The sequence below is a fragment of the Leifsonia aquatica genome, assembly GCF_014190775.1.
In the GTDB taxonomy this organism is placed as follows: Bacteria; Actinomycetota; Actinomycetes; order Actinomycetales; family Microbacteriaceae; genus Leifsonia; species Leifsonia aquatica.
Genome location: NZ_JACHVP010000005.1, coordinates 55409 through 113079, shown reverse-complemented (window position 1 = coordinate 113079; position 57671 = coordinate 55409). Strand labels below are relative to the sequence as shown.

At 72.1% G+C, this 57671-nt stretch carries 43 protein-coding genes (2 of these 43 running past the window's edge); 28 read left to right on the top strand and 15 right to left on the bottom strand.

The window, feature by feature from the left end; genetic code table 11:
• Both FHX33_RS18725 and FHX33_RS18720 read left to right on the top strand, forming a co-directional pair.
• Positions 1-1033 carry the final stretch of an ATP-dependent helicase gene (locus FHX33_RS18725; protein WP_183428853.1) on the top strand. It extends 3569 nt beyond the left edge of the window, so only the last 1033 of its 4602 coding nucleotides appear in the window; its start codon lies beyond the left edge, outside the window; the stop codon is at positions 1031-1033.
• Positions 1034-1081: 48 nt separating this feature from the next.
• Entirely contained in the window at positions 1082-1858 is a 777-nt protein-coding gene (locus FHX33_RS18720; protein WP_183428852.1) for an Fpg/Nei family DNA glycosylase, read from the top strand.
• A 101-nt stretch (positions 1859-1959) separates the two neighbouring features.
• Here FHX33_RS18720 and FHX33_RS18715 read toward each other — a convergent pair whose 3' ends face one another.
• On the bottom strand, positions 1960-2550 hold the full coding sequence (locus FHX33_RS18715) for an NADPH-dependent FMN reductase (protein WP_021760360.1): 591 nt from the start codon (positions 2548-2550) through the stop codon (positions 1960-1962).
• An 84-nt stretch (positions 2551-2634) separates the two neighbouring features.
• On the opposite strand from FHX33_RS18715, the gene FHX33_RS18710 reads away from it, so the two are divergent.
• The 5 genes from FHX33_RS18710 to FHX33_RS18690 all read left to right on the top strand — a co-directional run bounded on the left by FHX33_RS18710 (position 2635) and on the right by FHX33_RS18690 (position 7130).
• Positions 2635-3180: a hypothetical protein gene (locus FHX33_RS18710; protein ID WP_021760358.1), complete on the top strand. Its 546-nt coding sequence runs from the start codon at positions 2635-2637 to the stop codon at positions 3178-3180.
• A gap of 46 nt (positions 3181-3226) precedes the next feature.
• Positions 3227-3733, top strand: coding sequence for a MarR family winged helix-turn-helix transcriptional regulator (locus tag FHX33_RS18705; protein WP_021760356.1), 507 nt, complete (start codon positions 3227-3229; stop codon positions 3731-3733).
• 128 nt (positions 3734-3861) lie between these two features.
• Complete coding sequence (locus FHX33_RS22220) at positions 3862-5634, top strand: LCP family glycopolymer transferase (protein ID WP_183428851.1); 1773 nt, start codon at positions 3862-3864, stop codon at positions 5632-5634.
• Positions 5635-6058: 424 nt separating this feature from the next.
• Positions 6059-6715 (top strand): hypothetical protein, encoded by a 657-nt coding sequence (locus FHX33_RS18695; RefSeq protein WP_221209722.1) that lies wholly within the window; start codon positions 6059-6061, stop codon positions 6713-6715.
• A gap of 22 nt (positions 6716-6737) precedes the next feature.
• On the top strand, positions 6738-7130 hold the full coding sequence (locus FHX33_RS18690; protein WP_021758483.1) for a hypothetical protein: 393 nt from the start codon (positions 6738-6740) through the stop codon (positions 7128-7130).
• A 171-nt stretch (positions 7131-7301) separates the two neighbouring features.
• On the opposite strand, the gene poxB is transcribed toward FHX33_RS18690, so the two are convergent.
• Positions 7302-9035, bottom strand: a complete 1734-nt coding sequence (poxB, locus tag FHX33_RS18685; RefSeq protein WP_021758482.1) for a ubiquinone-dependent pyruvate dehydrogenase — start codon at positions 9033-9035, stop codon at positions 7302-7304.
• Between the two features lie 149 nt (positions 9036-9184).
• Between poxB and FHX33_RS18680 the strand changes: the two genes are divergently transcribed.
• Positions 9185-9562 carry a DUF3566 domain-containing protein gene (locus tag FHX33_RS18680; RefSeq protein WP_021758481.1) on the top strand — a complete coding sequence of 126 codons (378 nt, stop codon included), beginning with the start codon at positions 9185-9187 and terminating at the stop codon, positions 9560-9562.
• On the opposite strand, the gene FHX33_RS18675 is transcribed toward FHX33_RS18680, so the two are convergent.
• On the bottom strand, positions 9543-10211 hold the full coding sequence (locus FHX33_RS18675; RefSeq protein ID WP_183428850.1) for a TetR/AcrR family transcriptional regulator C-terminal domain-containing protein: 669 nt from the start codon (positions 10209-10211) through the stop codon (positions 9543-9545). The genes FHX33_RS18680 and FHX33_RS18675 overlap by 20 nt on opposite strands.
• A gap of 56 nt (positions 10212-10267) precedes the next feature.
• Between FHX33_RS18675 and FHX33_RS18670 the strand changes: the two genes are divergently transcribed.
• The 6 genes from FHX33_RS18670 to FHX33_RS18645 are packed head-to-tail and all read left to right on the top strand — an operon-like array spanning position 10268 to position 14844.
• Positions 10268-10909, top strand: coding sequence for a biotin transporter BioY (locus tag FHX33_RS18670; RefSeq protein ID WP_021755389.1), 642 nt, complete (start codon positions 10268-10270; stop codon positions 10907-10909).
• Positions 10906-12051 carry an AMP-binding protein gene (locus FHX33_RS18665; protein ID WP_183428849.1) on the top strand — a complete coding sequence of 382 codons (1146 nt, stop codon included), beginning with the start codon at positions 10906-10908 and terminating at the stop codon, positions 12049-12051. The genes FHX33_RS18670 and FHX33_RS18665 overlap by 4 nt, the downstream gene beginning before the upstream one ends.
• The gene (locus tag FHX33_RS18660; protein ID WP_221209721.1) at positions 12044-13243 is read left to right on the top strand and encodes a thiolase family protein; all 1200 of its coding nucleotides are present in this window, start codon (positions 12044-12046) and stop codon (positions 13241-13243) included. The genes FHX33_RS18665 and FHX33_RS18660 overlap by 8 nt, the downstream gene beginning before the upstream one ends.
• Positions 13240-13929, top strand: a complete 690-nt coding sequence (locus FHX33_RS18655; protein ID WP_021765038.1) for an energy-coupling factor ABC transporter ATP-binding protein — start codon at positions 13240-13242, stop codon at positions 13927-13929. Before FHX33_RS18660 ends, FHX33_RS18655 begins: the two co-directional genes overlap by 4 nt.
• Before the next feature lie 7 nt (positions 13930-13936).
• Positions 13937-14533 carry an energy-coupling factor transporter transmembrane component T family protein gene (locus FHX33_RS18650; protein ID WP_021765039.1) on the top strand — a complete coding sequence of 199 codons (597 nt, stop codon included), beginning with the start codon at positions 13937-13939 and terminating at the stop codon, positions 14531-14533.
• Positions 14530-14844: a CHY zinc finger protein gene (locus tag FHX33_RS18645; RefSeq protein WP_021765040.1), complete on the top strand. Its 315-nt coding sequence runs from the start codon at positions 14530-14532 to the stop codon at positions 14842-14844. The genes FHX33_RS18650 and FHX33_RS18645 overlap by 4 nt, the downstream gene beginning before the upstream one ends.
• A 209-nt stretch (positions 14845-15053) precedes the next feature.
• Here the strand turns inward: FHX33_RS18645 and FHX33_RS18640 are convergent, their stop codons facing one another.
• Positions 15054-19850, bottom strand: a complete 4797-nt coding sequence (locus FHX33_RS18640) for an ExeM/NucH family extracellular endonuclease (protein WP_021765041.1) — start codon at positions 19848-19850, stop codon at positions 15054-15056.
• Positions 19851-20072: 222 nt separating this feature from the next.
• Between FHX33_RS18640 and FHX33_RS18635 the strand changes: the two genes are divergently transcribed.
• The 3 genes from FHX33_RS18635 (at position 20073) to FHX33_RS18625 (ending at position 22841) form a co-directional block, all read left to right on the top strand.
• Positions 20073-20948 carry a LysR substrate-binding domain-containing protein gene (locus FHX33_RS18635; protein ID WP_039923724.1) on the top strand — a complete coding sequence of 292 codons (876 nt, stop codon included), beginning with the start codon at positions 20073-20075 and terminating at the stop codon, positions 20946-20948.
• A 64-nt stretch (positions 20949-21012) separates the two neighbouring features.
• Complete coding sequence (locus FHX33_RS18630; protein WP_021765043.1) at positions 21013-21522, top strand: MarR family winged helix-turn-helix transcriptional regulator; 510 nt, start codon at positions 21013-21015, stop codon at positions 21520-21522.
• Positions 21519-22841, top strand: coding sequence for an MFS transporter (locus FHX33_RS18625; protein ID WP_183428848.1), 1323 nt, complete (start codon positions 21519-21521; stop codon positions 22839-22841). Before FHX33_RS18630 ends, FHX33_RS18625 begins: the two co-directional genes overlap by 4 nt.
• Before the next feature lie 27 nt (positions 22842-22868).
• Here the strand turns inward: FHX33_RS18625 and FHX33_RS18620 are convergent, their stop codons facing one another.
• Positions 22869-23438, bottom strand: a complete 570-nt coding sequence (locus FHX33_RS18620; RefSeq protein ID WP_021761872.1) for a ScbR family autoregulator-binding transcription factor — start codon at positions 23436-23438, stop codon at positions 22869-22871.
• A 215-nt stretch (positions 23439-23653) separates the two neighbouring features.
• Here FHX33_RS18620 and FHX33_RS18615 point away from each other — a divergent pair, with 215 nt between their 5' ends.
• Positions 23654-24142 (top strand): DUF805 domain-containing protein, encoded by a 489-nt coding sequence (locus FHX33_RS18615; protein WP_039921672.1) that lies wholly within the window; start codon positions 23654-23656, stop codon positions 24140-24142.
• 10 nt (positions 24143-24152) lie between these two features.
• On the opposite strand, the gene FHX33_RS18610 is transcribed toward FHX33_RS18615, so the two are convergent.
• The 3 genes from FHX33_RS18610 to FHX33_RS18600 form a co-directional block, all read right to left on the bottom strand.
• Positions 24153-24626, bottom strand: coding sequence for a hypothetical protein (locus FHX33_RS18610; RefSeq protein WP_021761868.1), 474 nt, complete (start codon positions 24624-24626; stop codon positions 24153-24155).
• 133 nt (positions 24627-24759) lie between these two features.
• Positions 24760-26649 (bottom strand): amidase family protein, encoded by a 1890-nt coding sequence (locus FHX33_RS18605; RefSeq protein ID WP_246397575.1) that lies wholly within the window; start codon positions 26647-26649, stop codon positions 24760-24762.
• The gene (locus tag FHX33_RS18600) at positions 26646-27368 is read right to left on the bottom strand and encodes a cohesin domain-containing protein (RefSeq protein WP_221209720.1); all 723 of its coding nucleotides are present in this window, start codon (positions 27366-27368) and stop codon (positions 26646-26648) included. The genes FHX33_RS18605 and FHX33_RS18600 overlap by 4 nt, the downstream gene beginning before the upstream one ends.
• A gap of 362 nt (positions 27369-27730) precedes the next feature.
• Here FHX33_RS18600 and FHX33_RS18595 point away from each other — a divergent pair, with 362 nt between their 5' ends.
• Positions 27731-29473, top strand: coding sequence for an oleate hydratase (locus FHX33_RS18595; protein WP_021763387.1), 1743 nt, complete (start codon positions 27731-27733; stop codon positions 29471-29473).
• Positions 29474-29492: 19 nt separating this feature from the next.
• Here the strand turns inward: FHX33_RS18595 and FHX33_RS18590 are convergent, their stop codons facing one another.
• Positions 29493-30329 (bottom strand): siderophore-interacting protein, encoded by an 837-nt coding sequence (locus FHX33_RS18590; RefSeq protein ID WP_021763386.1) that lies wholly within the window; start codon positions 30327-30329, stop codon positions 29493-29495.
• A gap of 202 nt (positions 30330-30531) precedes the next feature.
• Between FHX33_RS18590 and FHX33_RS18585 the strand changes: the two genes are divergently transcribed.
• The 6 genes from FHX33_RS18585 (at position 30532) to FHX33_RS18560 (ending at position 41949) form a co-directional block, all read left to right on the top strand.
• Positions 30532-33051: a helix-turn-helix transcriptional regulator gene (locus FHX33_RS18585; protein ID WP_183428847.1), complete on the top strand. Its 2520-nt coding sequence runs from the start codon at positions 30532-30534 to the stop codon at positions 33049-33051.
• Positions 33052-33167: 116 nt separating this feature from the next.
• Positions 33168-38822: an IPT/TIG domain-containing protein gene (locus FHX33_RS18580; protein WP_183428846.1), complete on the top strand. Its 5655-nt coding sequence runs from the start codon at positions 33168-33170 to the stop codon at positions 38820-38822.
• A gap of 26 nt (positions 38823-38848) precedes the next feature.
• Complete coding sequence (locus FHX33_RS18575) at positions 38849-39457, top strand: SipW-dependent-type signal peptide-containing protein (protein ID WP_021762875.1); 609 nt, start codon at positions 38849-38851, stop codon at positions 39455-39457.
• Between the two features lie 4 nt (positions 39458-39461).
• Entirely contained in the window at positions 39462-40100 is a 639-nt protein-coding gene (locus FHX33_RS18570; protein ID WP_021762876.1) for a SipW-dependent-type signal peptide-containing protein, read from the top strand.
• Between the two features lie 23 nt (positions 40101-40123).
• Positions 40124-41473 (top strand): S24/S26 family peptidase, encoded by a 1350-nt coding sequence (locus FHX33_RS18565; RefSeq protein ID WP_183428845.1) that lies wholly within the window; start codon positions 40124-40126, stop codon positions 41471-41473.
• Positions 41474-41478: 5 nt separating this feature from the next.
• Positions 41479-41949, top strand: a complete 471-nt coding sequence (locus FHX33_RS18560) for a hypothetical protein (protein WP_183428844.1) — start codon at positions 41479-41481, stop codon at positions 41947-41949.
• Here FHX33_RS18560 and FHX33_RS18555 read toward each other — a convergent pair.
• On the bottom strand, positions 41924-42553 hold the full coding sequence (locus tag FHX33_RS18555) for a TetR/AcrR family transcriptional regulator (RefSeq protein ID WP_021764684.1): 630 nt from the start codon (positions 42551-42553) through the stop codon (positions 41924-41926). The two genes, FHX33_RS18560 and FHX33_RS18555, sit on opposite strands and share 26 nt — an antisense overlap.
• Before the next feature lie 71 nt (positions 42554-42624).
• Here FHX33_RS18555 and FHX33_RS18550 point away from each other — a divergent pair, with 71 nt between their 5' ends.
• A complete protein-coding gene (locus FHX33_RS18550) occupies positions 42625-44166 on the top strand; it encodes an MFS transporter (RefSeq protein ID WP_179701368.1) in 1542 nt (513 codons plus the stop codon).
• A gap of 66 nt (positions 44167-44232) precedes the next feature.
• Here FHX33_RS18550 and FHX33_RS18545 read toward each other — a convergent pair whose 3' ends face one another.
• The 3 genes from FHX33_RS18545 to FHX33_RS18535 form a co-directional block, all read right to left on the bottom strand.
• Positions 44233-45333, bottom strand: coding sequence for a WxL protein peptidoglycan domain-containing protein (locus tag FHX33_RS18545; protein WP_183428843.1), 1101 nt, complete (start codon positions 45331-45333; stop codon positions 44233-44235).
• An 83-nt stretch (positions 45334-45416) separates the two neighbouring features.
• Entirely contained in the window at positions 45417-47246 is a 1830-nt protein-coding gene (locus FHX33_RS18540) for a purple acid phosphatase family protein (RefSeq protein WP_039922398.1), read from the bottom strand.
• A gap of 121 nt (positions 47247-47367) precedes the next feature.
• Positions 47368-48648: a HupE/UreJ family protein gene (locus FHX33_RS18535; RefSeq protein ID WP_338092051.1), complete on the bottom strand. Its 1281-nt coding sequence runs from the start codon at positions 48646-48648 to the stop codon at positions 47368-47370.
• 166 nt (positions 48649-48814) lie between these two features.
• On the opposite strand from FHX33_RS18535, the gene FHX33_RS18530 reads away from it, so the two are divergent.
• Positions 48815-49501, top strand: a complete 687-nt coding sequence (locus tag FHX33_RS18530; protein WP_183428842.1) for an RAD23 family protein — start codon at positions 48815-48817, stop codon at positions 49499-49501.
• A 78-nt stretch (positions 49502-49579) separates the two neighbouring features.
• Positions 49580-50644 carry a LacI family DNA-binding transcriptional regulator gene (locus tag FHX33_RS18525; protein WP_183428841.1) on the top strand — a complete coding sequence of 355 codons (1065 nt, stop codon included), beginning with the start codon at positions 49580-49582 and terminating at the stop codon, positions 50642-50644.
• 10 nt (positions 50645-50654) lie between these two features.
• Here the strand turns inward: FHX33_RS18525 and FHX33_RS18520 are convergent, their stop codons facing one another.
• Positions 50655-51677, bottom strand: coding sequence for a hypothetical protein (locus tag FHX33_RS18520; protein ID WP_183428840.1), 1023 nt, complete (start codon positions 51675-51677; stop codon positions 50655-50657).
• A 93-nt stretch (positions 51678-51770) separates the two neighbouring features.
• Positions 51771-57671, bottom strand: the 3' portion of a protein-coding gene (locus FHX33_RS18515; protein WP_051336962.1) for an OmpL47-type beta-barrel domain-containing protein. 294 nt of this gene lie beyond the right edge of the window; 5901 of the gene's 6195 nt are visible here — the last part of the coding sequence; its start codon lies beyond the right edge, outside the window; the stop codon is at positions 51771-51773.

The following is a 57671-nucleotide window of genomic DNA, read 5'->3' as shown; positions in this document are numbered from 1 at the left end:
CGACAGCGCGCCGCTCACCCTCGCGCCTCCCGGCGAGCACGAACCGGACGAGTTGCAGCGCGGGGTGCTGGACGCGCTGTCGCGCGGCGGCGGCTTCTTCTTCCGGCAGCTGTCGGACGCGATGGGGGTCGCCGCCGGCGAGCCCGTCGACGACGCCGCCCTGGTGACCGCGCTCTGGGACCTGGTGTGGGCGGGCCTCGTCACGAACGACACGCTCGCTCCGCTCCGCACGCTGACCGGCGGCGGCTCCGGCGCCCACAAGCGACCGCGGCAGCCGACACGGGCGCGCATGTACCGCGGCCGGGCAGCGGCACGCTCGGCGATGGTGACCCGGATGGGACCGCCGACCGTCGCCGGCCGCTGGTCCCTGCTGCCGGAACGCGACCTCGACTCCACGGTGCGCGCGCACGGCCAGGCCGAGACGCTGCTCGACCGCTACGGCGTCGTGACCCGCGGCTCGGTCATGAACGAGGGGACGCCCGGCGGCTTCGCCCTCGCCTACAAGGTGCTCAGCGGCTTCGAGGAGACGGGCCGCGCCCGCCGCGGCTACTTCGTCGAGACCCTCGGCGCCGCACAGTTCGCGACCGGGGCGACCGTCGACCGGCTGCGCGGCTTCACCCGCGATCCCCTGCAGGAGCGCGAGCACTCCGCGATCGCGCTGGCCGCCACCGACCCCGCGAACCCGTACGGCGCCGCCCTCCCCTGGCCGGCCGTGCCCGGCGAGGCGGGGACGGGGCACCGACCTGGGCGCAAGGCGGGTGCCCTCGTCGTGCTGGTCGACGGCGAGCTGACGCTGTACGTCGAGCGCGGCGGCAAGAGCCTGCTCTCCTTCTCCGACCCGGAGGACGCGGAGGCCGGCCCGACGCTCGCTGCCGCCTCGCGCGCGCTCGCCGCGCTGGTCACCGGGCGTCGCGTCGACAAGCTGGCCGTCGAGACGGTGAACGGCGGCTTCGTGCTGGGCACGCCCACCGGCGACGCCCTCGCCGAGGCGGGCTTCCTGGCCATCCCGCGCGGGCTGCGGCTGCGCTCGTGACGGCTGCGGCTGCGCTGGTGAGGGCTGCGCCCGGGCCGAGGAGGCCGCGTGCCCGAGGGTGACACCGTCTACCAGGCGGCGCGGCGGCTGCGGGAGGCCCTGGCCGGGCGGGTGCTGACGGCGAGCGACTTCCGCGTCCCGGCGTATGCGACCGTCGACCTCTCCGGCGAGCGCGTGGACGAGGTCGTGAGCCGGGGCAAGCACCTGCTGATGCGGGTCGGCGAGCACACCATCCACTCGCACCTGAAGATGGACGGCTCGTGGGAGGTCTACCGGCCGGGCGAGCGGTGGCGGCATCCCGCGTTCCAGGCGCGCGCCGTGCTGCGGACCGCGGAGGCCGATGCGGTCGGCTTCCTGCTCGGCGTGCTGGAGGTGCTGCCGCGAGCGCGCGAAGAGGAGGTCGTCGGCCACCTCGGCCCCGACCTGCTCGGGCCCGATTGGGTCGCGGAGGAGGCCGTGCGGCGCATCGCCGCGCACCCGGACACCCCGATCGCCGTCGCCCTGCTCGATCAGCGCAACCTCGCCGGGCTGGGCAACGTCTACGCGAACGAGCTGTGCTTCCTGCGCGGGATGCTGCCCACGCGTCCCGTCGCCGAAGTGGATGTGCCCGCGGCGGTCGACCTCGGCCACCGGCTCATCGTCGCCAACCGCGACCGGCCGCGGCGGGTGACGACCGGCGACACCCGCCGCGGCCGCAACACCTGGGTGTACGGCCGCGGCGGGCAGCCCTGCCGCCGCTGCGGGACGCGCATCCGGCGCACCGAGCTCGGCCGCACCGAGCTCGAGGAGCGCGTGACATACTTCTGCCCCGTCTGCCAGACCTAGCGCGGAGCGCGCTCTGCGTCGAGGCGGCACGAAGTGCACGCGAAACCGCCGAGAGGGCGGAATGTTCGCACTCTCGGCGGCGGGGTGCCACGCGGGTCAGGTCAGGCGGCGGCGTCCTCGGCGGGCGCAGCGGCAGCCGCCGTGCGGACGCTCTCGAGGGCGGCCGACCAGGACTCGAGCTGGGCGAAGAGCGGGGTGAGGGCCGCCTCCTGCTGCGCGGTGGGCTTCAGCGACCAGTTCTCGAAGTCGTGCGCGAGGCTCAGGCCGACGAAGGCGCTGACGGTCGCGACCTGGAGCTGCGACAGCACGAGACGCAGGTGCTCGACGGCACGCGCACCGCCGAAGACGCCGTAGCTGACGAAACCCGCGGCCTTGTTGGCCCACTCGGCGCCGACGAAGTCGATCGCGTTCTTGAGCGCGCCGGAGGTGCTGTGGTTGTACTCGGGAGTCACGAACAGGTAGCCGTCGAACTCGGCGATCTTCGCCGCCCACGCCTTGGTGTGGTCGTTCGCGTACTGCCCCATCGCGGCGGGCATCGCCTCGTCGAGGTGCGGGAGGTTCCAGTCGGCGAGGTCGACGAGCTCGTACTCGACGCCCGCGCGCTTCGCGGCATGCTCGTAGACCCAGCGGGCGACGGCCTCGCCGTTGCGGCCCGGCCGGGTGCTGCCGATGATGATCGCGATCTTCGTCATTGTCCATCCTTCGTTTTGGGTGACGTGTCACCGAGTTCGAACCTCGGCCCGGCCTCCTGCATTCCCGTCCCGTAGGCTTCTCGCATGCCTCCGCGGGATGACGACCGGCCCGACGACACACGCCTGCCCGCAGACGCGACCGAGGAGCAGCGCCGGCAGGCGGGCGACCGCCTGCGCGAGCGGATCTACGCGACGTTCACCGCCCTCGCCGTGCTGGTCGCGCTGAACGGCCACGGCGAGCACCTCGTCCCGGGAGACGTGCTGTGGACGATGCTGATCTCGGTGGTCGGTGTGCTGCTCGCGGGCCTCGCCTCCGACCTGGTCTCGCACATGATCGTGCACACCACACTGCCCAGCGCCCTCGAGTTCCGGCACATGGTCGCGGTCGCCTCCCGCGCGCTCGGCGTGCTCGTCGTCCCGGTGATCATGCTGCTGTTGGCCATCGGCGGTGTCGTGGCGGTCCACACGGCGATGACCGTCGCGATCATCGCGCTGATCGTCTCCCTCGCGGTCGTGGCGCGGATCGCCGTCTCGCGCACGGGACTCGCCGGCTGGAAGCAGCTGCTCGTGCTCGCCGTGATCGTCGCGCTCGGAGTGCTGGTCGTGTTCCTGGAGCAGCTCGCCCACTGACGGCCCGGGCACGCCCGCCGTCGCCCGACGCGTGCGAGGATGACGTATGCCCACCGCGCGCACCCAGCCAGACCCGCGCAAGCTCAGCGACGACGAAGAGCGCCTCTTCCACGCGTTCTATCTGATGCGCCGGGGATTCGACCGCACGCTCGACGTGCAGCTGCAGCACGACAACGGCATCTCGATCTCCGAGCTGGAGGTGCTGATGGCCCTCGTCCGCTCCCCCGGGCGGCGTCTGCGGGTGCGCGATCTCGTCGCCCTCACCGGCTGGGAGAAGAGCCGCGTCTCGCACCAGGTGACCCGCATGGCGGCGCGCGGGCTCGTCGAGCGCCAGGACTGCGCGGAGGACCGCCGGGCCAGCTGGATCCAGCTCACCGGCGAGGGGCGCCGGGTCGTGGTGCGCGCGCTGCCGGAGCACACGGCGACGATCCGCCGCATCCTGTACGACGCGATCACACCCGAGCAGCAGGAGGCCCTGCTCGCGATCTCCGAGCGGATGACGGCCGCGATGGATGCCACGGACGCTGGCGGCGCCACGGGCGCCACGGACTGAGCGTTCTCGCAGAGCCGTCGCCCGCCACCTGAGCCGGGCCTGGGAGGTCGGAGGCGAAAACCTGGCGATTCGTCGGGAACGCCGCGGAAACCAGGACCTCTTCAGGCGGCGCCCTCTAGCGTTCTGATGTGCGACGACCGAACCTCCCCGACACCCCCGGCGCCGACGGACGCGGCGATGACCGCGAGCCGGCGACCGAGGTCTTCGGCCGTGCGCCCGCCGCCGACCCGCGCCGGCCGGTGCGGGCGACGCGCCCCGCCTCCCAGGTGCGCTCCGGCGCGGCCGCAGGCGGTGCCGCGGCCGGCGGCGGGTTCGACCCGTTCGGCACCGGTGCAGGGGCCGACGAGCCGTACGACGGCGGACGCGGCGGCGGTCGCGGGAACGGTGGAGGCGGCGGCGGTCGCGGGAACGGCGGACGCGGCGGCTCCGGCGACGGCGGCAACACCGGCGGGCCCGGCGACGGCACCCCGGGCAAGCGCGGGCGCGACCCGCGCAAGCGCCGCCGCACCAAGCGGATCGTCGCGTGGACGGCCGGCACCCTGGCCGTGCTCCTCGTAGTGCTCGGCGGTTACGCGGCCTACAGCTACTTCCGCTTCGTCAACGGCGTGAGCCATGTCGACGTGATCTCCAAGTCGGGCACGGATGTGGACGGCACCGACCAGAACATCCTCCTCGTCGGGGACGACCACCGTCCCGAAGGCGCCACCCAGGCCGAGCTCGACCAGCTCAGCACCACCGACGACGGCGGCGGCACGAACACCGACACGATGATGATCCTGCACATCCCGGCGGACGGGAAGTCGGCGACGCTCATCTCGCTGCCCCGCGACTCGTGGGTGGAGGTGCCGGGCCACGGGATGAACAAGCTCAACTCCGCGTTCTCCCTCGGCGGCGGCGCCACCGATCCGACGAGCGGCGCGAAGCTGCTGATCCAGACGGTCCAGAACCTCACGGGTCTGTCGATCGACCACTACGTGCGCGTCTCCCTGCTCGGCTTCTACACGATCGCCCAGGCGCTCGGACCGGTGCAGGTGTGTCTCAACGAGGCCGTCGACGACCCGTACTCGGGCGCGAACTTCCCGGCGGGGGTCTCGACGCTCGACGCCAAGCAGGCGCTCTCGTTCGTGCGCCAGCGCCACGGCCTCCCTCGCGGCGACCTCGACCGCGTCGTGCGTCAGCAGTACTTCCTGTCGGTGGAGGCGCACAAGTTCCTCTCCGCCGGGACGCTGCTCAACCCGGGCAAGCTGACCAACGTCCTGGATGCGGTCAGCGGCTCGCTCGAGACCGATCCCGGACTCAACTTCCTGCAGCTCGGCGCCCAGATGCAGGGACTCACGGGCGGCAAGATCCAGTCGGCGACCATCCCGATCTCGGGCACCCCGACGATCACGGTCGACGGCGAGGACCTCTCGATCGTGGAGGTGGACACGGCCGCGATGCCCGCGTTCATCCAGAGCCTGATGGGCACGCCGAGCGCCTACGACAAGGCGACCGCGGCGAAGCCGGCCGACACGACCGTGACCGTGCTGAACGGCGGAAGCCAGAACGGCGCCGCCGGGACCGCCACGCAGGCGTTCGCCGCAGCCGGCTTCAAGACCGGGACCCCGGGCGATGCGGACACCATCGCGACGACCACCATCCAGTACCCCTCGGGACAGGAGGCGCAGGCGAAGGCCGTGGCGGCCCTCCTCCCGGGCGCCGCCGTGCAGGAGACGAGCAGCGTCTCCGGTGTGACCGTGGTGCTGGGCGACGACGGCATCATGCCGGGGGCTGGGGGCGCGTCCAGCGGGTCCGGCTCCGGCTCGTCCTCCGGTTCGGGATCGTCGGGCTCGGGATCGGCGCCCGCGCCGACGCCGTCGTCCCCGGCGACCAGCTACAGCGACACGGTCTGCATCAACTGACGACCTCCGATCAGCCGAAAAGGCAGCGGCAGATTTTCGTGCACGCGAGATCGACGGGCCGGTCCTCGCGACTATGCGATGAGAGCTGTGCGTAAAATCCTAAATCCAGCGTTCTTGCTCTGGAACTCTTGAGCATTAACTGCGAGAGTGAGTATGTACCTGGACCGCGGACGCGACAGGGGCGTCTTCCGGGTACAGGAAGAGGGCGACAAAGATGTCTCCACTCAAAGCTCTATTTGTCCTCGCGGCTGCTTCGGCCTTCGCGGTCGCATCGGTAGCTCCGGCGTCGGCTGAACCAGGTCCAACCGTGCAAGCCCTGCGCGCGCTCGACCAGCGTGGCCTATTGACTGGCTCGGAGGACGTCTCCGCCGCGGGCGCTGTCTCGGCTCGGACCGGGGTGACGGTCGGGACTGGGGATGCGATGGTGTCACTCCAACCCGATACCGATTCCCCCGGAGCAATCGTCGCTGATGGCAGCGCTGTGGTCTATTCCGAGGCGGGATTCCACTACGCGGTGACCGGCGCGGGCGCTCGCGCTGACGCTGGCTATGTCGTGATCGATAGTGCCGAGGCGCCGAACGACTTCCGATTCGACGTTGCCTCGGCTGGCAAACCCGCACGACTAGAGCCGACGAGCGACGGCGGCGTGCTTGTCAAAAACCCGGAAGGACAGACTGTGAACGCCCTCGCCGCCGCGTGGGCCGTCGACGCCACCGGAAAGCAGCTTCCGAGCTGGTACACGCTCGATGGCGGCACGGTCATTCAGCACGTCGACCATCGCGGTGCGGCTTACCCGGTCGTCGCAGATCCACGGCTCCTGTGTGATGGAGTGTTCTGCACAGTGATGTACAACAAAGCGGAGACACAACAACTGGCTGCCTCGAGCGGTACGGCGGGAGTTCTGATCACGGGTGGCTGCACCATGCTCGCGGGGCCGATCGGGGGACTGTCGTGCGGTTTTGCCGTCGCGTACGTTGGTCAGCAGGCCCAGAACGCCCTCAATCAGGGGAAGTGTCTCGGTATGCGCGCTCTGATCTACGTGCCTACGTCGACGACCCATCTCGTGATCGAGAAGTGCTGACCCAGGACGCGACGGACCCATCATGACTGACACGCTGCGACACCCTTACGTCCCGACAGCAGCATCGTCGGCGATTCTGCTGCTCGGGGTCCTGGTGGTGGTTACCGCCGCGCCGGCCGTGTTCATCGCGCGAGAGGAATCCCCTCCGGTGGGCCTCACCGCCGCGTCTTTCGCCCTCGTGTTCGCTGCGTTCCTGGTCGTGCCGGCGCTGAATCACCGCGCGCCGGCCGCTCCCCGGACACAGCGGACCGTCATCCTGGTCGCGATCACCGCGGCGATCGTCGTACCGTTGGCGCTGCTATATCCGGCGGTCGCCATCGCCGACCTCGGGTGGCTGTTCGTCGTGGGGGTGGCGGTGCAGGCGCTGCTCCTGATCGCCGTCGCGATCGGCGCGGCCCGGCACCGGAGCCGCTGACCCACGGCGGACGCTGCCGCAGCGACCCCGGCGTCCCCGGCGACCAGCTACAGCGACACGGTCTGCATCAACTGACGCCGGGCCCTCTCGCGGACGACTGCCACACGGCGGTACTTCTGCGGCGTCGCCGCGCCGCAGAAGTACCAGGCGAGCGCAGTCGTCCGGGCGCCCTCAGTCGAACAGGCGGCGGAAGATGTTCGTGTCCGCGAGGTCGACCAGCTCGTCGCCGCGACCAGACATGATGGTGCGCAGCGCGTAGAGCGTGAAGCCCTTGACCTGCTCGGCGGTGATCGCCGGCGGGATGCTGAGCTCCTGCCGCGCGGTCACGACATCGATCAGCGCGGGGCCGTCGTGCGCGAACGCCGTGCGCAGGGCGCTCTCGAGCTCGTCCGGCTTCTCCACCCGCTGCCCGTGCAGGCCGATCGCCTGCGCGACCTGCGCGAAGTCGGGGTTCTCGAGCCCGGTGCCGAAGTTGACGAATCCGGCCGCCTTCATCTCCACCTCGACGAAGTTGAGGGAGGAGTTGTTGAACACCACGATCTTCACCGGCAGCTTGTTCTGCCGCAGCGTCAGCAGCTCGCCGAGCAGCATGGCGAGACCGCCGTCTCCGGCGAGCGCGACCACCTGGCGCTCGGGGAAGGCGGCCTGCGCACCGATCGCGTGCGGGACGGCGTTGGCCATCGACCCGTGCGAGAACGACCCGATGAGGCGCCGCTTGCCGTTCATCCGCAGGTAGCGGGCGGCCCAGACGACCGGCGACCCGACGTCGGGGATGAAGACCGCGTCGTCGGTGGCCAGTTCGCTGATGAGCCGCGCGACGTACTGGGGGTGGATGGGCGTGCGGTTGTGGTCGTTGACGGCCAGCTCGTCGAGGCTCTTGCGGGCCTTGGCGTAGTGGGCGGTCGAGGAGTCCAGGTGCTTGGTGTCGGAGCGCTCCTTCAGCAGCGGGATCAGCGCCTCCGCGGTGTCCTTCACGCTGCCGACCAGTCCGAGGTCGACGGGCGTGCGCCGGCCGAGGTTCTCGCCGCGGATGTCGACCTGGATGATCTTCGCCTTCGACGGATAGAACTGCTGGTACGGGAAGTCGGTGCCCAGCATCAGCAGCGCGTCGCACGACTCCATCGCCCGGTAGCCGGACGAGAAGCCGAGCAGCCCGGTCATGCCGACGTCGTAGGGGTTGTCGTACTCGACGAACTCCTTGCCGCGGAGCGCGTGCACGACCGGGGCCTTGAGCGCGCCGGCCAGTCGGATCAGCTCGGGGTGGCCGCCCTCGACGCCCGCGCCGGCCAGGATGGTGACCTTCTTGGCGCCGTTCAGGATGTCGGCGGCGGCGCGCAGCTCGTCATCGGCCGGGCGCGTGACGCGCGGCGAGTAGAGGATGGGCGCGGACTTGCGGCGTCCGGCGCTCTCCTTCAGGAAGATCTCGCCCGGGACGACCACCACCGCCACCCCGCGCCGCTCGATCGCGGTGCGCATCGCGATCTCCAGCACGCGCGGCAGCTGCTCCGGGATGGACACGAGCTCGGTGTAGACGGCCGCCTCCCGGAACATGTCCTGCGGGTGGGTCTCCTGGAAGTAGGTGCTGCCGATCTCGGGGCCGGGGATCTGCGCAGCGATCGCGAGCACGGGCACGCGGCTGCGGTTGGCGTCGAAGAGGCCGTTGATGAGGTGGAGGTTGCCCGGTCCGCAGCTGCCCGCGCAAACGGCCAACTCGCCGGTCAGTGCCGCCTCCGCCGCCGCCGCGAAGGCCGCCGCCTCCTCGTGCCGCACGTGCTCCCAGGCGACGTCGCCCGCGCGCCGGAGGGCGTCGGTGAACCCGTTGAGGGAGTCGCCCGGGATGCCGTAGACGCGCTTCACCCCCGCGTCCCGAATGATCTCCACGATGGTGTCGGCGACGGTCGGCATAGGGATGCTCCTCACGTTCGGCGGGCGATGTGCTCCACGCTACGCCCCCGCCCACGGCCCTGACGAGGGGTTGCGCGGCGGGCGGTTAGACTGTGCCGAGGGGACCGTCTCGCGCTGCGGGTCGGCAGGGCAGGGGAGGTCGCGCAGGGATGTCGGCACGCAAGAAGCAGTCGAAACGGGCCGTCATGCGCCTGGTCTACATCGACTTCTGGTCGGCGCTCAAGATGTCGTTCCTGGTCAGCCTGATCGTTGCGGCCATCACCGTCGTCGTCGCGCTGCTGCTCTGGACCGCCCTGGAGAAGTTCGGCGCGGTCGCGCTCGCCCGCAGCTTCCTCGAGGACGTCGCCGGAGCGCAGGGCGCTCAGCTCGTCGCGGGCATCACCTTCCCGAACTTCATGACGTTCACCCTGGTCGTCGCGCTGCTGGAGCTGATCGTCGTCTCGGCGCTGGGCGCCATCTTCGCCGCACTGTTCAACCTCGCGACGAACGTGGTCGGCGGCTGGAAGGTCACCTTCGGGGGCGACTGAGCTCCCCCACCCGGAGGCGCTCGAGGCCACCCGCGAACAGGTCGACGCCGAAGGCGAAGTCCGTTGCGGGATCGTCGGCCCTCTCGCCGCTCGCGCCCGCACCCGCGGCGACGGGATCGGCCGGGTCGGCCAGGACCCCGAGGCTGTCGTACTGCAGGCGCTGCTGCTCGTGCGAGACGTGCCCGAGCAGGAAGTGCAGCAGCGCGGTCGCCGCGCGACGGGCGGTCGCCTCGTCGAAGCCGCCGCGAGCCACCGCGCGGGTCAGCCGGTCGAGGGCGACCCCGGAGCCGAGCCCGAGCGCGAGGGTGCTCGCCACGACCTCCGCTCCATCGCGATAGGCGAGGAGGGCGTCGCGGAGGGCGGCGGCCTCGGTGCGCACGGCATCCATCCATTCGCCGTCCGGTGCGGGGGCGGCCGAGGGCGACGGGCCGGCCGAGGGCGACGGCCCGGCGACGATGCGGTCGGCGAGCTCGGCGAGCAGGGACTGCTTGTTCGGGAAGTGCCAGTAGAGGGCGCTCGGCTGTACGTCGAGCGCGGCGGCCAGGCGGCGCATGGTGAGGTCGGGGAGGCCGTGGTCGTCGAGGATCCGCAGCGCGGTGCGCGCCACATCGTCGCGTGTGTGCCTGCGTCCGCTTTCGATCCCGCTCACGATCCCACTATAGTGAACACCGTTCAGGTGAACAGTGTTCAGGTGAGGATCCGATCATGACCGATGCCCCGACCCCGGCCCCGCGCCGCCGTCTCGACGCGACCGATCTGGCGCGCGTCGCCGTGTTCGCCGCGATCGTCGCCGTGCTCGGCCTGCCGGGCGGCTTCACGTTCTTCGGCGGCGTGCCGATCACCGCGCAGACCCTCGGCGTGATGCTTGCCGGCGCCATCCTGGGCCCGTGGCTCGGAGCGCTCTCGATGGCGGTGCTGCTCGCGCTCGTCGCCGCCGGCCTCCCCCTGCTCGCCGGTGGTCGCGGCGGGATCGGCGTCTTCCTCGGGCCGTCGGCCGGATACGCGCTCGGCTGGATCGTCGGCGCCCTGGTGATCGGGCTGATCGTGCACGCGGCGGGGCGCAAGCCCGTCTGGTGGCGCACGCTGCTCGGGATGATCGTGGGCGGCATCCTCGTGATCTACGCCGTCGGCATCCCGGTGCAGAGCCTCGTCACCCGCCTGCCGCTCGGCGAGACCGCGCTGACCAGCCTGGTGTTCCTGCCGGGCGACCTCGTGAAGGCGGTGCTCGCGACGCTGATCGTGACCACGCTCGTGCGGACCTACCCGCGGGCCTTCCGCCGGACGTGGAAGGCGGCGCCCCGGCCGGTCGCAGCCGAGCCGGTCGCTGCGGGGACGCCCACGCCGTGACGTCCCCCCGGATCGTCCCGCTGCGCGGGCCCGCGCGCACGCTGCTCGAGCAGGTCGGAGCGGTGCGCGCCGCGGGCGACGTGCCGCTCGTCGGCGACGATCGCGCGCCGGACGCGCAGTGGTCGACGCTGGTGGCGGTCGCGGAGGGCGCGGAGCCGCATCCCGACGCGGCCTGGGCGACGCTCACCTCCGGCAGCAGCGGGGCGCCCCGCATCGTGCAGCGCACCGCGGCATCCTGGGCCGATTCGTTCGCCGCCGTCGCCGCGCTCCTCGATGCCGGACCGGACGGCGCGGTCGCGCTGCCCGCGCCTCCCGCGTCGTCGCTGACCCTGTTCTCGCTCGCGCACGCCCTCGCGGGCGGCCCGCGACCGATCCTGCCGCGCGGCCACGTGCTCACGGCGGACGACGCCGCTGACGCGACCTGCTTCCACGGCACGCCCCACGCGCTGCGGGCGCTGCTCGACGCGGGCGCTCCGCCCCGGTTGCGCGCCGCGCTCGTCGGCGGCTCGCACCTCGACCCCGCATTGCGTGGGCGTGCCGAGGCTGCGGGCATCCGCGTCGCCGCGTACTACGGCGCCGCCGAGCTCTCGTACGCGGCGATCGACACCGGCGACGGCCTGCGCGCGTTCCCGGGAGTGGAGCTGGACGTGCGCGACGGCGAGCTGTGGGTGCGGTCGCCGTTCATCGCGCTCGGGTACCTGGGCGCGACCGCGGGCGTATCCACCGCCGGCCCGTTGCGACGCGACGGCGACTGGGCCTCGGTCGGCGACCGGGCGGAGCTGCTCGACGGCCGGCTGCGGCTGCTCGGGAGGGCGGACGACGCCATCCTGAGCGCCTCCGCGACCGTGGTGCCGGAGGAGGTGGAGGCCGTCCTGCGTACGGTGCCGGGCGTGCGCGACGCCGTCGTGTTCGCCCTACCACGCGAGCGCGTTGGCGCGTTTGTGGCCGCCGTGATCGAGCCGGAGGGCGGCGACGGTCCCAGCCTCGCCGCGCTGCGGACGGCGGCCGAGGAGCAGCTCGCGCCCGCCCATCGGCCGCGGCACTGGTTCGCCGCTCCCCTGCCCCGCACCGCGTCGGGCAAGCCGGCACGCGCCGAGGCCGCCCGCCGCGCGGTCGCCGGGGAGGTGCCGCGTCTTGGCTGACCCCGTGATCATCGCCGCGCGCCGCACGCCCATCGGGACGCGCGGGCGCGCCCTCGCCGGGCTGCGGGTGGAGGAGCTGGCGGCTCCCGTGATCCGGGCCGCGCTGGGGGATGCGGCCGGCGGTTCCGATGGCTCCGACTCCGACGCCGGCTCGCCGATCGAGATCGCGGACGTCGTGCTCGGCAACTGCATGGGCCCCGGTGGCAATCCCGCGCGGGTCGCCGCACTCGCGGCCGGTTTGGGTTCCGGCGTGCCCGGCGCGACGGTCGACCGGCAGTGCGGCAGCGGGCTGGCGGCGGTGCTCGACGCGGCGACGGCCATCCGGGCCGGGGATGCGCGCCCGCGGATCGCCGGCGGCGTCGAGAGCGCCTCGACCTCGCCCGTCCGCTCGGTGGACGGCATCGCGTACGACCGCGCGGCGTTCGCCCCGGACGGCTGGCCCGACCCGGACATGACACGGGCCGCAGAGGACCTCGCGCGGCACGACGGCATCCCCCGCTCGCGGCAGGACGCTCACGCGGCACGCAGTCACGCCCGGGCGCGGGCGGCGCTCGTGGCCGGACGGTTCACGGACGAGCTCGTCCCTCTCGCCGGGATGACGGCGGACGACGCGATCGGCGGCGCCGAAAGGCTGCTGCCGCGACTGCCGGCGCTCTTCCCGGACGGGACGCTCACCGCGGGGACCTCGACGCGGATCGGCGACGGGGCGGCGGCGGTCGTGGTGGTGCCGGGCGACCGGAGCGTCGCGAGCGGCGGCATCCCGGGGCGCGGCCTCCCGGGGCGCGGCCTCCCGGGGCGCGGCCTCCCGGGGCTGGCGATCCGCGCCCACGCCGTCGTCGGCTGCGACCCGGCCCTCCCCGGGATCGGCGCGGCACCGGCTGTGCTCGCCGCGCTCGAACGCGCAGGGCTCGGGACGGACGACGTGGCGGCTTTCGAGATCGTCGAGGCGTTCGCTGCGCAGAGCCTCGCCGTGCTCGACCGGCTCGGGATCGCCGACGACGACGCGCGCGTCTGCGCCGACGGCGGGGCGCTCGCGCTCGGCCACCCGTGGGGCGCGAGCGGCGCCGTCAGCATCGTGCGCCTGTTCAGCCGACTCGTGCGGGGCGGGGCTCCGGCCGGTACGATCGGCGTCGCCGCAGCCTCCGTCGGCGGCGGACTCGGCGTGGCGGCGGTGCTGGAGGTGGTCCGATGAACGGCATCGCGCTCGACGGCGTCTCCGTGCGGCTCGGCGACGCCGACATCCTGCACGACGTCACGCTGGACCTCGACGCACGCACGATCGCCGTCATCGGCGAGAACGGGTCGGGCAAGTCGACCTTCGCCCGGTTGCTCGGCGGGCTCACTCCGCCGACGGGCGGCTCGCTCCGCGTGCTCGGCCTCGACCCGGTGCGGCAGGCGGCCGAACTGCGGCGACGGGTCGCGGTCGTGTTCAGCAACCCCGACGCGCAGATCGTGCTGCCGACCGTCGCGGAGGACGTCGCCTTCTCGCTGCGCGCGGAGAAGCCGTCGCGGGCCGAAGCGGCCGACCGGGTCGCCCGCGCCCTCGACCGGTTCGGGTTGACCGCGCTGGCCGAGTATCCCTCGCACGACCTCTCGGGAGGCCAGAAGCAGTTGCTCGCGCTGTGCGGCGCGTTCATCCGCAACCCGGGGCTGGTGATCGCCGACGAGCCGACCGCGTACCTCGACGCCCGCAACGCCCGCCGCGTCGCCGACCATCTCTTCGCCGAGGAGCACGGCCACCGGCTGGTGCTCGTGACGCACGACCTGGCGCTCGCGGACCGCTGCGACGCCGCCGTGCTGTTCGCCGGCGGCCGGGTCGCCGGGGTCGGCGCACCCGCCGAGATCATCGCCGAGTACGAGGCGGCGCTCCGGTGGTGATTCGGCGGTGGTGACGCTCTACCGGCCGGGCGACGGCCTCCTGCATCGCATGGCCGCCGGCCCGAAGACGCTGCTGCTCCTCGCGCTGGTGCTGACGGTCTCCCTGCTCCCCTCCCTGTGGTGGACCGCGGCGGCCGCGGCGGGGGTGTGCGTGCTCGCCTACCTCGTCTCCGGGCTCGGGATCGCGGAGCTCGGCCGTCAGGTCGTGGCCGTGCGCTGGGTGGTCGTCGTGACGCTCGCCGGACAGCTGATCTTCCTCGGCACGGAGGCGGCCGTCGCCAACACCGCGCGCGTGACGGGCGCGATCGTGCTCGCCGCGCTGCTCGTGCTGACGACACGCGTCACGGCGCTGCTCGACGCGATCGAGCGCGGGATGGGGCCGCTCGCGCGGATCCGCATCGACCCGCAGCGCGTCGCCCTGCTCCTCACGGTCACGCTGAGCACCCTCCCGGTGCTCGCACGGCTCGCCCACGATGTGCGGGAGGCGCAGCGGGCGCGGGGCGGACGGGCCAGCCTCCGCCTGTTCGCGGTGCCGTTCCTGGTGGTCGCGCTGAAGCACGCCGACCAGCTCGGCGACGCCCTCACCGCCCGGGGCGTGCGATGACGCCCCGCGTGCTCGGCCCGACGGTCGACGACCAGACCCGCTGCATCCACTACCGGACGGAGCTGGACGTCATCGCCATCCGCTTCGCCTGCTGCGGCGAGTACTACCCGTGCCACCTGTGCCACGCGGAGGCGGCCGACCATCCCGCGCAGGCCTGGCCGGAGGGCTCGGGCGCCGAGCGCGCGGTGCTCTGCGGTGTGTGCGGCGAGGAGCTGACGATCGACGCGTACCTCGGCGTGGAGGGATGCCCGGCGTGCGGCGCGGCTTTCAACCCCGGCTGCAAACTCCACCGCCACCTCTACTTCGACTGAGCGCGAGCCCCGACGCCGAGTACGCGGATTCTCTGCGTACTCGGCGGTTTGGGCCCCACTTTCTGCGTACTCGACGGAAGCGGAGGAGATCCGCACCGCGCGACCCCGGAAACGCGAGGAACGGAGGGGATTCCTACCGAGATGGTGGGGATCCCCTCCGTTCGCGTCACGGAGCGATCAGCTGGTCAAGCGGTCAGCCGGTCGGGCGGTCACCACCCGAACAGCTTGTGGAACCAGTCCCACAGCCAGCCGAGGTCGCAAATCCAGTCCCACCAGCCGCCGCCGGAGGACTTCACCTGGAAGGCGCTCCAGCCGACCACGGCGTCCGACGCGTTCTGGACGGAGAGCTTGTGGTCGCCCTTGTCCAGCTTGGGCGGGAGGGTGAGCTTCAGGATGCCGTCGGCCGGCACCTTCGCCCATCCGGCCGAGATGTTCTTCGGCGTGGAGTACACCCAGACCGAGACCCACTGGCCGGCGAGCTTCGTGTCCACGGTCACCTGGACCGGGTCGCCCGCCTTGTAGCTGGTCTTGTCGAGGGTGATCTTGCCGAAGAGCGCCTTGGTGAGGGCCGACTCCTTGGCGGCCTTCGGGTCCTTCGTCGGCTTCGGGTTCTCCACCGGCTGGTCCGCGACGGTCAGCGCCACCGTGACGGTGGTGCCCGACTCCGGAGCGGTCAGCACGAGCGTGCTCGCGCCGGCCGCGTCGGCCGGGACGGTGAACGCGACGGTCGCGCTGCCGGCGGCGTCCACCGGGACGCTGCCGAGGCTGGTCCCGCTGCCCGTCCACGAGAGCGTCAGCGAGGTGTTCGCCGGGCTGCCGAGGGAGGTCAGGTTCAGCTTCGACACGGTGAAGGAGACCTGCTGGCCGGGCTGCAGGGTGCCGGTCGGCACGCCGCTGACGGCGACGCCACGGCGGGCGAAGCTCGGCGACACCGGGCTGTTCTGCTGCAGGTAGCTGATCCAGGCGTCCCGGTCGATGAGGCCGGAGTCCTTGGTGTCGGTCCCGGCCGCGAAGGCGCGGAAGTTGTCACCGCCCTGGATCAGGAACGAGAACGAGCCGATCCGGTACGACTTCGCCGGGTCGATGGGCTTCCCGTTCACGAGGATGCTCGTGATCCGGTCGCCCGCCGCGCGGCTCGCGTCGTAGGTGTAGCTGACGTTCTTCGACAGGCCGAGGTTGAGGAACGGCCGGCTCGGCACGGTGCCGTCGGCGTTCGTCTGCCACTGCTGCTCCAGCGCCTGCTTGAACTGCGCGCCGGTCAGGCTCGTCGTCCACAGGTTGTTCACGAACGGCAGGACGGCGTTCGCCTGCGCGTAGGTGACGGAGCCGTCGGTGCCGTACAGCAGCTCGGCGCGCAGGCCGCCCGGGTTCACCACGCCGATCTCGGCGCCGCCGAGTTCGGCCGGCGACAGGGTCGACAGCAGGGAGTCCGCGACGAGGTTGCCGAGGGTGGACTCGCTGGAGCGGTCGTCGCGCGCGGCGCCGATGTAGGCGGTGGTGATGTCCTTCGTCACGGAGCCGATCTTCTGGCTGCCGATGACGTCGGCCGCGGCGAGCGCCTTGTCGACGATCGTCTTGACCTGCGCGACCCGCGGGTACGCCGCCACGAGGTCCGCGTCGGCGTCCGTGGTGCGGGCGACGTTGCGGAGGGTGTGGGCGGTGACCGTGTCGGTCTCGGGGTCGACCGTGAGCGTCACCTGGCCGATGTTCTCGCCGTAGCTGCCGGTCTGCACGACCGGGCGGGTGGCGCCGTCGACTCCGGGGACGGGGGCGTCCCACGCGTACTGCTTGTGCGTGTGGCCGGTGAAGATCGCAGAGACCTTCGCGCTCGTCTTGGTGACGATGTCGGCGAACGCGCCGCCGGCCGCGACCTCCTGCTCGAGCGTGGCTCCGTCGGGCGTGCCCGCTCCGGCACCCTCGTGGTACTCGGCCACGAGCACGTCGGCCTCGCCGTTCGACGGGTCGCCGTCGGTGAGCTCGCCCGCCACGCGGTTGACGGCCTCCACCGGGTCGCCGAAGTCGAGCGTCGAGATGCCGCCCGGCGAGACGAGGGTCGGGGTCTCCTGCGTGACCGCGCCGATGACGCCCACCGTCACGCCGTTCACGTCGAACGTCGCGTACTCCGGCAGTGCCGGGTCCTTGGTGCCCTTCGTGTAGACGTTCGCGCCGAGGTAGCTGAAGTCCGCCGCATCCTTCACCCGGCCGGTCAGGTCGGAGAAGCCCTTGTCGAACTCGTGGTTGCCCACGGCGCTGGTCTTGAGGCCCAGCGCGTTCAGCACGTCGATGGTCGGGATGTCGCCGGCCGACGCCGAGGCGAACAGGGAGGCGCCGATGTTGTCGCCGTCGGAGAGGAAGAGGGTGTTGCCCTCGCCGCCCTCCGCGCGCAGCTTCTCGATCGTGCCGGCGAACTTCACGGTGTTGGCGTCGATGCGCCCGTGGAAGTCGTTGATGTTCAGCAGGTTGAGCGTCACCGGCTTCGCGGTCAGGCCGAGGCCCACCACGATCGGGTCGTGGTCGCTCGACCGGTACGGGTCGGCGGCGTAGAAGTTGGTGACGTTGTAGTTGTACCGGCTGTACTCCAGCGCGATGGACTCGCCCGAGTTGATGTTCCACACGTCCGCGCCGGTGATCGCCGCGTTGGCGGCCGGCGAGGCGAAGACGTGGTCGAGGGAGCCGACCGTGCCGTCGAACGAGTAGGTGTGCTTGTTCGTCCGGGTGCTGACCTGGTCGACGTAGCCCGCGTCCGTGAGGATCGTGATCGGGTCCTCCTGCAGGTACGCGTTGAAGTCGCCGATCAGCAGCACCTTGTCGAGGCCGAGGCTGGCCTTGCGCTCGTCGGCGAACGCGACCAGCGCCTTCGCCTGCTTCACGCGGGACGCGTTGGACGCGCCCTGACCGTCGCCCTGGTCGGCGTCCGCACCGGTTCCCGAGCCCTTCGACTTGAAGTGGTTCACGATGGCGATGAAGGCGTTCGCGTCCTTCGCGCCGACCTTCTTGAAGGCCTGGGCGAGCGGCTGGCGGGCGTTCGCGAACGCCGCGTCGTCGAGGATGCGGGAGGAGCCGACGGGCTCCGCGACGGCCTTCTTGTAGATGAAGGCGGTGCGGATGACGTCCTCGGTGGACGGCAGGGTCGACGGCGACTTCACGTACGCCCAGACCTCGCTGCCGGCCGCGGCGTTGAGCGCGCCGACGAGCGTCTTCAGCGCGTCGTCGCGGTCCAGTCCGAAGCGGGCCGAGTTCTCGATCTCCTCGAGGGAGACGACGTCGGCGGTCAGGCCGTTGATCGCGGCGACGATCTTGTCCTGCTGGCGCTTCAGGTTGGCGGCGTCGGCGGCGCCGCGGGCGTCGCATCCGCTGTTCACGGTGATCTTGTTGCCGTCGCGGTCGGTGTAGAACGTGCAGCCGCTGAGCTGGTCGCCGGTCGTCGTGAAGTAGTTCAGGACGTTGAAGGTGGCGAGCTTCAGGTCGCCGCCGACGTCGGCCGGGGAGGCCGTGCGGGTGTTGGCGAAGGTCGCGGGCTGCACCGCGGCGGCGTTCGCCGGGGTGAGCTCGGCGGTCGGCTGGAACTTCCACGCGTCGTTGCGGTAGTCGAGGACGACCGGCGTGGTGAAGGTCACCGGCGCGCTGACGCGCACGGGATCCGTCAGCGACACGTACGGCAGCGGCTTGGACTTGCCTGCCGCGCTGAGGAAGTTGGTGGAGGCTCCGTCGTCCAGGATGACGCCGCGGGCCTTCACGTCGGCGACGGCGGCCGCGTACTCGGCGGTGCCGGGGCGGGCGACGTCGGTCGGCTGCAGCAGCGGGGTGTCGCCGGCCGCGAGGCCGATCTCGCCGTACTGGTTGGTGGAGTAGGTGTCGGTGACGGTGAACGCGCCCTGCGGTGCGATCAGCATCCCCTCGAGGCTCTCGCGCTGGGCGTCCGTGGCCGGGAGGCCGACGGTGGCGGGGGCCGGAGCGGTGACCGTGCTCGCGTCGAGCTTGTCGACCTTCGAGGCGGTGAGCTCGGTGAGGCCGTTGAACTCGCTGACGGCGCCGGTCACCTGCACGTAGTCGCCCGCGGCCACGGAGGCGGCGTACGACGAGCCGTAGACGAAGACGGCGTCGGAGGCGGTGTGGGTGGCGAGGTCGACCGCGCCGCCCGTGCCGGGGGTCTGGATGTAGAACCCGTTGAAGCCGCCGGTGGCGTACTGCGCTGTGACGACGCCGACGGTGGTGACGGTCTGGCCGGCCTTGGGGCTGGTGTCACCGGTTCCCTGGATCTCGGAGATGGCGATCGCGTCGCCCGGCGGCCCCGGGTCGGTCCCGGTGCCGGGGTCGGTGCCCTCACCGGGGTCGGTCGTGCCGCCGCCCGGCGTGGTCGCCGAGTTCTGCGGGCTGATCGTGCCGCTCAGGGTGATGTCGGCGCTGTTGTCGTCCGTGTCGGTGAACGAGGTGCGGTTCAGCGACTTGACGTCCGTGTTGGCCGACGGCGCAGGCGCCTTGGCCTTCTCGAACGTGTTGGACGTGCCGTAGCCGACGAGGTCGACCACGCCGGCCGCGCCCGACACCGAGCCCGCGGGCAGGGTGAGAGCGGAGGCGGAGCTGGACAGGATGAGGGTGCCGGTGGTGCCGCTGGGGTTCAGCGCGTTGCTCGCGGCGTCGGGCGTCGGGAGGGCGGCGCCGTTCGTGCCGTTCGAGCCTCCCGCGACGAGGTAGTAGCCCTTGGCGGCGATCGAGCCGGTGAGCGGGACGACGCCGTTCGCCGCACCGGTGCTGGTCGCCGAGCGGTACTGCACGCTCCAGCCGGTGAGGGCGACGGGCGCGTCGCTCGGGTTGTACAGCTCGACGAACTTGTTCGTGTAGGCCGCACCGGCGCTGCCGCCGCTGAGATAGGCCTCGTTGATGACGACTCCGGTGCCGTCGGTGCTGGCGTACGCCGGCGTCGCGACGAGGGCGCCGGCTGCGAGCCCGGCCCCGACGATCGCGGCCGCGGCGCTGCGCCACACCCTGCCGTTCCTGATTGACATTGCTCTCCCTGGTCGGTGGAAGTGGGATGGATCCGACGGTCAGAGTAGGAACCGCGATCGTCGGGACTCTGTCTCTTGTGTGAACGTACAGAAAACTCGTTCGGGGGTAGACCGCTCATTTGAGCAGACGCGCGCGGCTAACCCTGTTCGCGTGCCAGGATGACGGCCCTCCGAAGGCCCGCGCCGGGCCGGATCCGGCGCGCGTACGTCATGATGGGTCACATGCGGATCGACGAGATCGCCCACTTCCGGGCGCTGGCCGCCGAAGGGCACCTGGCGCTCGCGGCGCAGTCCCTCGGCGTCTCGCAGTCGACCCTCTCGCGCTCGCTGGCGCGGCTGGAGGCCGAGGCCGGCGTCGAGCTGCTCGACCGCCGCCGCGGGCACCTGGAGCTGAACCAGTACGGCGAGATCCTGCTCGCGCACGCGGCGCGCGCCGAGATGGAGCTCGAGAACGCCCGCGCCCGCATCGCCGCCCTGCGCGACCCGGCGGCGGGGATCGTGTCGATCGCGTACGTCTCGTCGTTCGGCGGCTGGCTCATCCCCCGCGTCGTGAGCGAGTACCGGGCGCTGTTCCCCGACATCCGGTTCGTGCTGCGCGGCGGCACCGCCGACACCGTGCTCGACGCGCTGCGGGAGGGCTCGGCCGACGTCGCGTTCCTGAGCCCCGATCCGCGCGACCCCGAGATCGACTGGCACCCGCTCACGGCCGAGCGCCTGGTGCTGGGCGTGCCGCTCGGACATCCCCTCGCCGAGCGCGAGCACGTGACCGTGGACGACCTCGCCCCCTACGAGCTCGTCTCACTGCGGCCGGGCTCCGGCCTGCGCCACATCGCGGACGCGTACTTCTCCGCCCACGGCGTCGTCATGGCGCCGGTGATCGAGGTGACCGAGCTGGCGACGCTGCGCGCGCTCGTGCGCGACGGGGTCGGCGTGGCGCTCATCCCGGACACCCCGGCGGAGCCCGGGCTCGTGGCCGTGCCGCTCACCGACGAGGCGACCCGCGTCATCGGGCTCGCCCGCAACCGCACGCGGTCGGAGTCCGCGGCGGCGGCACAGTTCGCGCGTTTCGTGCGCGAGGAGCTCGGCCCGCTGGAGTGATCGTCCCAGTGGGAGGGCTCGATCGCTCTTTGCTTAAATACAACAGCACTGTTATAACAGCACTGTGACGAATTCTTCCTCCGGCGACCCGACGCGCATCCCCGCACGCTGGGATGCGCTTTTCGCCCTGCTCCGCCGGCTCGACGACGACATCGACGGCCTCTACGCCCGCCGCGGCGTGAGCGGGATGCGCTCCCGCTTCGCCCGGCCGATGATGCGCCTCGCCCACGAGGGGCCGCTGACGATCCGCGAGCTGGCCGCCTCCCTCGAGCGCACCCACTCCGCCGTGAGTCAGACGGTCGCCGGGATGCGCCAGGCCGGCTTCGTGACGACCGAGCCCGGCCCCGACGCGCGCACGCGCGTCATCAGCCTCACCGACCGCGGCCGCGAGATCGTCCCGCTGCTGGAGGCGGAGTGGCGCGCCACCGACGCCGCCATCGCCGAGCTCGACGACGAGACCGCCGTGACTCTCTCGTCCGTGGTGGCCGAGCTGCAGCGCGCCGTGGATGCGCGGCCGATGTCCGAGCGCCTGGACGCCCACCTCGTCGAGCCGGACCCGCCGGTGCGCGCGTGAGCCTGCGCTCCCACGTCACCGACCTGCGCCCCCTGCGGTCGAGCCCGGCGTTCCTCGCGCTCTGGGCCGGCACCTCCCTCGCCGGGTTCGGGGGTCAGATCGCCTCGGTCGCCGCCCTCGCCCAGGTGTGGGACCTGACGAAGAGCCCGATGTGGACCGGCACGCTCGGCCTCGCGAGCGGCGTCGCGATGCTCGCCTTCGGCCCGCTGGGCGGCAGCCTGGCCGACCGGTTCGACCGCCGCTCCATCGTGCGGCTCAGCACGGCCGGACAGGCCGTCGCCGCGCTGGCGCTGACGGCGCAGGCCGCGCTCGGGCTCGACTCCGTGCCCCTCCTGCTCGCCCTGATCGCAGTGCAGTCGGCCGTCGCCGCGTTCGGCGCACCGGCTCGCCGCACCCTCCCGCCGCGCCTGCTCCCCGCCGGCGAGGTCGCGGCCGGGCTCGCGCTGCAGAACCTGGCCTTCCAGGGGTCGATGCTCGCCGGTCCTGCTCTGGGCGGCCTGCTCGTCGCGTGGTCGCTCCCGGTGGCGTACTCGGCGGAGGCGATCGCGATCGGGTTCTCGTTGCTGTGCCTGCTCGCCCTCCCGGCGATCCCGCCGCAGAGCGCACCGGCGGACCCACGAGCAGCCCGGTCGGCGACCGCACGCCTGCGTCCCGCCGCCGAGCGCGGCGCCTGGATGTACGTCCTGCGCCGGCCGACCCTCTGGGGCGCGTTCGCCGTCGACCTCGCCGCGACCGTGCTCGCGATGCCGATCGCCCTCTTCCCGCTCGTGAACGAGGAGCGGTTCGGCGGCGACCCGCGCACGCTCGGGCTCTTCCTCTCCGCGATCGCGGTCGGCGGCATCGTGGCCGGGGCGCTCTCCGGCACCGTGACCCGCGCGCGGCGGTCCGGGATGCTGCAGCTCGGCGCCGCCTCGGTGTGGGGGGTCGCCCTCGCCGGCTTCGGGCTCGCCGGGCCGCTCTGGCTCGCGCTCGCCTGCCTGGCCGTGGCCGGGGCGGCCGACACCGTCTCCGTCGTCACCCGCGGAGCGCTGGTCCAGTTGGAGACGCCGGACGGGTTCCGGGGGCGGGTCTCCGCGGTGGAGCACGTGATCGGCGTCGCGTGCCCGCAGATCGGCAACTTCCGCGGCGGCGTGCTCGGCGGACTCGTAGGCGCCCCGATCGCCCTCGCCATCGGCGGCCTCACCGCGACCGCGGCCGTGCTCGTCGTCGGCGCCGTCAACCGTCCGCTGCGCACCTACCGGATGCCGGACGTGCGTGTCCAGCCGGATCTGACCGAGGTCTACCGGGAAGCGGGTCTGCTCCACGGAGCGGGCACCTGACGCGGCGCACCGGGAGGCGGTGGCACCTCAGCCGGCGATGACGTCCCAGAGACGGGACGCGTCCTCCACCAGGCCGTCCAAGCGCCCGCGCTCGTCCGCGATCATGTAGGCGCCGAAGAAGGCCTGCACCGCGACGGTCGCGAGGGCCTCCGGGTCGGACCCGGGCGGCAACTCGCCTGCCCGCACGGCCTCGTCGAGGTATCGGCCGATCAGCGCCACCCAGCGGACGTACGGATCGTCCTCGGGAGCCGGCGGCAGGATCGTCTGCGTGAGTTTCATCGCCGCCCGCACGTGCGCATCGGTCGCGAACACCACGGCGACGCGACGGCTCAGCTCGCGCGCGGCGGCGATACCGGTGAGTCCGGCCTCCTCGACCTCCTGGGCGACGGCGGGCCAATTGCCGTACTTCTCGGCGACGAGCGCCTCGGCGAGATCGTGCTTGGAGCGGAAGTGGAAGTAGACGGCGCCCTTGGTCAGCTGGGTGCGCTCGATGATGCGATCGAGCCGGGCGCCGGCGTATCCGTGGGCGTCGAACTCGTCGGCAGCGGCGTCGAGGATCTCGGCACGGCTGCGCTCGGCGCGTTCCTGTCGTGGCATGAGGCGGGGGTCCTCCGGTCGATGAGACGTGCGGCGTCCCCCCGGCGGCAACTGTACCGCCCGGGACAGGGGGCAGCGTCGGACACGCCGCGTCACACATCCCGCCTCCCGGGCCCGGAATGCGGTTGACTATGCGCGCCCGGCACCGACCCGCCGGGCGCGCGGCGGGGGATGCCGACATCCTCCTGAGCGCTGCCCCCTGAGAGGAAACCGTCATGAGCTACGAACAGCCCGCACCTCCCGCACCTCCCGCCCCGGCGGCCGGACAGGCCGTGCCCCTCTGGGCGCCGCTCTACGGAGCGTCGTTCGGCGCCGCCATCAAGCGCTCCTTCACGAAGTACGCCGACTTCACCGGTCGAGCGAGCCGCAGCGAGTACTGGTGGTGGGTGCTGTTCGTGTTCATCGTCGGCGTCGTCCTCGAAGGACTCGGCCTCGCGCTCGGCTATGCGGGCGCGACCACCAACGCCGACGGGACCACGACGCCGGGTCCGCTCTTCGCGGTCGCCGGGATCCTCATCGTCCTCTGGTTCCTCGGCACGATCATCCCGCACCTGGCCCTGATCTGGCGCCGACTGCACGACGCGAACCTCGCCGGTCCGTTCTTCTTCCTGTCGTTCATCCCGTTCGGCAGCATCGTGGTGCTCGTCTTCACGCTGCTGCCCTCGAAGCCCGAGGGCGCGCGCTTCGACCGTCCGCGCCCGTAGCCGCTCCGCGTCAGCAGGAGTCGGCGAAGAGCCGCCGTGGCCGCGCGGGGTCGGCGTCGTCCAGCAGGACGGATGCGACCTCGCGCGGCGCCCCGAGCGGATCCTTGCGCCCGGTGGCCACGAACGACCAGTCCGGGCTGCGCTCCGGGTCGTGCTCGACCCAGAGCGAGAAGTTCCAGAACCCACGGAACGCGGGCGTGAGCAGGGCGGGCCCGTCGACGACGAGGACGCCCTCCCGCTGCCGGAAGGGTGCGACGACCTCGGCACGGAACGCGTCTGCATCGGTGCCGTCCGTTGCGCTCGCGCGCTCGACGGTCTCTCCTGCGGCGCGCAGCGCGTCCGCGAGCGCATCCGCCGCTCCCGCGACATCCGCCTCCGGGACGCCCGTGACCGCGACGAACCGCGGTCCGCGCGTGTAGTGCTGCCGGAACTCCGCCGCGACGCCGTCGTAGAACGCGCCGCGCTCGGTGGTCGTGCTGCCCATCGTCGCCTCCTGCTGTCTCTCACGGGGAACGCTACGCGCGCCCCGTCGATTCCACAGCACGCGATTCGGCCCGAATGTCGGGAATGCGTGAGCGATTCCCGACATTCGGGCCGAATGTCGCGGGGGGGTGTCGCTACTTGAGGGGGCCGTACAGCGACGCGGTCGCGCGGGCGTGGGTCGCCTGCTCGAAGGCGTACGCCAGCCCGATGATGCCGCTCTCGTCGTAGTCGCGCCCGAGGAACTCGAGGTTGACGTTGGCGCCGACGACCGGGTTGGTGCCGTCAGAGGCGATGGCCTGCCCCATCGGGACGGTGATGGCCGGCATCCCGGTGTTCGGGCTGAGGCGCATGTTCGTGCCGATGGTGTTGTACGGCGAACCGCTCGGGTAGACCAGCGAGTCGAGCTGGTTGTCGTTCATCAGCTGCGTGACGGTGGCGTTCCCCGTCGCGATGGCCGTGGTGTGCGTCCCCGTCGGACCCGCCCACGCCTGGTACTGGGCGTCGGTCACGTTGTTCCGCGAGGTGTAGATGCTGTTGCGGGAGGTGACGTTGCGGCCGGTGGCCAGGATGTCGGCGATGGAGCGGGCGGTCACGGCCGGCGCGAGGTGGTTCTGGATGTAGACGTCCAGGTCGTGCTTGAACTCGTTCGTGCTGCCGCTGCCCTCGTTGAGGGTCGCCGTGAACGCGGTCGGGACCGTGCTCAGCTCGACGACCGTCGCACCCTGAGCCTGGAGCGTGGCCTTCGCAGCGGCCCACAGGCGCGTGACCGTCGCGTTGGTGCCCAGCATCGAGGTGACGATGCCGATCCGCTTGCCCTTCAGGGCCTCCGGGTCGAGCGCCGCGGTGTACGACGTCGGCACCTTGCCGGACTGCTCGGCGGTGATCGGGTCGGCCGCATCCACTCCGGTCACGGCGTCGAGGGCGACGGCCGCGTCGGTGACGCTGCGGGCGATCGGGCCGCCGGTGTCCTGGCTGAGCGCGAGCGGGATGATGCCGTCCCGGCTGGTCAGGCCGACGGTCGGGCGGATGCCGACGAGCGAGTTGTACGTCGACGGGACGCGGATCGAGCCTCCCGTGTCGGTGCCGAAGCCGATGCCCGCCAGGTTCGCGGCGATGGCCGCACCCGTTCCACCGCTCGAGCCGCCGGCCGTCTTGCTGGTGTTGAGCGGGCTGGCGACCAGGAGGCTCTTGCCCGGGTCCTGGAACGAGGAGAACTCGGACACGAAGCCGTACGCGAACTCGTCCAGACTGGCCTTCGCGAGGATGACGGCGCCCGCCGCGCGGAGCCCCTTCACCATCGTGGCGTCGTCGCTGGTCTGGTTGCCGTCCCAGCAGCCGCAGCCGCCCGTGGTGGGCATGTCGACGGTGTCGTAGTTGTCCTTCACCGCGATCGGGACGCCGAGGAGCATGCTCGTCATCCCCTTCTGCGCGCGGGTGGCGTCGGCCTGGGCGGCGATCGTCAGCGCCTGCGGGTTCTTCGAGATGATCGAGTTGAGCGCGCGGCCGCCGGTGCCGGTGTCGACGACGGTGCGGTCGAGGGCGGCGATGCGGTCGAGATACTCCTGCGTGATCTTTACCGAGGTGGTGACGCCGGCGTTCATCGCGGCCTGCATGTCGAGGGCGGACGCCTCCACCAGCTGGAAGGGACCGTCGTCGTAGATCATGCGCTGCGAGAGGCCGACGAGGTCCTTCACGGTGATGGTGCCGTCGCCGTCCACATCGGCCGCGGCGGACCAGCCCGCCGACGCGGACGTCTCGCCGAGGTGCGTCGTCAGCGCATCCAGGTCGGCGGTGGTGACCTGCTTGTCGCCGGTCAGGTCGTGCGCGGTGTAGTACGGCGCGAGGAAGGCGGCCGTGGGTGCGGCGGCGGCCGGCGCGGCGGAGGCGGCGGGAGCGACGACCGCTCCGGTCGCGACGAGCGCGGCCAGGGCGGCGACGACGCCCGTGGCGGTCGCGGCGCGGCGGCTCTTCGTGCGGGTGTGCATGGCGGTCGTGCTCCTCGGGGTCGATCGGCGGGCGGTCATCGGGCGTCTCCTGCCCGGCGGCGGCGGACGGTGAACAGCACGGCGGCGGCGCCCAGGGCGAGCAGCACCAGGGCGGCGATCACGTACGGCAGGGCGTTGGAGCCGGTGGAGGCGAGGTCGTCGGCTGCGGTCGAGGTGGAGGAGCCTCCCGTGCCGGTCCCGCCGGATCCGGCCACGCCGGTCGACGGGGTGGGCGTCGGCGAGGTCACTGCGGCGGGCGCGATCGCGACGGCCGGGCTGGTCGCCGCGTCGGTGGAGGCCGTCACCGCGGAGGCGGAGTCGACCAGCGAGAGCGAGCGCACGGTGAACGCCGTCGAGCCCTCCGCCGTCGCGGCGAACGTCAGCGTGTAGCTGATGTCGCCCGACAGCGCCGGGGACGTGCCGAGGCGCGTGTAGACGACGTCGACGGAGCCGGCTCCGGTGCGGACCGAGTCGAAGCCGCCCGCCGTGACGACCGCGCTCCCGTCCACGTAGGAGACGACCGCCGGGTCGAAGGCGAGCACGGACTCGTAGCCGTACACGTCGGTCGCTCCGGTCAGCGTCACGGTCACGTCGAACGTGTCGCCGGCGGTCGCGGTGGCGGGCGCCGAGACGGAGACGCTCGAGACGGCCGGGGCGGCGACGGCGGGCGCTGCAGCGCCGACCGCGAGCCCGAGGCCCGCGAGCGCGGCCGTGGCGACGGCGAGGAGGCGCACGAGTCGCCTGGGATTCTGATGCATTCGGGTGGAGCCTTCCTCTGGGGGCGAAAGGGGACGCCGAGGAGACCGCTGTCAGCGGCGAGGAAGGGGAGACTCGAGGCGCCGGGGAGCACGACCTGCGAACGGTCCAGGGCCGGCTCCGGGGGTGGGCCAGCGGCTGAGGAAGCGGCGCCATCGACACGGCCGACGTTACGGAACCGCTGTTTCCGGCAGCGCGCGATCGTGTTTCTGAGACGTTACACAGGATGAGACGGGTCGCGTGCACGTCCTCCCACCCGTCAGGTCACCCCTGTCGCTCCGAGATGGCCCTCGGTAGAATGATCACTAACTTGCACTGCAATGTGCAAGTTATTCGGAGTACTCGAACGGAGAGGGAGGTCCGCATGTACTACTCGAAGGGGAACTACGAGGCGTTCGCACGCCCGCGCAAGCCGGAGCGATCGGAGCGCGTGTCGGCATATCTGGTCGGCGGAGGCCTGGCGTCACTCGCCGCCGCCGCCTTCCTGATCCGCGACGGCCAGGTGCCGGGCGAGCGGATCACCATCCTGGAGGCGTCCGCCGTCGGCGGCGGCGCGCTCGACGGCGCCGGCGACGCGGAGACCGGCTGGCTCATCCGCGGCGGCCGCGAGATGGAGGACCACTTCGAGTGCCTCTGGGACCTGTACCGCTCCATCCCGTCGCTCGAGGTCGACGGCTCGGTGCTCGACGAGTTCTACTGGCTCAACAAAGACGACCCCAACTACTCGCTGCAGCGCGCGACCGTCGACCGAGGACAGGATGCGAAGACGGGGATGACGTTCACGCTCGACAAGAAGGCCACGAAGGACCTCGTCGACCTCGTGCTCGCCCTGCCGGAGTCGTTGTACGACAAGCGGATCGACGAGGTGATGGGACCGGACTTCCTCGCCTCGAACTTCTGGTTGTACTGGCGCACGATGTTCGCCTTCGAGGAGTGGCACAGCGCCCTGGAGATGAAGCTGTACGTGCAGCGGTTCATCCACCACATCGACGGCCTGCCGGATTTCAGCGCCCTCAAGTTCACGAAGTACAACCAGTACGAGTCGCTGGTCCTGCCGCTCATCAACTGGCTGCGCGAGCACGGCGTCACCGTGCAGTTCGACACCCGGGTGATGGACGTCGGCTTCGACATCGCCCCCGACCGGAAGACCGCCCGCCGCATCGAGTGGATCCGCGAGGGCGTGGAGGGCGGCGTCGACCTCGGCGACGACGACCTGGTGTTCGTCACCAACGGGTCCCTCGTCGAGAACTCGCGCTGGGGCGACCACCACACGAAGGCGGAGTGGGATCCGGTAGTCCACGACGGTGGCAGCTGGCACCTCTGGCGCAACATCGCGGCGCAGGATCCGTCGTTCGGGCACCCCGACAAGTTCTGCACCTTCCCGGAGAAGTCGCAGTGGGAGTCCGCATCGATCACCACCCTCGACGAGCGCATCCCCGCCCACATCGAGCGGATCGCCAAGCGCCCGACGCGCAGCGGCAAGGTCGTGACCGGCGGCATCGTGACCGCGCGCGACTCCTCGTGGCTGCTCAGCTGGACGGTCAACCGCCAGCCGCACTTCTCGAAGCAGCCGGACGACCAGACCGTCGTGTGGTTCTACGGGCTGTTCACGGACGTACCAGGCGACTATGTGAAGAAGCCGATGCGCGAGTGCACCGGCGAGGAGATCACCCAGGAGTGGCTGTACCACCTGGGCGTCCCGATCGACGAGATCGATGAGCTCGCGGCGACCGGTGCGATCACCCGGCCGTGCATGATGCCCTTCATCACCGCGTTCTTCCTGCCCCGCACCGCGGGCGACCGTCCCGCGGTCGTGCCGGAGGGCGTGACCAACTTCGCCTTCATCGGCCAGTTCGCCGAGTCGACCCGCGACTGCATCTTCACCACCGAGTACTCGGTTCGTACGGCGATGGAGGCGGTCTACCAGCTGCTCGACGTGGAACGCGGCGTTCCCGAGGTGTTCGGCTCGGTCTACGACGTGCGCGAGCTGATCAAGTCCACCCGGTACCTGCGCGACGGCAAGAAGCTCCCGATCCCGGGATTCGCGAAGCGCTTCGTCGAGCGCACGGAGATCGGGCGACTGCTCGAGGAGTACGAGGTCATCTGACCAGGCGCGGGGCGGCGGCCTAGCGCCGTCCCGCCTTCCAGTACCCGCAGAAGAGGATGTCGCTCTTTGCGACGCCCGCGGCGATCCAGTGCCGGCGCATCGCGATCGGGAGGGCGGACTCGCCGACGGCCCAGCCGTAGAAGCGCTCGCCGGTCGACGGCAGGAGACGTGCGCGGGTGCCCGCGGCGACACCGGGAACGGCGTGCGGGTCCGTGCGGACGACCCACTCGACCTCCACGCCGGGCGGCGTCACCAGCTCCTGGGCGTCGTCGGCGTGCGGGATCTCCAGGACGGCGACGCCCTGGACGCCCACGTCGAGGGAGGCGAGGATGTTCGCGGCGGCCGGCACCCCGGTCTCGTCGGCGACCAGGCGGACGCGGTCGACGCCGGTCGGCGGAGTGAACGAGATGCCTTCGTCGATGATCGCGACGGCGTCTCCCACCGCGCAGGTCTCAGCCCAGGCGGCGGCGGGGCCGCTCGTACCGTCCGCTGCTGACCCGTGGAGCACGAAGTCGACGTCGAGCTCGGGACCGTCGGCGCCGTCGGGTCGATAGGCGCGGACCGAGTAGTTGCGCAGCACCGGCCGCACCGTCTTCGACATGGTCAGGTAGCGCGCGAAGGCGAGGGTGTCGAGTTTCGCCGGCAGACGACTGAGAGCCCCCTCCTCGCCGCCGACCGGGAGGAACAGCCGGAACCACTGGTCGGCGCCGAGCGGGACGAAGCCGGCGATGTCGCCTCCCCCGAGGGTGATCCGGACGAAGCCGCTCGAGATCCGCTCGCGCCGGAGCACGTGCAGCACCAACAGCTCCGAGCGCTCGGGCTTGACGCGGGTGGACTGCATATTGGTGCGAGCCATGGCTCTGTCCCTCCAAGATGGGTCACGGGAAAGCATGCGTATTTAGGTAAGGCTAACCTAATGCAACTTAGGGTGTACTCGTCGTATCACCCGGAGGGGGTGATAGACCGATCCGTTTAGCGCGCTTAGCATCCATAGCACGTGGTCTATTTGCACGGCGTTCTTCGTCGGGGGATGCGGATGATCGGATTCGGGACATGCGATGACGCCTAGCGGTACGGCCGTGGTGGACCGCCGGGGGCTCCGGCGGGTCCTCGACGAGGGCGAGGGTCGCGCCGCGGTCGTCTCCATCGTCGCCTCCGGCGGCACCGGCAAGACCTCGTTGCTGCGCGCCTGGTGCGACCTCGAACCGGCCGACCGCATCCTCGTCGAGGTCGACGGCCCGCCGCGAGCAGGCAGCGTGGGCGACCGCGACTGGCGCGACCGCATCAGCGCACTCTGCGGTCAGACCGGCCGCGCGACCACCGTGATCGACGGCATCGAACGGATCAACAGCCACAGCGATCGCGAACTGCTCCAGGATGCCGTCGCGGCGGCGGGCAGCGCGATCGTGCTCAGCGGGCGCACCCAACCGCTCGCGCTCGACGCGCTGTCCCCCGAGCGCCCGCTCATCATGGTCGGTGTCGCCGACCTCGCCTTCGGCCAGCGGGAGGCCGACGAGCTGCTGCGCGGCGCCGGCGTGCTCCTGCCTCCCCAGGACGTCTTCGAGCTCCTCGATCGCACGGGCGGCCGAGCCATGACCCTGACGCTGGCCGTCGCGGCGCTCGCCCGCATGGCCGACCCGCGCGAAGCGATCCACCGACTCGCCCACTCCCCCGCGGGCGCCGACGAGTACTTCGTCGGCGCTCTGCTCGGCACGCTCGACCCTGCCGAGGCCGACCTGCTCCTCTCCCTCTCCGCGGTCCCGTCGTTCAGTGTCGGCCTCGCCGCAGAGCTCACGGGCTGCCCCGACGCGGGCACGACGGTCGAGCGGCTGCGGGACGGCAACGACCTGCTGCAGCGCATCGACGGCGGCGACGAGGGATGCGAGTACCGATTCGACGAGTCGCTCCGCCGCACCCTCCTCACCGAGCTGTCGCGACGGGATGCCCGCCGCCTCGACGATCTGCGTCGCACGGCGGCGCGCTGGCACCTCGAGAGCGGCGACGTGCACGGCGGCCTCGCGCTCGCGGTGGCCTCCCGCTCCACCGACCTCGTCGAGGAGATCCTGCGCCGGTACGGTCTCGGGATGGTCTTCTCCGGTGACACCGCGCCCGTCCGCGACGCGCTCGCCGCCCTCGAGGACCGCGGCGTGATGTCCGGGACGACCGGCCTGCTCGCCGCGCTCGTCACCTCCCCCACCCGGTTCGACTCGGTGCGGACCGACCACTTCCTGGCGCTCGCGGAGGACGAGGCCGCACGCTCCCCGGAGTCCGAGCTCGTGCTGGCGGGTATCCTCGGGCTCCGCGCCGACGGCGAGGGACAAGAGGCGCGCGACCGCGCCCTCACCCGTATCGAGAACGCCGTCCGGATCTCGCTGCGCCGGCCGGCCGGGGAGGGAGGCGCCCTTGCGGTGCTCGACGCCCGCATCTTCGCCGAGGCGGCGCGGGCCTCGCTCCTCCTGCGGTCGGGGCGGGCGGCTGACGCGCTCGCAGTCGCCGAGGCGACGGCGGCCAGCGCGGAGGAGACCGGCCTGCCCTGGTTGCAGATGCTCTGCCTCGAGCTCGCCGCGGGAGCCGCCGCCTCCCATCGCTCGTGGCCGATGGTGCACCTCTTCGAGCGTCGGATCGCCGGCCTCGCCGGAGCCGAGCCCCGCACCGACAGCATCGTGGCGGCGAGCGCTCTGCTGCGCGCCGCCTCCGCCGCCTACCAGTCCTGCGAACCGTTCCGGTCGGCGCATGTCGCCGACATCGTGCAGGCCCGGTGGCGCGGCCTCGACACGGGCGACGTCGCCGCCCCCCGCGCTCTCCACCTGCTCTTCCGGCTGGACGAAGAGGATGACACCCGCGCGATCTTCGAGGAGATGGAGCACCTCTTCTCCGTCTCCGTGCGACGCAACCCGCGCACCATCGCCATCGGCGCCTTCCGCTTCCTCGACCTCACCATGCACTACCGCGGGCGCGCGGCGGTCCGCGGTCTGGTGGACGAGCTGGAGCAGATGCTCGGTGCGCGGTCGCTGGAGGCGGCACTCGGCGGCTCCATCGTCCGCGAGGGCACCGTCACCCAGGATGCGGACGACCGCACCCTGGAGCTCTTGCTGCGCACCGGCGCGCCGGCCTGGCACGGCAGCAACATCGTCTTCGGCTGGCTGCTGCTGGCCGCGCACGCCGCCGAGCGCGACCGCGAGGATCTCGTGCAGGCACGGCTGATGGAGGCGCTGAGCGTCGCCGAGCGCACCGGCACCCGCCGTCCCTTCCTGGCCCGGGGCGGAACCTTCGCCCGGCTCGTCTCCGATCGGCTGGGCGGCTTCGGCGAGTGCGAGGAGTTCGCCCGGTCGGTCCTCGCCGCCGCCGGCGCCCTCGACCACCGCGTCGACGGGCCGGAGAACTCGCCGATGCTGACCGCGAAGGAGCGAGAACTGCTGAGGGAGCTCCCCCTGCACCAGAGCATCGGCCAGATCGCCGCGAAGCACAGCGTGAGCGCCAACACGGTGAAGACCCACCTGCGCTCCATCTACGCCAAACTCGACGCCCGCGACCGCGCTCAGGCGGTCGACAACGCGCGCGCCCTCGGCCTGCTCTGAGGCGCGGCGTCACCCCGATCTGTACCCCGAGATCACCCGCTCCGGGCGATTGAGAGACCGGCTCCCGCCCGCGAGAGTCCGTGAAAGGTCTCTCAATCTCGCTGGGGGTAAGCACCGTGGTAACACGTCTCGATATCGGCAATGGAGCACGCAGAGCGCGCGAGAGGAGGAGGGGAGGCCGCAGGCTGCTCGGCACCACCGCAGCCGGCGCCGCCGTCGCGCTGACGCTCGCGGGCGCCGGGCTGTGGGCCATCCCGGCCCAGGCCGCCCCCGGGGACACTTCGAACGCGACCGGGCAGTACCTCAGCGGCACGCTCATCGGGCTGAACGCGGGACTCGTGGCTTCGCTCGGCGGCGAGGCGGCCGCCAGCAACGGGACGGCGGACCAGACGAACGCGAACAACCTCGACGTCGGCGTGCTCGGCGTCGTGAACATCGCGGCGCCCGGCGGCATCCAGATCCCGCTGGACCTCGGCGGCGCGGGAGTCGTCTCCCAGTACGCGTCGGCGTTGCAGACCGGCACCTCGGTCGGCGCCTCCGGCCTGACCTCGGCGAGCGGCGACATCGGCACCGGCATCACCCCCAAGCCCGGGATCGCCCCCGGACCGCTGCACGTCAACCTCGCGCAGGCGGTCTCCTCCCTCGGGCTGCCGACGGCCACCCTGAACGAGCTGGCGCAGCTCGACCTCTCGATCGGCGTCACCGGCGCGCGGGCCACTCAGACCGCTCCCGGTGCACCGACCGGCTCGTACTCCCTCGCCGGGACGGGCCTCACCTTCCACAGCGCGACGGTCGCGGGGCTCACCTCGGCGATCAACACCCAGGTCGGGAACGTGCAGACGGTCGTCAACGGCCTCGCCGGACCGGGCGGCACGCTCGCGCAGGCCCTGAACCTGATCAACCTCGGCCCCGTCCTCAGCACGACGGCGTCGGTGAGCGCGTCGAACCTGCAGGCGGCGGTCGCACCGCTGCTGGCCGGGACGCTCACCGACCCGGCCTACCCGGGGGTGAGCATCGACCTCGGAACAGGCGACATCTCCGTCGACCTGGGCGCGATCACCACGCTCGAGGGATTGGCGCCGAACACCAACCTGCTCAGCGCCGCCACGCTCACCAGCATCGAGACCAGTGTCACCGGTCTGCTGGGTTCGCTGGTCTCGCGCGTGCAGACGGTGCTCACGAACACGACGAACGCTCTCACGGTCACCGCGCAGGTGACGGCGCTCGGCCTCCCGGTCATCAACGTGAACGAGTCGGTCGGTCAGCTGCTGGCCGGCAACACGACGGGCATCAGCGTCGCCGGCATCGCCATCGGTCTGCCCCTCAGCACCGTGCTCAGCGCTGTGCTCGGCCCGCTGGGCGGCATCGGCACCGCGATCACCACCCTCGGCACCTCGGTGCTCGCCCCCGTGACGGCCACGCTCGTCCCGGCGATCGCGCCCGTGCTCAACGGCGTCGTCTCGCTGACCGCCAACAACCAGTCCACCACCGGCGGCGTCTTCACCGAGACCGCGCTGCGCGCCTCCGTGCTCCCCGGCACCCAGGCGCTGACGCTCAACGTCGCGAACGCGACCGTCGGGCCGAACGCACTCGCCGTCCCGCCGGTCATCGGCTCGCTCACCCCGACCAGCGGACCGGCGACCGGCGGGACACCCGTCACCATCACCGGCAGCGGCTTCACCGGGACCACGGGCGTCACCTTCGGCGGCACGGCGGGAACGGCCTTCACGGTCGTGGACGACACCACCATCACGGTGACCACCCCGGCACACGCCCCCGGCGCGACGGACGCCGTCGTGCAGGGGCCGAACGGTGATTCGGGCCCCGGCACCTTCACCTTCCTGGCTGCACCCACCATCGGCTCCCTCACCCCGACCAGCGGTCCGGAGACCGGCGGCACCGCCGTCACGATCACGGGCACCGGGTTCACCGGCGCGACGGGCGTGACGTTCGGCGGCACTCCCGCGACCGGCGTCACGGTCGTGAACGACACCACCATCACGGCCAGCAGCCCGGCGCACGCACCCGGAGCGACGGATGTCGTCGTCCAGAGCCCCAACGGTGACTCCGGCCCCGGCACCTTCACCTTCGTGGCCCTGCCGGCCATCTCGTCGATCACCCCGCCGAGCGGCCCGGTGACCGGCGGCACGCCCGTCACCATCACCGGCACCGGCTTCACCGGAGCGACCGGGGTGACCTTCGACGGGACGCCCGGCGTCGGGTTCAGCGTGACGAACGACACCACCATCACCGTCGCGACCCCGGCCCACGCGCAGGGACCCGTGGACGTCGTGGTCCAGCACCCGATCGGCGACTCCGCCCCGGGGACGTTCACCTACCTCCCGCTGCCCGTCATCACCTCGGTGACGCCCGGCAGCGGACCGGAGACGGGCGGCACCGCCGTCACGATCACCGGATCCGGCTTCACGGGAGCGACGGGCGTCACCTTCGGCGGCACCCCCGCCGCGAACGTCACCGTCGTGGACGACACGACGATCACGGTCACCACCCCGGGCCACGCGCCCGGCGCCGTCGACGTGATCGTGACGACTCCTGCCGGCCCCTCCGCTCCGGGCGGCTTCACGTTCAACCCGGTGGTCGGTCCCCCGGCGATCGGCACGATCTCGCCCGACCACGGCCCGGAGACCGGCGGCACGCCCGTGACCATCACCGGCAGCGGCTTCACCGGAGCGACCGGCGTGACGTTCGACGGCATCGCGGGCACGGCCTTCACCGTCGTCGATCCGAACACCATCACCGTCACGACGCCCGCGCACGCGGCCGGCCCGTCCGACGTGGTCGTGCAGAGCCCCGACGGCGAGTCCGCCCCCGGCGCCTTCACGTTCGACCCGATTCCGACCATCGCGTCCGTGGCCCCGGCCAGCGGGCCCGAGACCGGCGGCACCGACGTCACGATCACCGGGACGAACTTCACCGGTGCGACCGGGGTGACCTTCGGCGGCACCCCGGGCACCGCCTTCACCGTGGTGAACGACACGACGATCACCGTCACCACCCCGGCGCACGCGCCCGGCGACGTGGATGTCGTGGTGCAGCACCCGAACGGCGACTCGCAGCCCGGGGACTTCACCTTCCTCCAGGTCCCCGCCATCACCTCCCTGGCTCCGGCCAGCGGGCCCGAGACCGGCGGCACGGACGTCACCATCACCGGCACCGGGTTCACCGGGGCGACGGGCGTGACGTTCGGCGGAGACGCGGGCACCGCGTTCACCGTCGTGAACGACACCACCATCACCGTCACCACTCCGGCGCACGCGCCGGGGGCCGTCGACGTGATCGTCCAGCACCCGAACGGCGACTCGCAGCCGGGCGACTTCACCTTCCTGCAGCTGCCGGCCATCACCTCCCTGACCCCGACCAGCGGTCCGGCAGCGGGAGGCACGGCCGTCACCATCACCGGCACCGGGTTCACCGGGGCCACGGGAGCCACGTTCGGCGGCACGACGGGAACGGCCTTCACGGTCGTGGACGACACCACCATCACGGTGACCACTCCGGCGCACGTGCCGGCGACGGTCGACGTGGTGGTGCAGCACCCGAACGGCGACTCGCAGCCGGGCGACTTCACCTTCCTCCCGGCGGCGGCCATCCTGTCCCTCACCCCGACCAGCGGGCCGGAGACCGGCGACACGACCGTCACCATCACCGGCACCGGGTTCACCGGGGCCACGGGAGTGACCTTCAGCGGCACCGCAGGCAGCGGCTTCGCCGTCGTGAACGACACCACCATCACCGTGGTCACCCCGGCGCACGCGCCGGGCGCGACGGACGTGGTCGTGCAGAGCCCCAACGGGAACTCCGGACCGGGCACGTTCACCTTCATCGCCCTCCCGGCGATCACCTCCCTCGCCCCGACCAGCGGACCGGTGACCGGAGGGACACCCGTCACCATCACCGGCAGCGGCTTCACCGGAGCGACCGGCGTGACCTTCGACGGGACCCCGGGCGTCGGGTTCAGCGTGGTGAACGACACGACGATCACCGTCGCCAGCCCCGCCCACGCGGAGGGACCGGTCGACGTGATCGTGCAGGCGCCGGTCGGGGACTCCGCTCCGGCGACGTTCACCTACCTGCCCCTGCCCGTCATCACCGGAGTCGCGCCCGCCAACGGACCGGAGACCGGCGGCACCGCCGTCACCATCACCGGCACCGGCTTCACCGGCACGACGGGCGTCACCTTCGGCGGCACGCCCGCGACGGGCGTCACCGTGGTGGACGACACCACGATCACGGCCACCACCCCGGCGCACGCTCCGGGTGCGGTCGACGTCGTCGTGACCACGCCGGCCGGCCCCTCGGAGCCGGGCGACTTCACCTTCGACGCGGTCCCGGCGATCACCTCGGTGGCGCCGGCCAGCGGACCGGAGACCGGCGGCACCGACGTCACCATCACGGGAACCGGCTTCACCGGCGCGACCGGAGTCACCTTCGGCGGCACCGCCGGGACGGCCTTCACCGTCGTGAACGACACCACCATCACCGTCACCACCCCGGCGCACCTGCCGGGAGCGGTGGATGTGGTCGTGCAGCATCCGAACGGCGACTCGCAGCCCGGTGACTTCACCTTCCTGCAGCTGCCGGCCATCACCTCCCTCGCCCCGACGAGCGGGCCGCAGACCGGCGGCACCGCGGTCACCATCACGGGCACCGGGTTCACCGGCGCCACCGGAGTGACCTTCGGCGGCACGGCGGGAACGGCCTTCACCGTCGTGAACGACACCACGATCACGGTGACGACCCCGGCGCACGCGCCCGGCGGCGTGGACGTGATCGTGCAGCACCCCAACGGCGACTCGCAGCCCGGTGACTTCACCTTCCTACCCGTCCCGGCGATCACCTCCGTCGCGCCCGCCAACGGTCCGCAGACCGGCGGCACCGCGGTCACCATCACCGGCACCGGGTTCACCGGCGCCACCGGGGTGACCTTCGGCGGCACGCCGGGCACCGGGTTCACCGTCGTGAACGACACCACCATCACGGTGACGACACCGGCCCACACTCCGGGCGGCGTGGACGTGATCGTGCAGCACCCGAACGGCGACTCTCAGCCGGGCGACTTCACCTTCGACCCGGTGCCGAACGCGCCCGTCATCAGCGGACTCGACCCGGACCACGGGCCGTTCCTCGGCGGCACGGTCGTCACCGTCTCCGGCACCGGCTTCACCGGCGCCACGAGCGTGACGGTCGACGGAGTGGACGTGCCGTTCACGGTCGTGAACGACACCACGATCACCCTGACGACGCCGCCGCACACGGCCGGCGCCGTGCCGATCGTCGTGACGACCCCGGTCGGACCGTCGCCCTCCGCGACGTTCACGTACGACCCGGGCACCACCGTCGACGGCGTCGACCCGGGGCACGGGCCGCAGGCCGGCGGCACGACGGTGACCATCACCGGCGGCTGCTTCACCGGCGCGACCGGCGTGCTCTTCGGCACCACCCCGGCGACCTCGTTCACCGTGGTCGACGACGCGACCATCACCGCGGTCGCACCGGCCGGAACAGGGACGGTGGATGTCACGGTCACCGGCGGGGTGGAGTGCGGCAACGGCGTGCTCACCGGCGGCTACCGCTACGACGTGCCGCTGCCGGCCGATCCCGGCACCGGCACCACCGGGTCGACGAGCACCGGCAGCGGTCTCGCCGACACGGGCTCCACCTCCGGTGGGGCGGCCCTCCTCGGCGGTCTCGCGGCTCTGCTGGTCGCGTGCGGCGCCCTGATCCTGATTCGACGCACCCGCCGAGCCTGACGCCCGGCCTGAGAAAGGAGAAGTCGATGACTGAGACACACGTGGCGCCCGCCCCCAGGCGGGCCCGCAAGCTGAAGGCCGTGCTGGCCGCCGGGCTCGTGCTCGGCGCCGGGGCCGCCGTGACGCTCGCCGCCTGGAACGACTCCGAGTTCGCCCGGGGCACCTTCACGGCGGGCACCTTCAACCTCGTCGGCAGCACCGACGGCACGACCTACACGGATCACGCGACGGCGGGCTCGCCGGCCGCGCTCGCCTTCACGGTCAACGCCGCCACGCTGTCGCCGGGGGCGGTCACCGCCGCTCCGTTCGCCGTCGAGCTGGCGGCGAACACCACCAACCCCGCCGTCGTCACCGTCTCGAGCGCGGCGACGACGGGGACCGTGACCAATCTCACCTACGAGCTGCTGCAGACGACGACGTTCGGCTGCACGGCGAGCACGACGGGCACCGACCTCGTCCCCGCGGGGACGGCACTCACCACGGTTCCCGGTTCGACCACGTTCCCCCTGAGCCAGGGCACGGGAGGCGCGGCGGGGGCCCCCGTCTTCCTGTGCTTCAAGGTCACCGGAGGAGCGGGTCTCGCGCAGGGGCAGACCGGCACCGCCACCTGGCAGTTCCAGGCGGCGAGCCAGTAATCCCATGCGTGAGGGGCGGCCGTACCGCAGCCGGGGAGTTCGGGCCCTCCGGCTGCGGGCGGTGCTCGCCTCGGGCCTCGTGCTCGGGGTGGGGGCGGCCGTGACCCTCGCCAGCTGGACCGACCGGGAGTTCGCGACCGGCTCGTTCCAGACCTCGGTGTTCAACGCCCAGTCCAGCGTCAACGGCGGCGCGTACGCCGACAACTCGGTCTCCCCCGGGGCCACCGTCACCGTCGCGGGACCGTTCGCCCCGGGCGTCTCCGCGTACTTCCCCGTGCTCATCCAGACGACCGCCAACTCCGTCGCGGGCACGGCCGTGCTCAACGGCGCCGTGCTCGGCGGCACGGACGCCGCGACGCTGGGCGCCGCACTCGTCTACCGCGTCGTGCGCACCACCGGCACCTGCAACGCCGCGGCCTTCACCGGCACCCCCTCGTTCGTGGTCGGCGCCGCGGCGACCACCCGCGCCCTCACCGCCGGTCAGGAGACCGGCGTCACCAACCCGCTGGCCGCCGCGACCAGCACCGCGCCCGGCGCCGCGACCGGCTTCTGCTTCGAGGTCACCCTCCCGGCAGGCGCCCCCAACTCGTTGCAGGGCAAGACGACGACCGCCACCTGGCAGTTCGTCACCACGTCGAACTGACGACCGGAGCAGAGGGAGGCGGGATGAGCATCCGCGAGGAGACCGGCGTCGCTGCCGGCCGCCACACCGTCGAGCCTCCCGCCGCCCATGCCGCGGCCGCACCGGACCGGCGCACCGCGAAACGCGCCGCCTCCCGGGCCGGCGATGTGCTGCTCACGGTCGCGTCGATCGCCGGTGCTCTCTGCATCCTCGGGGCCATCGCCGCAGCCGTCCTCCACCTCACGCTCATCCTGTTCAGCACCGGGTCGATGAGTCCGACCATCCCCGCCGGGGCGGTCGCGCTGGTGCGCGAGATCCCCGCGAGCGAGGCGCGGGTCGGCGACGTCGTGACCGTCGACCGGCCGGGCGCGCTCCCGATCACGCACCGCGTCGTCTCGGCTCAGCCGCTTGCCGACGGGCGGGTCGAGCTCGTGCTGCGCGGCGACGCCAACGCCGAGACCGACCCGGCCCCTTACGACGTCGCGCACGTGCGCCTGGTGATCGCCAGCGTGCCCGGCGGCGCGCAGGTGATCGCCTTCTTCTCCAATCCGCTGTTCCTCGGCAGCGCCACCCTCGCGGCGACCGTGCTCGTGGCGTGGGCCTTCTGGCCGCGGGACGGCGACCGGGACCGACGAGACGGCCGCCGCGGACGCGGGGAGCGCAGGGAGGCGCGCGCCGGCCACGTCTCGCCGCGCGCGGGCGGGTCCGCTTTCGTGCTGCTGGTGGCCGCGGGTGGCGCCTCCGCCCTCGTCCTCGCCTCCCCCGCACCGGCCCGCGCCGACGAGACGGTCTCCGCCGGCCGCTCCCTCACCCTGACCTCCATCGCCGATCCCGCCGCGTTCGCAGAACTGCGTCCGGGCGTCCCGGTGCGCTGGGAGGTCGGCGTCGCCGCCTCCACTCCCCGGCCCGTGACCGTGGGCCTCGGGCTCTCGTCGACCGGCCCGCTCACCTCCGCACTCGACGTGGCCGTGCGCTCGTGCACCGTCCGCTGGTCGGGCGACGCCTGCCCCGGAACGGCGCAGGCGGTCATCGCCACCACCTCCCTGGCCGGACTGCTGACCGGCCCCGGAGTCGCGGCGGGCGCGCCTCCTGCTCCCTCCGGCGTCGTCAGCATCGCGGGGATGCCTTCCGCCGAACCGCGCTGGCTGGCCGTCGACGTGACGCTGCAGCCCGGCGGCACCGTCGCCTCCGCCGGCTCGGCCGACCTGGAGGTGTGGGCCTGGACCTCGGGCGACGACACCCGGGCATCGGCTCCCCCGGTCGCCCTGGCCGCGACGGGCTCGGCCCCGCCCCTGCTCCCGCCTCTGCTGGCCGGTGGCGCCGTGGTCGCCGGGGCTACGATCGCCGGCGTCGCCGGGTCGCGGCGGCACCGGCACCCGGAGCGCACACCGTGAGGGGGGTGCTGCGCACCGTCGCCGCGAGCGCGCTCGTCCTGCTCGCCGCGGGCGTGCTCGGGGTCTCCGGAGGCTCGCCCGCGCAGGCGGGCTGGTCGCGCTCCGCCTACGTCACCGGCACGGCGAACGCGGGCGTGCTCGGCGCGGTGCCGACCGTCTCCTGCGGGTCGGCGGGCGGCCTGCTCGCCGCGAACATCCCGATCACCTGGACCGCGGCCCCGACCGGCGGCAACGCCCTGACGCCGCAGAGCTACACGATCGCGTGGAGCGGCAGCGCGGGCTCCGGCAGCACGACGGTGGCGGCGCCGGCGACCTCGGGCAGTGTGACCGGTGCGACGCTGACCCTGCTGGGCACCAGCACCGTGACCGTCACCGCGAACTACGGCACCTGGACGTCGCCCGTCTCGCTCCAGACACGGACGATCACGACCGTGCTCGGGGCGCTCAGCCTCATCGTGGCGTGGACGTGCGCCTGATCCCCACGGCCGGCAGCAGGATGTCGTCCATGATCGAGAGCAGGAACTCCCGGTCCACGGGCTTGCGCAGGATGAGCACCCGGTAGGACGCCATCGCGGGCGCCAGGAGCGCGAGCTTGTCGATGTCGGCGTCGGCGGGGATCTCGCCGCGCTCGACCGCGCGCCGCAGGAAGATGCGGTTGACGGAGGCGCGGGGCTCGACGATCGCGGCGTTGACCGTGTCGGCCAGCCCCGGGTCCTTGGCGAGCATCGAGACCAGGCCCGCCATGATCTGGAGCTTCTTCTCGGCGTCGACGATGGTGTGCGGCTTCATCATCGCGACCAGGTCGCCGCGGAGGGTGCCGGTGTCGGGCAGCGCGTCGAAGTCGATGTCGCCCTTCTTCATGCAGGCGACCGCGTCGATGACGAGGTCGGCCTTGGACGCCCACCGGCGGTAGAGGGTCGCCTTGCCGGCCTTCGCGCGCGCGGCGACCATGTCGATGGTCATGCGGTCGTATCCGGTCTCGGACAGCACGTCGAGGGCGGCGTCGAGGATCTCGGGGTCGCGGGTGTGGTCCCGTTTGCGCCCGAGCTTCGTCGCCGGGGCGGGTGCTGAGGTGTCCATCTCCTCCAGTGTAGATGAATTTCTGAACAGATTAGATCCGGAACTGGATAGTTTCGTATATGCTGGCCCGCATGCCGCAGACAAACCCCTCCCCCTCGAGCGCCGCACCCGACGCGGCGGCGCCCTCGACCCGCCGCTGGTGGACGCTCGTCACCGTCGCCCTCGCGCAGCTCATGGTCGTGCTCGACTCGACCGTCGTGAACATCGCCCTGCCCTCCGCGCAGGCCGACCTCGGCTTCTCGAACGCCGACCGCCAGTGGATCGTCACCGCCTACTCCCTCGCCTTCGGCAGCCTCCTGCTCTTCGGCGGCCGCCTCTCCGACCTCATCGGCCGCAAGCGCGCCTTCATCATCGGCCTCATCGGCTTCGCCGGTGCGTCCGCCCTCGGCGGCGCAGCGGACTCCTTCGGGATGCTCGTCGGCGCCCGCGCCCTGCAGGGCGCGTTCGGGGCCCTGCTCGCCCCGACAGCCCTGGCCGTGCTGACCACCACCTTCACCGTGCCGAAGGAGCGGGCGCGCGCGTTCGGCATCTTCGGCGCGATCGCGGGTGCGGGAGGCGCGGTCGGCCTCCTGCTCGGCGGCGTGCTCACCGAGCAGTTCGACTGGCGCTGGAACCTCTACATCAACGTCGTGATCGCGATCGTGGCGGTCGTCGGGGCCACGATCTTCGTGACCTCCATCGCCCGCAGCGGCCCGCGCCCGAAGCTCGACGTGCCCGGCACCATCCTCGTCTCCGGCGCCCTGTTCTCGCTGGTCTACGGCTTCTCCAACGCCGAGTCCGACGGCTGGGACTCGCCCCTCTCGTGGGGCTTCCTCGCGGCGGCCGGGGTGCTCCTGGTCGCGTTCGTGCTCTGGCAGCGCCGCGCCGCCCACCCGCTGCTGCCGCTCTCCATCGTGATCAACCGCAACCGCGGCGCCTCGTACAGCGCGATCCTCATCGCGGGCGCCGGGATGTTCGGCATCTTCCTCTTCGTGACCTACTACCTGCAGGCCACCCTGAAGTTCACGCCCATCCAGACCGGCCTCGCCTTCCTGCCGATGATCGTGATGCTCGTCACCGCCGCGCAGCTCTCGACCAACATCTTCGTGCCGCGCTTCGGACCGAAGCTCATGGTGCCGATCGGCATGACCATCGCCGCGACCGGCATGGTCTACCTGACCCACCTCGGCGTCACCGCGAACTACGCCGCCGACCTCCTGCCACCGCTGATGATCCTCGGCGTCGGGATGGGCTCGATCATGCCCGCCGCGATCCAGACCGCGACGCTCGGCGTCGACCGCCGGTTCGCCGGCGTCGCCTCGGCGATGGTCAACACGAGCCAGCAGGTGGGCGGGTCGATCGGCACCGCGCTGCTCAACACGCTCGCGGCCACCGCGGCCACCGACTACGTCGCGTCGCACCTGCCGCCGTCGGCGTCCGTCGCCGCCGAGGCGGCCGTGCACAGCTACGCCACGGCGTACTGGTGGGGCGCGGCGTTCTTCGCCTTCGGCGCCGTGCTCACCGCGTTCCTCTACCGCCGCCGGAGTGTCACGCTTGCCGCCGCTGCGGCCGCCGCGGCCCCGGCCGACCCGGCCGGTGCGCCCGACGCACCCGAACCGGTGGTCGCGCACTAGCGATCCATCCGACGCAACACGCCGTTCCCACCCCGGTGGGGACGGCGTGTTGCGTCGACCAGGTTGTCAGGCGACCGGCTCCGGCTCCGAGGCATCCGCATCCGCGTCGCGGAGCGCCTCCTCGACGGCCTTCTTGACCCGCGCGTCCTCGCGTTCTGCCCTCGCCTTCCCACGACGGCGCAGCACCAGCACCGCGGCCACGACCGCGGCGGCCACCAGCAGCACCAGCACCAGCAGCGCCCACGGCACCGCGAGCGCTCCGGCCTCGGCCGCGACGCCGTCGACGCCCGGGGTGGACCCCGTGACGGCCGGAAGCTTGGGGCTGAGCGCGGCCTTCGCCGTCAGCCAGAAGGCCGGCACGACGCCGTCGACCGGCACGGACACCGTCCACGATTCGCCGGGGAGCAGCTCCGGCACGGCGGCGACCTCGCCGGTGTCGACGGGGAACCAGCCGAAAGGTCCCGCGAGCGCGACCGTCTGCCCGGCCGAGAGCCGCACGTTGCCGGTGTTGTGAACCGTGTACGAGACCGTGGCGGATCCGGCACCGAACGGGTTGAACGATCCCGAATAGTCGACGTGCATCTTCTCCACCGCGATCGCCGGGGCGAGAGCACCCTCGACGCGCACGTGCATCCGGATGCCCAGGCGGCGGTCGACGCTGATGCCGCTCTCCTGGGTGGTGTGCGGCAGCGAGGTCAGGAGGCCTCCGGCGTAGTCGCCGGGAGTGGCGTCCGCCGGGATGCTGACCGTGAAGGGAACCTCGACCGAGGCGCCGGGCGCGACCGTGACGCGGCCGCTCGGCAGCGCCGTCCAGGCGCCGACGGCGACGGACTTCGTGTCCTGCGTCACGAGGTCGAGCTGGCCGCTCGTCGTGGTGAAGCCGTCGGCGGCGTAGACGTCGAGCTCGAGCGGGGTCGCGGCGTGGTTGCTCACGACCAGGGCGTCGGACACCTGCTTGCCCGGCTCGACGCGGTAGGCGAAGTTCTGGCGGTCGGCGCCGTTGGCGTTGGAGGCGGTGCGCACGCCCCAGGTGACGTCGCCGTCCGCGGCCAGAGCGGGAGCGGACACCCCGCCGACGGCGAGGACGGCGGAGACGAGGAGGGCCGGCAGCAGGCCGGCGAGGAGCCGCGCGCCTCTGGGCGCGGTGCGGGAGGAACGAGCGTTCATGACCATCCTGGGGAGCGGTGGGAGTCTGGTGGACCCGGGACGGGCGCTGACGCGCACCCGCCCCGGGCGGTGGAGCGGGTCGGCTAGCTGAGCGCGGTGAGCGTCAGGGTCGCCTGGTAGGTGCCGTCGGTGACGTCGATCGGGATGTTGAGGTCCAGAGCGGCGCCGAGCTTGGCCGAGCCCTTGGCGTGGCCGGCCCCGGCCGAACCGAGGGTGGACGACTTCGAGAGGCCGTCGCCGCCCGAGAACCCGGACTGCACGCGGTCTCCCGCCTTGGCGTCGCCTCCTGCCTCGGTGACCGACGGCGTCCAGCCGAGGTACTTGCCCGAGAAGGACTTCGCGCCGGAGGTGAAGTCGCTCACCTGGGCCGAGAGCGACCACTGCGGGCCGGCGGTGCGGGTGTCGGTCACGCGGATCGGGTTGATCGAGCCGACCGCGGCGTAGTGGTCGCCCGCCTCGACGGCCTGGCCGAGGTTGACGAGGCCGTTGGTTCCGTCGACGTTCCAGACGAACTCGCCCGGCGCGGCCTGCGGCACGGTGACCTGCAGCTGCTGCGAGTCGGTGTCGGGCTTCGTCTCGCGGGTCAGGGTGACCTGGTCGACGATGCTGTTCACCGGCTTGTCGGTGCCGTTGGCCTGGCTGCGGAGGGTCTTCACCGTGATCGCGCTGCTGGTGATGTCGATCGCGCTGTAGTTGCGGACCTTCTCCTGGTTCTGGACCGACAGCCACCAGAAGCCCTTGTTCTGCAGGTCGTAGTACTTCGACCCGGACGCCGAGTTGGCCGTCACGTAGAGCACGCCGCCGGGACCGGCGACCACCTGGTCGGCGCCGGCCTGCTCGTCGGCGTTGGCCTTCTCACCGTTGTGGATGAGGTAGCTGCGGGCGTAGCTGTGGTCGTGCCCCTGCAAGACGAGGTCGATGCCCAGGTCCGAGATGGCGGTGGGGAGGACGTTGCGGCGGTCGAGCACGTCGCTGTCGGTGGCGTGCGGGCCGGGCGAGTAGATCGAGTGGTGGAAGGCGAGGACCTTCCACTTCGCCTTGGCGCCCTGCTCGGCGACGACCTTCTGCATCCACGCGATGTGGGAGGCGTCGCGGCTGTTCGAGTTGATGTCGAGGAACAGCGTGTCCTTGTAGATGAACCAGTAGTCGCCGCCCGAGCCGGTCCCGGTGCCCGCGCCCGCGGTGCGGTCGACGTTCGGGGTGTTGAAGTGCTGCTCGTACGCCTTGGAGCCGACGTCGTGGTTGCCGTTGGTGGCGACGAACGGGATCTGGCGCAGCTTGTCCGACTGCAGGAACGCCTCGTACTGGGTCTCGTTGTTCGCCGTCTCCACCTGGTCGCCGGCCGAGAAGAGCATCTCGGCGTTCGGGTAGGCGGAGGTCGCGACGTTGAGGGTGTCGACCCAGCCGGCCGCGTCGTTCGTGACGTTGCCCGACGAACCGATCTGCGGGTCGCCGAAGAACAGGAAGTTGAAGTCGCCGCTGAACTTCTGGGTGCGGAACGTGTACGTCGCCGACCAGTCGCCCTCGGTGCCGACGCGGTACACGTAGGAGGTGTTCTCCTTGAGCCCGGTCACGGTGGCGAAGCGGTTGTACTCGTTGCTGGTGGTGAGGCCGCCCGTTGCGGGGATGCTCTTCACGACCTGCGGGAACGCGCCGCCGACGACCTCGGAGGCGTAGCCGACCTGCACGACCTGGGCGACGTCGGCCGCGGAGTACCAGGAGAAGTTGCGCTGCGATTGGTCCGCGCCGACGCCCAGGACGATGTCCGTCTGGTTGGTGGAGGCGGCGAAGGCGGCGGGGGCGGCGATCGCGCCCCCTCCGAGCATCACGCCGACGCAGACGGCTGCGGCGGCGAGGCGGGTTGTGGTGCGGTGACCGGGCTTGGCGGCCCGTCTGGTGTCGTCACTCGACATGGAGTCCGATGCCTTTCTCAGTGAGATGTCCGCGGACGCGCGGACGCGGCTTCCACCGTCTCGGGCGTCAGTGAATCCTGAGTGAATTCACAGAGTTCAACGGGTGGACGCCAGCGGAAGGTCACCCCCATTCGAGGCCCAGCACGCGGCCGACGAACCAGAACAGCGCGACCGCGGTGACCACCGCCGCGACCGCGATCCCGACCCAGAGTCCGACGCGGGGGGCGCGCTTGCGCAGCAGGACGAGCAGCGGGAAGACCACCGCGATGATCCCGAGCTGCACCGCCTCGATGCCGACGTTGAAGATCAGCAGAGACCACAGCAGCGTCCACGACCACGGCTCGTCGATGCCGAGGGCGCTCGCGAAGCCGAGCCCGTGCACGAGGCCGAAGAGGAACACCACGGCCAGCCGCAGCCAGTCGGCGCGGTCGAGTCCGAGCGGGCCGGAGGAGGTCGGCCGCACGTCGATGGCCAGCTCGGCCGGCGACATCGTGACGCGGCCCCGGACCGTCCAGAGGTACCAGGCCGCGACGACGGCGATCGAGAGCGCGATGACCGGCTCGACGACCGCGGCCGGCACCGTGACGAAACCGAGGGCGGCGAGCAGGAAGGTGATCGAGTGCGCGACGGTGAAGGTCGTCGCGGCGAGCACGACATCCCGCAGCCGCCGCGAGCCCACGATGAGCGCCAGGAGGAACAGGATGTGGTCGATACCGCCGAGGAGGTGCTCGGCGCCGAGGAGGAAGAACTCGCCGAACCGCTCTCCCCCGGTCTGCTCGGTCGAGAACGACGGGTGGGCGGCGTCGAGCGCGGCGCTGCCGTCCTTCCCGTCGAGGTCGTAGGTGACGATCGTCTTGGTGTCCCTGACGTAGTCCTCCGAGTCGGGGAACAACCCGCTCCGGAGCTCGTGGCCCGTCGCATGGCCGGTGTCGGCGCAGGCGAAGTCGAGTACGAGCGTCGCGTATGGCACCGCGTCCCGTTCGTGCACGGTGATGTCGCCCACGCGGGAGGGCGTGCACGCCTCGCCGGCGGCGCTCACGGTGAACCGGTCGGTGACGTAGGCGACCACCGTGTCGGCGTGGGCGTTCATCGCGGTGGCCTCCTCCCCGGTCTGGAAGAGGTCCATCCCTTGGTCGAAGAGGCCCTGGTCCTTCTCCTTCTCGGCGGCGGACACGACGAGCAGGTCGTACTCGAGGTCGAGCGTCGTTCGCACCCCGCCGTCGGGGGCCGCCTTCGCATCCACGTAGACCACCGACGAGAAACCGTGCGCGCTCGCCGCCGTGGCCGGCAGGAGCACCCCCGCGACGGCCGCAGCGAGCGCGGCGACGGCGAGGGAGGCGGAACGGCCTCGCGGGCGGAGGGGGCGGGCGGGGTTCTGGCGGGGTCGGCGGCTGCGGATCACCCCGACACGGTGTCCGAGGCGGGTGAACGCGACGGGACCGGGACGGGAACGGCCGGGAACGCGATGGGCCGCCGGCGACCGTGCAGGACCGAGTGTTTCCGTCCCGTTCACCTGCCCGGCGCTGCGGAGTCATCGGGTCGCCCCGCGCATCGGCGAGCGTCGGAGCGTGTCCCGGATCCCCTCCGTCCCGCTGCTCGCCACCGCTCTGTGCGTGGTCGCCGCGCTGACCCTCTCGGGGTGTGCGCCGGCCGTGCCCGCCCCGGCCGGGACGCCGGGCGCGACGCCGGACCCCTCGCTGCGGCCGCTGGGGGCCGGGTTCCTGGGGAGCGTCGCGACACCCACCCCCGAGGCCACGATCGACCCGGAGCCCGGGTCCTGGAGCGGGGTCGAGCCTCCCGCCGGCTACGAGGTCGTGCTCATCACGGCGGGCGACGACGACGCGACCTCGACCCTCGCGACCGGGGTTACCCGGTGGGCCGAGCAGCGGGAGGTGGAGCTCACGACGCTGACCGCGACCGGCGACGACGAGGTCCACACGCAGCTCCTGCGCGCGATCGAGAAGTCGCCCGACCTGATCGTCGGCGCCGGGGCCGGGGTGGTCGACGTGTTCTCGCTGATCACCGCGCAGAGTCTGCACCAGCAGTTCCTCGTCGTGGGCGCCGAGCTGCCCGAGCCGACCGGCAACGCGACCTCGGTCGTGTGGAACGGCGCCAGCTTCCGCGGCACCGGCATCAGCACCGATGGCGACAGCTTCGCCTCCTCCGTCACGCCTGCCCGCGCATCCGACGCGGTCTCGGCGGGCGTCGCGAGCGTGCTGCACGGACTCACCGGGATCGTGCTGCACCTGGGGTGAGGGGCGCGAGCCTCCTCCCGACCTATCATGGCGAGGACGGATCCGCGCGAGGACGGATCGGCGCGACGGGGAGGCCCCATGCTCGACGACTCCACGCCCTCCCGCGACGAACCCGGCGCGCACGGCGACCGGCATCCAGCGCGTCCCGCCACGCTGAAGGAGATCGGCGCGCTCGCGGGCGTCTCGATCGCGACCGTCTCGAAGGCCCTGAACGGACGCGCGGACGTCAGCCGCGCGACCAGGCAGCGCGTGCAGGAGGCCGCCGACCGGCTGAAGTTCACGCCGAACTCCCTCGCGCAGGGGCTGCTCGCCGGGCGCACCGGCACCGTCGGACTGCTGACGAACGACCTCGAGGGGCGGTTCTCCATCCCGGTGCTCATGGGCGCGGAGGACGCGTTCGGCGCCGGCAGCGTGTCGGTCTTCCTGTGCGATGCGCGGGGCGACGCCATCCGGGAGCAGCACCACATCCGGGCTCTGCTCTCCCGGCGCGTGGACGGGCTGATCGTCGTCGGCGACACCACGAACCCGCGCGTTCCGCTCGCCGGCAGCATCCCCGTCCCTGTGGTCTACGCCTACGCGCCCTCCAGCGATCCGCGAGACATGTCCGCCGTCAACGACAACGTGAGTGCGGGGCGGATGGCGGCCGAGCACCTGGTGGCCTGCGGCCGCACGCGCATCGCCTACCTCTCGGGCGATCCGGCGTTCACGGCCGCCGGCGAGCGCGTCGCCGGGGCGCGGGCGGCGCTGCGCGAGCACGGGCTCGACCTCGTGGGCGGCGAGGCCCTCTACGGCGAGTGGAGCGAGATCTGGGGACGAGCGGGTGCGCGCTCCCTGCTCGCCCGGCACCCGGAGGTCGACGGCATCGTCTGCGGCTCCGACCAGGTCGCGCGCGGTGTGCTCGATGCGTTGCGGGAGCTGGGGCGGCATGTCCCGAATGACATCTCCGTGATCGGCCACGACAACTGGGAGCTGCTCGTCACCCAGTCCCGGCCGCAGCTCACCACGGTCGACTCGAACCTCCAGGAGCTCGGCCGCACCGCCGCCCGGCTCCTCGGCGAGGCGATCGACGGCCGCACCGCGAGCGGTACGCACACGGTCGCCTGCCGCCTCGTGGTGCGCGGGTCGACACTGGGCGCCGTGTAGCCGCGCCGACTCAGCCCTCCCGGGTGAGCGTGATCGTCCCGGGCCGCGTGCGCGACACCGCTGCACTCAGGCCGGCCGCGCGCACTGCGGCGATGACGGGACCGGGCAGCGGCGCCAGCCCGACGGGAGCATCCGGCGCGGAGGAGGCCATCCCGGCCAGGAGGGACAGCTGCACCCCGTCGCGGGTGGCCACGACGACACGCGCGTACTCGCTGTCGGTCCGCCAGCGGAGGCGCTGGATCGACGCGAGAGCGACGATCACCGAGCGCTCACCCGCGTCGACGCGCAGCTCCCGTCCGTCCACCTCCAGCATGCAGTCGACCGTCCGGGACCGGAACGAGCGGTAGAGGACGCCGCACGCCGGCAGCGCGAGCAGCACCCCGACGAAGACGATCGCGAAGCGGGCTCCGAGCGCCAGGACGAGCGGATCGAGGACGACGAGGACGACCGCCGTGAGGATCCCGAGCGGGACCACGGTCCCGACGATCGCCCAGACGAGGGTCCGCATGCGCGCAGGGACGGCGCGGAAGCGCAGCGTCCACCGGCCGCCGTCGTGATCCCAGTCGGCGAGGGAGGCCGCAGCGCGCGACGGGCGGGAGGCGCGCGGGCCGATCGTCGCGCCGACGCGGCCGATCAGGTCCAGCCACGTCCAGGCGAGTGCAGGGACCGCGGCCAGCCAGCAGAAAGCGAGCAGGTCGCCGAACGGCGCAGGCGTCCCGGACAGGAGGTCGCCGCCGCTCGCGACGACGGCGATCAGTGCCAGGGACGGCACGACCGCCACGACGGCCTGCACCGCGAGCGATCGGCCGACCGGCCGCACCCGTCGCGCGGCCCGTGTGATCGACACCCCCACGAGCCACCCCGTCGCCAGGGTGACGAGGAAGGGCACGAGCTCGACGCCGATCCCGGCGATGAAGCACGGGACGGCGACGACCGCGCCGACCGCCGCCCAGACGAGCGGCTGCCGCAGCGCGCGCCGCCACGCCGGCCGGGTGACCGGGCGCGGGGGCTCGGGGATCGTGCGGGTCGGCATGACAGTCACGGTACAGGGACGCGCAGAGGGGCCGCGACCCGTCGCTCCGGCGTGGCCGGTGCGCTGGATCGCGACCCCTCGTGCGGTCTTGCGCTACTCCGGGCGGCCGGCTCCGAGACGGCGGCGGCGGATGATCACCGTCGCGGCCAGCGCCAGCGCTCCGAGCAGGATGGCGGCGGCTCCCAGCGCGCCGGGCGCCACCGGGACGGCCGTGCTGCCGGTCGAGGCGAGCGCCTCGTCCACGGTGGCCCCGGGGGCCGCGACGATCAGCGTCGCCCGGTAGGTCGTGCCGTTCAGGGTGACCCACACCTCGTGGGTCCCCGAGGGCACGGACGCCGGGATGGTGAACAGCGCGGTCCCGGTGCCGTCCTGGCCGATCGTCAGGGTGCCGAGCACGATCGGGTCGGAGTGCAGCTCGACCTGGAAGACCGCGCCCGCGGCTCCCCCGGTGACGGTGACGGCGAGCTGGCCGCCGGGCGCCACGCGGGTCGAGCCGAGGTGCACGACCTCCTTGCCGGTGACCGTGCCGGACCCGCTTCCGGGACCGTCGGTCGGGGGCGTCGTGGGCGGCGTGGTCGAGGCGGCCCCGACCTCCGTCTTCCCCACGGCGCTCACGTTGCCGGCGACGTCGGTCGCGCGGTACTCGATCGTCACCTTGTCGGCACCGAACGCGAGGGCGGCCGTGTAGGGCGTCCACACTCCCCCGTCGATCCGGTACTCGATCGCGGCCACACCGGAGGCGACGTCGGTCGCGGCGATGGTCGCGGTGCGGGCCGTCGCGTCGGCGCTGGCCGAGACCTCCGGCCCCGCGCTGTCGCGCTTGACCTCGACGGAGACCGGCTCGGACCGGTTGCCCGCCGCATCCGTCGCCCGGAACGACACGGTGGAGGCGCCGTCCGTCTTCACGACGACCGGTGCGGTGTAGGCCGCCCAGGCTCCGTCGCCGACGCGGTACTCGAGCGCCGGGGCGCCGTCGTGGTCGTCGAGAGCGGAGGCGGTGACCGTCACGTCACCGGTGTGCCAGCCGGAGGCCGGCGTCGCCGGGGAGGTGCCCGTCGTCACGACGGGAGCCTGCGTGTCGGGGACCTCGGCGGTCGCCTCCCACACCTGCCACTCCTTGACGCCGACGCTGCCGATCGTCTCCGTCGTGCCCACCGGGGTGAGGTTCATCCGCAGCTTGGTCGTGGTGACCGGCGCGAACGTGACGGAGTTGAACTGGTCCGCCTTCGTCCCGTACGCGGAGGCGCCGGTGACATCGGCCCAGGCGCTCGCCTGGTCGTCCCAGTACTGCAGCGCCCACGCCTTCGGCAGGTCGATGCCGACGCCGTTCCCATCCAGGTTGGACACGAAGTAGGCGCGGACCTCGCCGACGGTGACCGGAGTGCTCCAGTCGTACTCGGTCCACTGCGCGCTCACCTGCGGCCAGGCGCCCCAGACGTTCGCGTTGTCGCTCGGCGTCACGTCGCCCGACGTCGTGGGGGCGACGTCGTCGTTCAGGCCGCCGACCGCGTTCCACGCCGCCGTGTACGACGCGGACGGGGTCGCCAGCAGCGCGACGTTCCGGTGCGCGGTGCCGTCGTCCTTCGGGACGTCGACCCGGCTCTCGGCCGAGACGTTGCCTGCGACGTCGGTCGACCGCAGGAACACGCTCGTCGCGTCGAGCCCGACCACCACGGTCCGGGTGTACGGCTGCCAGGCGCCGGTGTCGCCGACCCGGTACTCGACGCTCTTCACACCGGATCCGGTGTCGCTCGCCGTGGCCTTGACCGTGCGCTCGGACGCGTTGGCCACCGGAGTGACGACCGGCGCCGCGGTGTCGATCTTGAGGGTCGCCGAGGCGACGATCGAGACGTTGCCCGCGGCGTCGGTCGCCCGTGCCTGCACCGTGTGCGAGCCGTCGCCCGAGACGGCGATCGCGGCGGTGTAGGGCTTCCACCCGGCGGCGTCGACGTTCGCCTCCACCGTCGGGCTGGGATCGGTGTCGTCCTGCGCCGAGACCGTCACCGAGACGTTCCCCGTGTACCAGCCGGAGCCAGGGGCAGCCGGGTCGGTGGCGAGGGAGACGGTCGGCTTGGTCTTGTCCTCCGTGGGCGCCGCGGTGACCGTGACGGTCGCGACCGCGTCCTGCGGAGAGCCAGCGACCGTACCCGCCACCGTGAAGGTGCCCGCCGTCGCGTACTGCGACGCGTCGACGGCGGCCCAGCTCACGGCGATGCCGCTCTGCTTCGAGCCGTCGTTGTACTGCACGGTGACGGTCGACGGGAGCACCGGCTTCACGCCGGCCCGCGTGCTGACGGCGACCGGGGAGACGGTCGTGATCTGACCGGGAGGCGTGGCGCGCACCCAGACCGTGGCCGTGGCCGGGAGGGGCGAGCCGTCGACGATGCCGGCGACCGGGAAGCTGCCCTCGGCGGCGACCTGATCGGCCGTCACCGGGGACCAGCTGACCGGGAGGGCCTGGCGCGAGCCGTCCGCGTAGACCGCCTGCACGGTCGCGGGCAGGGCCGGCAGCGTGCCGACGCTGGTGCGCGCGTCGATCGGGTCGATGGAGACCGGGGCCTCCGCGTACACCTCCCACTCGCTCACACCGATGGCCGCATTGGTGGAGCCGTTGGTCGCGGCCGTGAAGGTGGCACGCAGCTTGGTGGTCGTCACCGGGTCGAAGTTCACCGTGTTGGTGGCATCCCGCTTCACCGGATAGGCGTCCGGGTTCGGCACGTCGACCCACGCGGAGCCGTCCCAGTACTGCACTTTCCACGACTTCGGCACGGCGACGCCGTCGCCCGCGGTGGTCGAGGGGGTGTCGTACCAGAACGCCACCGAGGCCTTGTCGACGCGGACCGGGCTGGTCCAGTCGTACTGCAGCCACTGGGTGGCCGGGCGGGTGCCGGACCAGGTGCCCCAGAGCTGCGTCTGGGCGCCTCCGGAGTAGAGCACGTCGCCGTCGTTGACCGCGTTGACGTTGTTCCAGCTCGCGGTGGAGGAGGCCGTCGGCTTGCCGGTCGGGGCGATGTTCACGCCGCCCGAGGCGACGTCACCGGTGACCGTCAGATCCTTGGCGGACGAGAGCTCGCCGTCGCTCGCCGTGAGCCGGAGCACGTAGTCGCCGGCCGCGGTGAACCGCACCTTGGTGGAGGCGGCGGCCGCGTTCTCGAAGATCGCCTGGCCTCCCTCCGGGGCGCTCACGACCGACCAGGCCGAAGTCACCCCGGCGCCGGGGAGGCCGTCGTCCTTGACCGTGCCGACCAGGGTCGCCTGGCCCGGGATCGCCGCGCCCTGCTGCCGGTACGCGTCCACGAAGGGGGCCGCGTTGGTCGAGGCCGGTGCGGCGATACCCGTGTCGTAGACCTGCACCTCCTTGACGCCGGTCTTGGCTCCGGACGCATGCGTCACCTGCACCCGGATCTTCTGGGCCGTGATCGCCGGGAACTGGATGTTGTTGTAGTTCGCCTGCGGGTACTGCGGCGAGCGCGCCTGCGCCGGCACCGGCTTCCAGTCCGCGCCGTCCAGGTACTGCACCGTGAACGACTGCGGCTCGGAGTAGCCCGCGACCGTCGCGGAGGACGACGACTGGTAGAAGTACACGCGGGCGTCGTCGATCGTCTTCGGCGCGCCGAGGTCGACCTCCATCCAGTCCGTCGCGTTCGGCGAACCGGCCGTGCCCCAGAAGGGCTCGTTGATGGTCGTGCCGTCGACGGCTCCCGCCGGGCCACGGCCGGCGGCCGAGAACGAGGCGGTGACCGCGGCGCCGGCCGCGAGGTTGTCCGAGCTCTGGCTGGCCGGGTCGATGTTGGCGCCGGCCTTCGCGAACAGGTCGACGACGCGGTCGGTGGCCGCGAAGGTCACCTCGGCGGGGGCCTGCACCGAATCGGTGTTGGCAGTGAGCACGTTCACGCCGCTCGGCACGGTCACCTTCCCCGTGGCGGGGTCGTAGACGACGTGGGACAGCTTGTCGACCGTGAAGGCCAGCTTGCCGTCGAGGAACACCGAGTAGCCCTCGGGGACCGCGGAGCCGTAGTAACGGGTGCCGCCGGGCTGATCCCACGTGATGGTGAGGTCCTTGTCGCGGTACCGGATGTTGTTCGCGGTGAAGTGGTCCCACTGGATGTCGATCGGGTCGAGCTCGATCTTCGCGTCGTCGCGCTGACGGAGGCCCATGGTGTCCTCGATCATCGTGAAGTTGGTCGCGCCCAGGATCGTGTGGTGGATCCACGACCGGTAGCCGATGTTCTGCGGGTCGGCCGTGCCGTCCGCCCAGAACTCGTTCTGGTCCGGGAGGCGGTTGTCGCCGCCGTTCTGGTAGTGCGCCCAGGCGTTCCAGTAGAGGAGCTTCTTGTACGACTCGGCCGTGATGGCGTCGGTCGGGTAGTTGCGCAGCACGGACGAGAACATCCTGAACAGCACGGTCGAGTTGATGACGGAGAAGTTGTTGCTGCCCGGGAAGCCGGCCGCGGCCGCCTCCTTCTTGTCCGCCTGATTGGCGGTGAAGAACGGGAAGATCGGGTACTGCGCGTCATCGGCGAAAAGCCGCAGGGCGTCCGTGTAGTCCTGCGTGTAGTCGGCGTCGCCCGGCTTGGGCACCAGGCCGACGGTGAACGGGTAGTAGTTGTTCGTCTCCTTCCACTTCGCCAGCTTCCCGTCGCTGGTGAAGCGGTGCTTGAAGAGCTTGTCGTCCGGGTCCCACAGCAGGTCGAGCACCTTCGCCTTGATGTTCGCGGCGAAGGTGTCCATCTTCGCGGCGTTCGCGGTGTCGCCCGCCTGGCGGAAGGCGCTGGCGGCGGCGAGGGCGTTCGAGTACAGGTACGCGTTCTCGGTGCGGTCCATGGAGGCGCCGGGACGCTCGTCGAACGACACGGCGTCGGCGTCGTTGCCCGTCATGGCGGCCCAGTTGTAGTCGATCAGGCCGTCCTTGTTCGTGTCGTAGGCCGCGATGAGACCGGTCACGTCGTTGGCGGCGTAGGTGCCGAGGTTCTCGGCGATCGGGGTCGGGCCGCCGTGCAGCTCGTAGGAGCGCCAGGCCGCCTCGGAGATGTACTGCGTGTAGCTGTTCGACCAGTTGGCCGGGTCGCCCGGATTGTCGACGTACTTCGCGCTCTTGGCCGTCTCGCCCGCGGACACCCAGGTGCCGTAGGAGTAGGCCGGGTTGCGGAGGTACTTGAGGTCATCGAGGAACATGCCCGCGGTGAGCACGATGGCGTTGTTGTAGCCCAGCGCTCCCTCCACGGAGGTCGGGAACTGGAACGTGTTGCCCGGCATGTTGGCGTCGAGGTAGTTGAAGCGCATCAGCCACCACCGGTAGAACAGCGTCTTGTCGATGTTGTCTTCGGGGGTGTCGAGGTACGGCACGTTGTCGGCCCACCACTTGTTGTAGGCCGTGACGTGGGTCGTGTAGGCCGCCTGCGGGGTGGCGGCGCGGTACGCGTCGTAATCGGTGCGCGACTCCGCGATCTCCGGGGTCACGAAGCCGAGCTGCACCTTGGTCGTCGCGCTGCCGCCGGCCGGAACGGCGATGGTCGCCGTCAGTTTGCCGTCAGCGGTCGGAGCGAACCCGTCGCCTGAGAACCGCGGGTAGATCGTGGTCAGGTTGTTGAAGGCGCTGACCACTCCCGTGAGCTCGGTGCCCTCCGCGGTCGTGGCGTACGGGGAGGCCGCGGTCAGAGTGACGTTCTTCGCGCCTGCGGTGCTGCTCAGCTCCACCTCCGTCACCGCCACGTTGGCGTCGGTGATGAACTTCGTCTCGGTCACGGTCAGCGAGGAGTCGCTGGTGCCGAACACGCTGCGCCAGTAGCTCGGCGTCTGCTTGCGCTGCGCCGTCTTCTCCGTGAGCGTCACCGGGGTGCCGCCGACGTTCGCGGTGATCGCGTATGCGCCGCGGTTGTCGATCGACTCCCAGTAGGCGACCTGGCCGCCGAAGCCGAGCACGGCCGGGTCGTGGTCCTTCATGAACACGGCCCGCCCGCGCGAGAACAGCCACTGGTTGTTGTCGCCGAACGA

Bases quoted from the DNA above. Each gene is read 5' to 3' on its own strand.
- FHX33_RS18715 (WP_021760360.1), bottom strand. From the start codon at position 2,550: ATGACGAAGATCGCGATCATCATCGGCAGCACCCGGCCGGGCCGCAAC.
- FHX33_RS18710 (WP_021760358.1), top strand. From the start codon at position 2,635: ATGCCTCCGCGGGATGACGACCGGCCCGACGACACACGCCTGCCCGCA.
- FHX33_RS18705 (WP_021760356.1), top strand. From the start codon at position 3,227: ATGCCCACCGCGCGCACCCAGCCAGACCCGCGCAAGCTCAGCGACGAC.
- FHX33_RS18690 (WP_021758483.1), top strand. From the start codon at position 6,738: ATGACTGACACGCTGCGACACCCTTACGTCCCGACAGCAGCATCGTCG.
- poxB (WP_021758482.1), bottom strand. From the start codon at position 9,035: ATGCCGACCGTCGCCGACACCATCGTGGAGATCATTCGGGACGCGGGG.
- FHX33_RS18680 (WP_021758481.1), top strand. From the start codon at position 9,185: ATGTCGGCACGCAAGAAGCAGTCGAAACGGGCCGTCATGCGCCTGGTC.
- FHX33_RS18670 (WP_021755389.1), top strand. From the start codon at position 10,268: ATGACCGATGCCCCGACCCCGGCCCCGCGCCGCCGTCTCGACGCGACC.
- FHX33_RS18655 (WP_021765038.1), top strand. From the start codon at position 13,240: ATGAACGGCATCGCGCTCGACGGCGTCTCCGTGCGGCTCGGCGACGCC.
- FHX33_RS18645 (WP_021765040.1), top strand. From the start codon at position 14,530: ATGACGCCCCGCGTGCTCGGCCCGACGGTCGACGACCAGACCCGCTGC.
- FHX33_RS18640 (WP_021765041.1), bottom strand. From the start codon at position 19,850: ATGTCAATCAGGAACGGCAGGGTGTGGCGCAGCGCCGCGGCCGCGATC.
- FHX33_RS18635 (WP_039923724.1), top strand. From the start codon at position 20,073: ATGCGGATCGACGAGATCGCCCACTTCCGGGCGCTGGCCGCCGAAGGG.
- FHX33_RS18620 (WP_021761872.1), bottom strand. From the start codon at position 23,438: ATGCCACGACAGGAACGCGCCGAGCGCAGCCGTGCCGAGATCCTCGAC.
- FHX33_RS18615 (WP_039921672.1), top strand. From the start codon at position 23,654: ATGAGCTACGAACAGCCCGCACCTCCCGCACCTCCCGCCCCGGCGGCC.
- FHX33_RS18610 (WP_021761868.1), bottom strand. From the start codon at position 24,626: ATGGGCAGCACGACCACCGAGCGCGGCGCGTTCTACGACGGCGTCGCG.
- FHX33_RS18605 (WP_246397575.1), bottom strand. From the start codon at position 26,649: ATGACCGCCCGCCGATCGACCCCGAGGAGCACGACCGCCATGCACACC.
- FHX33_RS18600 (WP_221209720.1), bottom strand. From the start codon at position 27,368: ATGCATCAGAATCCCAGGCGACTCGTGCGCCTCCTCGCCGTCGCCACG.
- FHX33_RS18595 (WP_021763387.1), top strand. From the start codon at position 27,731: ATGTACTACTCGAAGGGGAACTACGAGGCGTTCGCACGCCCGCGCAAG.
- FHX33_RS18590 (WP_021763386.1), bottom strand. From the start codon at position 30,329: ATGGCTCGCACCAATATGCAGTCCACCCGCGTCAAGCCCGAGCGCTCG.
- FHX33_RS18585 (WP_183428847.1), top strand. From the start codon at position 30,532: ATGACGCCTAGCGGTACGGCCGTGGTGGACCGCCGGGGGCTCCGGCGG.
- FHX33_RS18575 (WP_021762875.1), top strand. From the start codon at position 38,849: ATGACTGAGACACACGTGGCGCCCGCCCCCAGGCGGGCCCGCAAGCTG.
- FHX33_RS18570 (WP_021762876.1), top strand. From the start codon at position 39,462: ATGCGTGAGGGGCGGCCGTACCGCAGCCGGGGAGTTCGGGCCCTCCGG.
- FHX33_RS18565 (WP_183428845.1), top strand. From the start codon at position 40,124: ATGAGCATCCGCGAGGAGACCGGCGTCGCTGCCGGCCGCCACACCGTC.
- FHX33_RS18555 (WP_021764684.1), bottom strand. From the start codon at position 42,553: ATGGACACCTCAGCACCCGCCCCGGCGACGAAGCTCGGGCGCAAACGG.
- FHX33_RS18550 (WP_179701368.1), top strand. From the start codon at position 42,625: ATGCCGCAGACAAACCCCTCCCCCTCGAGCGCCGCACCCGACGCGGCG.
- FHX33_RS18545 (WP_183428843.1), bottom strand. From the start codon at position 45,333: ATGAACGCTCGTTCCTCCCGCACCGCGCCCAGAGGCGCGCGGCTCCTC.
- FHX33_RS18540 (WP_039922398.1), bottom strand. From the start codon at position 47,246: ATGTCGAGTGACGACACCAGACGGGCCGCCAAGCCCGGTCACCGCACC.
- FHX33_RS18525 (WP_183428841.1), top strand. From the start codon at position 49,580: ATGCTCGACGACTCCACGCCCTCCCGCGACGAACCCGGCGCGCACGGC.
- FHX33_RS18520 (WP_183428840.1), bottom strand. From the start codon at position 51,677: ATGCCGACCCGCACGATCCCCGAGCCCCCGCGCCCGGTCACCCGGCCG.